The organism is Collinsella sp. AM23-17, from assembly GCF_003470945.1.
GTDB classification, from domain to species: domain Bacteria; phylum Actinomycetota; class Coriobacteriia; order Coriobacteriales; family Coriobacteriaceae; genus Collinsella; species Collinsella aerofaciens_O.
Genome location: NZ_QRHU01000008.1, coordinates 57,672 through 101,211 on the forward strand (window position 1 = coordinate 57,672; position 43,540 = coordinate 101,211).

The following is a 43,540-nucleotide window of genomic DNA, read 5'->3' on the forward strand; positions in this document are numbered from 1 at the left end:
TTGAAGCCGGCGACCACCTCATTGGCTGGCAAAACGACCGCCACGCCTACCGCTATTGCCATCACTTTGACGATCAGCAGATCACCGACTTGGTGCGCGGCGTCCGTACGTTCTACAAGAGCGGCGAGGTTCCCGTACGCGAGCTCGAGCGTTTCCACGCCGACGGTCGCAGCGGCGAGCTCAACCGCTATGTGATTCTCAAGCGTCTGTAGGCACCGACGACTCGCCGCCGAGCCGCACCGCAGCGTTCGGGCAAATCGCCCCCTTCTAACCCATCGCCGGAACGCGCAGCCATGCGTTCCATACTTATGACCAAGGAGCCTCATGGGAGCCGTCCACGCTCGCACCCCTAAGAACTTTGTGCTCGAGGAGCGCTTGGAGCGCTATGCCGATGCGATTGAGACGAACCCCGAGGCCTATGCCGGAGATTGGCGCAAGGCCTGTGCGCCCGCAGGCAGCAAGCCTTTCGAACACCTTCACCTGGACCTTGGCTGTGGCAAGGGAACGTACCTTGTAGAGCGCGCGGCCCACGAGCCCGACACGCTCTTTATCGGTATGGACCAGGAGCCCATCTGCATCGCCTATGCCGCACAGAAAATCTGCGAGCAGGGGCTGTCCAACGCACTCGTCCTGCCCCGAGGTGCCGCATCGCTGTCGCAGCTATTTGCCGCAGGCGAGCTCGATGCCATCACCATCAACTTTCCCACGCCGCAGCCCAAGGCCAAGTACGCCAAAAAGCGACTCGTCCATGTCGACCACCTAATGCTGTACCGTCCGCTCTTTTCAGCCGGTGCCACCGTCACACTGCGAACCGACAGTAAGCCATTGCGCGACTACGCCTTGGGGCAGTTTGCTGCGGCAGGCTACGACACGCTTTGGGTAAGCGACGACGTCCGCCGCGACCATCCCGAGCACCCCGAGACCGAATACGAGCGCCGCACGCGCGAGATGGGTGCCGTCGTCTATGGCATTTGCGCCACACCCGGCGCACATCCCAGTGACGATGTGCTCACGGCGGGTCACATGCAGGAGCAAAGTCTTGCCTGCTACCTGCCCGATAACCTCGATGAGCTCACCTATGTGCCTCTGGGCATGGAAGAAGCCGTCGAGAACTTTAGAAACCGCGCCCGCAAGGGCAAGAAGCGCTTACCGCAGGAGTCCTAGGGGCTTCTGATGGTCGCGGCATCGGCAAACAAGCGCAAATAAGCGCCAGCGAACGGTCCTCAAACCTAAGTGAGTAGACTATTTAGCAATAGCCAAGCACAACCCGCATAGCGAAAACTAAAACCGCAGGTAGAGCCCTTGCGCAAAAGCCATGTGCTCGCGATATCGCAAAAAGTCTACTCACTTAGCTGGCTACTGCACCAAACGGCTGGGCAGAACGCCCATTTCCTGCATTTTCTCGCGCGCTGGCACCCCGCGCCGCCGCTACGCCATAATAGTTGGCGGACAATCGCGAGAGAAAGCAACCACACATGGCACAGACCACGACAGATACCGCCGCCAGCACCGTCTCGGGCGCCGGCGCCGCCAGCTCATTCTCGGGCGGCACGGGAACCGAGGCCGAGTTCGGCTCGCTCGGCGCGCTCTCCCCCACCTGGTGGGAGCCCGAAGACGGCAGTGAGCCCGAACCGTGGCTCACGGCCGATCAGGCCTTCGAACGCTTCTTTGAATGGACGAGCGACCGCGGCATCGAGCTGTGGGATCACCAAGAAGAGGCCCTCATGGACCTGGCTGCCGGCGATCACGTCATTTTGGGCACACCGACCGGATCGGGCAAATCGCTCGTCGCGCTGGGCATGCTCTTTATGGGCATGGCGCAGGGCAAGCGCTGCTATTACACGGCCCCCATCAAAGCCTTGGTCAGCGAAAAGTTCTTCGACCTGGTACAGGTGCTCGGCCGCGATAACGTCGGTATGATCACCGGCGACACGCATATCAATACTAAAGCGCCCGTCATCTGCTGCACGGCAGAGATCCTTGCTAACGACGCACTGCGCGAGGGCGAAGATGCCGATGTGGGCTGCGTCGCCATGGACGAGTTCCACTACTTTGCCGACCCCGATCGCGGTTGGGCCTGGCAGGTACCGCTGCTCACCCTGCCTCACACACAATTCATGCTCATGAGCGCCACGCTCGGCGATGTCACCGCGATCGCCGCCTCACTCGAGGAGCACACCGGCGCCGCGTGCGATCTGGTCGTCGATGCCCCACGCCCCGTGCCGCTGAGCTACGACTACGTGACGACCTCCCTCGAGGGCACGGTCGAGCTCGCAATGCGCCGCGGCGAGGCCCCGCTCTACATCGTGCACTTTAGCCAGGACGCCGCACTTGCGACGGCGCAATCCCTCGCCAACTTTGGTATTGCCAGCAAGGAGCAGCGTGGGGCCATCAAGGAGGCGGCCAAGGGCACGAGCTTCTCGACGGCCTTTGGCAAGATTCTTAAGCGCTTGCTCGGATGCGGCGTCGGCGTGCACCATGCTGGCATGTTGCCGCGCTATCGTCTGCTGGTCGAGCGCTTGGCACAACAGGGCCTGTTGCCCGTCATCTGCGGCACCGATACGCTCGGCGTCGGTATCAACGTGCCCATCCATACCGTGGTGCTCACCGCGCTCACCAAGTTCGACGGCTACAAGATGCGTCGTCTGCGCGCCCGCGAGTTTCATCAGATTGCCGGTCGCGCCGGCCGCTCGGGCTTCGATACCGAGGGCATGGTGATTGCCGAGGCACCCGAGCACGAGATCGAGAACGCCAAGCTCATGGCCAAGGCGGGCGACGACCCCAAGAAGCTCCGCAAGATTAAAAAGAAGAAGGCCCCCGAGGGCTTTGTCACCTGGAACAAGCAGACCTTTGAGCGCCTGATCGAGACGCAGCCCGAAACGCTCAAGCCGCGCCTTCGCATCACACACTCCATGGTGATTAGCGTGGTCGAGCAGGGCGGCGACGCCCGCGCCCGCGTACACGACCTCATCGAGACGAGCCTGCAGACTCCCGAAGAAAAGGCTAAGCTCGAGGTTCGCGCCGACGAAATCTTCGCCACGCTCATCGACTCCGGCGTCGTCGTGCGCACCGAGGTACCGCCCGCACCCGACGCTCCGGCTGATGCCGCGCCGGACATCGACTACGCGCTGACGGTCGACCTGCCCGAGGACTTTGCGCTCGACCAGCCGCTCTCACCGTTTTTGCTTGCCGCGCTGGAGCTGCTCGATCCCGAGAGCGAGACCTATACCATGGATCTGATCTCGATGGTCGAGGCCACGCTCGAGGACCCCAAACAGGTGCTGCGCGCACAGGAGCGTGCCGCGCGCGATCGCGCTATGGCCGAGATGAAGGCCGACGGCATCGAGTATGAGGAGCGCCTGGAGCGTATTCAGGACGTCACGTACGAAAAGCCGCTTGAGGACCTGCTCGACGCCGCCTTTGACAAGTACTGCCAGGAAGTACCCTGGGCAAACGACTACCAACTCTCTCCCAAGAGCGTTCTGCGCGATATGCTGGAGAGCGCGAGCGATTTTAAGGGCTACATTCAAAAGCTCGGCATCGCCCGCTCCGAGGGCATTTTGCTGCGCTACCTGGCAGAGGCTTACCGTTCGCTCGACCGCACCGTACCCATCGAGAAGCGCGACGAGCGCCTGCGCGACATTATCTCGTGGCTGGGCTTTGTGGTGCGCTCGGTCGACTCGAGCTTGGTAGACGAGTGGGAGAACGCTGGCAACCCGGCAGCCCTCGACGCCACGCCGCCGCAGGGCATCGACGAGGTCGTGGCGGACCGTCGCGGCTGCACGCTGTTGGTGCGCAACGCGCTCTTCCGCCGCGTGACTCTTGCCGCCCGCGAGCATGTGCGCGACCTGGGCGAACTCGACGACGACTGGGGCATGAGCGAGATCCGCTGGCAAAAAGCACTCGACGCTTACCACGAGCAGCACGAGGAGATTCTCACCGACGGCGACGCGCGCTCCTCTGCTATGTTCTCGATCGACGAGTCCGACGAGAAGGCGCTCCACGTGTGGCACGTGCACCAGATTTTTGCCGACGAGGACGGCGACCACGACTTTGGCATCATGGGCGATGTCGATCTGGACGCCACGCAAGACGGTGGCGAGGTCATCTTCAAGAACTACCGCGTCGGTTTTATCGAGGATTTGCTCGAGGATTAGCCAAGCATATTGGGACGAAACGAAGCGGGGCTGTTGGCAACATCGCCAGCAGCCCCGCTTTTTCACTATCCGCTATGCCTTACTCGGCATCCTCGACCTCATACGAATCCGCCTCGGCTGGCTCCTCGTTTGTCTCTGGCGCAGCCTCGCGCGCCTCGTCAAACGCTGCCTTCATGGTCTTGTTGCCCCATGTGAGCTTGCGAATGGTAAGCTCATCGGCCTTGTTGTGGGCCAAGCGTAGGTTCTCGGTGCTGCGGCGCAAGTCGTCCTTGGTCTTCTCGAGCTGCTTAATGGCGGCATCGATCTCCTTGATTGCCGACTCGAATTGCTTGCTCGCCAGGTTGTAGTTGCGCGAGAAGCCATCCTTGAACTTCTCCATCTTGGCTTCGAAGTTCGTGACATCGATATTCTGCTGTTTGTACTCCGCCAGTTCCTGCTTATAGCGAAGCGAACCCATAGCGGCGTTGCGAAGGAGCGTAATCACGGGGATGAAGAACTGCGGGCGGATCACGTACATCTTCTCATAGCGGTAACTCACGTCGACGATACCCGCGTTATAGAGGTCACTCTCGGGCTCCAGCAGGGTGCAGAGCACCGCATACTCGCAGCCTTTCTGGCGGCGATCGTGATCGAGTTTCTTAAAGAAATCCTCGTTCTTGTGTTTGGTCGCGGTCTCGTCGTTCTCGTTTTTCATCTCGAACATGATCGAAATGATCTCGTTGCCGCTCGCGTCGCACTCGCGGAAGATAAAGTCGCCCTTGGTGCCCTCGGACGCATCGTTATCTTTCTCGAAGTACGCGTTGGGAAACGCCGTCATGCGCAGACGATTAAACTCGGTCTCGCAGTGCTGCTCGAGCGACTCGCCCACCATCTTGGTGGACAGGCGGACCTTCATGTCCTTAAGGCGCTCAATCTCTTCATCCTTGTAGCGAATCAGTTCCTCGTTCGCGCGCTTGGTCTGCGCAAGTTCGAGCTCGTGTGCCGCCTTGGCCTGCTCCTCGCGTGAATCGCGCACCGCCAGCTCACTCGTGAGCTTGGCGCGGGCCTCGTCACGCTCACGCTCCGCCGCGGCGACCGCCTCCGATAGGTTCATCTTGGCCGTCAGTTCCTGTTCGCGCAGCTGAGCACGCAGACCCTCGGCCTCCTGCTCGGACTGAGCCTTTGCGACGGAAAACTTCTCCTGAACCTTCGCGCGATAGTCAGCAAGCGTACGTTCGGCCTCGCTGCGAGCGGCCTCGAGCTCACGCTGCGATTCGGCCGCAGCAGCAGCAAGCGCCATCTCCTGGGCCTTGTCCGCCGCGGCGAGCCTGGCTTGCAGCTCGGCAATCTGGGCATCACGTGCGGACAGGTCGTTTTGAGCAGCATTGCGTGCCGCTGCCTCGGCAAGCTTGGCTTCATCATCTTTGCGCCCCAACTGCGCACGCAGGTTGTCGATCTCGCGCTGCAGTTCGGCATTCTCCTTTTGAGCATCGGCGCGGGCCTCAACCGCCGCGCGCTGGCTTGCACTCTCGCGCTCTGCAGTAGCGCCTTCGAGCTTGGCGCGCAGCTCGGCTAGCTCGGCATCGCGCTTGGCGACTTCTTGCGCCAGCTGTTGAGCCGCAGCGTTCTTCTGCTCTACGAGCTCAGCGTCGCGCTGAGACTCTGCCTTTTGCAAGGCAGCCGTCGAACGCGAACGCTCAAGCTCCAGCGCCTGCTCGCCCTCGCGCTGGACCGCCTTCACACGCTCATCAAGATCGCGCGAGAACTCGGCATCGCGCACCTGTTTGACGATATCTGCATAGCCGGACGCATCGCCCTTAAACACTTCGCCGCAATGCGGGCACTTGATCTCGTTCATGGCAGCTCCTCGATGGACGCAAATTTCAACCGCCTACACTCTACCGCGCCGCACGGACAAAAAAGACGCCGCCGCCATAATGGCAACGGCGCCAGAACCACCACAAAGGCGACTGTCCCCTTTGTGGCGGTTTGCGAGCTACAGGCCAAAGAAATTCAGGATCTGGTCTCGGCTTACGGGCTTGTAGTTGTTGGCGTCGAGGCCCACATCGTAGCGGTAAATAGGGCGCTCGCGATCGCGGTTGCGCGCGTTGACGCGGTCTCCCCTGCTGTGGATATGTCCGTGCAGCATGATGGCACCGCGCGCCTTGCCATTCCAGCTGAGCATGGGGTAGTGGCTCATCACCAGACGATGGCCCTTGGCATAGCCCGGGGCAACCTCCAGGTAATCGCGCACCTCATCCCAAATGTGCGGCGCGTCCGGATCTTCCCAATCGCCGTCATGGTTGCCACGAATGAGCGCCACGTTCTGGCATTTGATACGCTCGCGCAGGCGCACTGCCTCCGCCAGGGGCAAACGATAGGTAAAGTCACCCAAAATGTAGAGACGGTCGTCCGTCGCCACGCACTTATTGATGGCATCGATGACCTTGCGGTTCATCTCCTCGACCGAATCAAACGGCCGATCCATATCGTGCAAGATATTCGTATCGCCCAGGTGCAGGTCGGCGGTAAACCACATCATCGTCTGTATCCTCATTTCGCAACGTGTCTAACACGTGCCTAGTATACAGACGCTTTGGCGCGTCGGTTAGCCAAAGAGCCCACCGAACGGACCTCGGCGGCGTTTGTCTTTCTTTTTCGACGCGTCACCCTGGGCGTTCTTGTCCTGCCGCTTCTTCCGGTCCTGCTCCAACTCATCGTCATCGAGCAGCATATCCCACTCAAACGGATCGTCTGTCAGATCGAACAGGTCGTCGTCATCAACCATGACCGCCTCCATTGCCGACTAGCGGGCATCCACCACATAGAGGCCAACGCGCACCTGATGCCACGGGCTGCGCTCGGGAGCAACCTGCTGCACACGGGCTTCAAATACGTCCTCATGCCCGTAATACATCATCAAGGACAGCGGGCCAACCTCGTCTCCCGGAACATAGCCAAGCTTGGTCTTGCCATAATAGATCGCAACCGCCTCAGGGTCGTGAGGATTATCACGTTCGGCACGCAGCGTCAGTTTATCGCCCGCTTTAAGATCGCCCAAGACCAAGGCGCCGTCGGCATACTGAAATCCCGCAATGTGAAACGACAGAAGAACACGTGAAGGCTCGTACATAGCAGCTCCTCTAACGGCCGGGATACCCGGCACTCAACCTTATCGAGAAGTCTACGGGCCCGTGCGGACATAAATTCATCCTTATCTGATTCTAATGCACAAACATGCGCACGAACTTGTGCTTCCAGCTTGCATAAGGGGCATAGCGGAATGGCACGTCCAACCACGTTGCCTTGTTCACGATGCTCTTCTTGTGGCTAAACGTATCGAAGCTCTCGCGTCCATGGTACTGCCCCATACCGCTCGCACCCATGCCGCCAAAGCCCATATGGCTCGTAGCCAAATGCATGATGGTGTCGTTGACGCAGCCGCCGCCAAAGGGCACGTAGCGCACAAAGCGCTGCTGAGCCGCACGGTCCTGGCTAAAGATATACAGGGCCAGCGGCGTCGGACGATCCGTAATAAACGTCTCGGCCTCGTCTAGGCTCTCAAACGTCAGCACCGGCAAGATGGGACCGAAGACTTCCTCCTGCATCACGGCGTCATCGGGGGACACGCCGTCCAAAATCGTCGGCTCGATCTTGAGCGAAGTCTCGCGCGCGGTACCTCCCAGCACAACCTTATCGGAGTCGATCAGCCCGCGTACGCGCACGAAATGCTTGGCGTTGACGATATGCCCGTAGTCCTCGTTATCGAGCGGATGCTCGCCAAACATACGGCGGACCTCCTCCTTGATGAGGCCCAGCAGCTCGTCGTGCACGCTCGTATCGACCAGCAGGTAGTCGGGCGCCACGCAGGTCTGTCCCACGTTGAGCCATTTACCAAAGGCGATACGCCGTGCCGCAACCTTCAAGTTTGCCGTCGCATCCACAATGCAGGGACTCTTTCCGCCCAGCTCAAGCGTCACGGGCGTAAGGTTTTTACTTGCGCGCTCCATGACGAGCTTGCCGACCGGAACGCTACCGGTAAAGAAGATCTTGTCCCAGCGCTCATCGAGCAGCGCCTCGTTTTCGGCCCGCCCGCCCTCGACAACCATCACCAGGCGCGGATCAAATGCCTCTTCACAGATTTGCTTGAGCACCGCACTCGATGCCGGAGCATAGGCGCTCGGCTTGATGACCACAGTATTACCCGCGGCAAGGGCGCCGGCGAGTGGCTCGAGCGTCAGCAAAAACGGGTAGTTCCAGGGCGCCATAATGAGTGTGACGCCATAGGGCACGGCTTGCGTTTTGCACACGCTCACGGCATTGGCAAGGTCACACAGACGCAGGCGCGGACGACTCCATCGAGCCACGTGAGCGATCTGATGACGAATCTCGGAAAGCGAGGTGCCGATCTCGCACATATAGGCCTCGTCATGCGACTTTCCCAAATCGGTCTTGAGCGCATGGGCGATATCGATCTCGTGTGCCCGCACCGCCTCGCGCAGGCGCACGAGGGCGCGGCGTCGAGCATCGACATCAAACGTGGCGTGCGTCTTAAAATAGGCGCGCTGATCGGCAACGATGCGCGCGATTTCCTCGGTGTTCATGGACCCTCCTAGTTCTCGTCCTTAAACATACCACCTGCGATAACTTCGTACATATGCTCGAGTTCCAAACGGTCCATTAAAAGCGGAACGGGGTACAGGGGATTGGCCTCGGCATCGGCGTGCGTTGCCATTTCGGGAATGTCGGAGCGGCGAATGCCTGTCACATATTTGGGGATACCCAGGGCAACGTTCATGCGGTCGACCCAATCGATAAAGGCCTCGGCCGCAAGACCGTCCTGCGCGGTAGCCGGCGCAATGCCCGCCATGCGAGCAAGATCGGCGAGCTTGGGGGCGGCGGCGTCACCATAAGCGCGGAGCATGTGCGGCAGGATGATCGCGTTGGCCAAGCCGTGCGGAATCCCGTATCGGCCGCCCAGACTGTGCGCGATGGCGTGAACGTATCCCACATAGGAGCGGGTAAACGCAACGCCCGCCTTATACGCCGCCGAAAGCATATTGCGACGCGCACGTATGTCGTCGCCATACTCATAGGCCTCGAGCAAATTGTCGTGGATGAGCTGCACCGCCTGGCGCGCCATCTTGCGCGTGTAGGGCGTGGTGCTACGGCCGATAAAGGCCTCGACGGCATGCGTCAGGGCATCCATGCCCGTCTGCCCCGTAATGGAGGCGGGCAGGCCGCGCGTAAACTCGGGGTCGAGCACCGCAAAGCGCGGGATAAGCACAAAGTCGTTAATGGGGTACTTGTAGTGCGACTCGTCATCGGTAATGACCGCTGCGAGCGTGACCTCGCTACCCGTACCTGCCGTGGTGGGAACGGCGATGAGCAGCGGCAGGCGACGATGAACGCGCAGCAGGCCGCGCATCTTGTTGATGGGCTTGTTTGGCTGTGCGATGCGTGCGCCCACGCCCTTGGCACAGTCCATGGCCGAGCCGCCGCCAAAGCCGATAATGGCCTGACAGGCGCTCTCGCGATACAGGGACGCCGCTTCCTCCACGTTTGAGACCGTGGGGTTCGCACGCGTTTCGGCATAGACCGTAACGCCAATTCCCTTGGACGCGAGCGCCGTCTCGAGCGGCGCCGTGAGCCCCAGACGGGCAATACCGGGATCCGTCACGATAAGAACCCGCTGTATCGAGCGCTTTTGAAGCACCGCGGGCACGTCCTCGGCATGCTCCAAAATGCGCGGCTCGGTATAGGGCAGGATCGGCAATGCGATGCGAAAAACCGTCTGATATGTTCGGCACCAGGCACGACGGGCTAGATGCATAAAGGAAACTCCTTCATTTGTTGATAGGTCAACATTTGCTCGACCGATTGTACTCATCGGAGGTCTCGAGCGGCCTGGCAATCGTTAATCAATCAACATCTTCACATGCCTAAAATTTTTTATTAAAAATCATTCCTAATAGGCTTCACATTTGGTTGCATTTATGGATAATAGAACTCGTCAAGACGCACGTCCGGAGAGGGCCCTTACGGGACCGGACGAGCGCTCCATCGCCATCGATCGAAAGGATCGAATCATGAAGTTTGTTTGCCCCGTTTGCGGTTATGTGGAAGAGTTCGACGGCGACCAGCTGCCCGAGGATTTCAAGTGCCCCCAGTGCGGCGTTCCCGGCTCTCGCTTCCTAAAGCAGGAGGAGGGTCAGCTCGAGTGGGCTGCCGAGCACGTCGTGGGCGTCGCCAAGATGGAGGGCGTCTCCGAGGACATCGTTGCTGACCTGCGCGCCAACTTTGAGGGCGAGTGCTCCGAGGTCGGTATGTACCTGGCCATGGCTCGCGTCGCTCATCGCGAGGGCTATCCCGAGATCGGCCTGTACTGGGAGAAGGCTGCGCACGAGGAGGCCGAGCATGCCGCCAAGTTCGCCGAGCTCCTGGGCGAGGTTGTGACCGACTCCACCAAGAAGAACCTCGAGATGCGCGTTGAGGCCGAGAATGGCGCCACCGCCGGCAAGACCGATCTTGCCAAGCGCGCCAAGGCCGCTGGCCTCGATGCCATCCACGACACCGTGCACGAGATGGCTCGCGACGAGGCTCGCCACGGCAAGGCTTTCGCCGGTCTGCTCAAGCGCTACTTTGGCTAAGCCAGCCGCCTGAGAGATAATCTCTAGCTCGATGAGGCCCGGACCGCATGGTTCGGGCCTTTTTCGTGACTCACGAACTTGTTAACGCCCTGAAACAGGACCGCCTTCGGCATCGGCTTCTCGTCAAAAACTAAGTGAGTAGACTTTTTTGAACTTGCCGAGCAGGCCATCCATATCACTTTATAAAGCCGCAGGTAAATGCCTTGTTACAAAACGGCCTGGTCACCAAAGTGCCAAAAGTCTACTCACTTAGAACCGCAGCCGTCCACGATCGAGCTGTTTTGTGTCTAACGGGCATCTTTCCGTCGATTACTCCCAATTTTGTCCAGTCAACGAATAGTTCGGACCGGAGTAATGTCTCAGCCCTTTGCTCATCTGAACTTTTATCACGATATTCAGCATCGAGCATCCTGCATACGGCCTTAACGATCGCGCGGAATTTATCCTCATCGAATATCTGTCTGTGTGTCAGGAGAAGTACATCGTAGCCCATGGCCTGAAGGGCCGTCATGCGGTCAGCGTCACGCAAGCCGTCCCCTGCGCGCCCGTGCGAGGCCTTTCCCTGACATTCAATGGCCACCTGTCGCGCTCCGTCCGGCGAAGACAGAAGCAGGTCGATAAAGACGCGGGACTTTCCCACAATCGCTCGAGCACTTGCACCTAGCCTCACTTCGACATTGAGCTCTATGCCGCAAAAACCTTCGCCCCCTAGTGTTCGCGGCAGTGCAAACAACAAATACGCCTCGACCTCAAAGGGCGATGCGGCGCCCAGCGGAACGAAACGCGACACCGCCATAAATCGCTTGCCGTACCGCATCCCGTAAACATCTGAACAAAAACGGTCGAGGTCTCCGCTCAAAACCAAAGCGTCGCGACGCCATAAATCTGAAGCGACGCCATCCTCGGACGGACAGCGTGTCCAGCCCGAAGTTGTCGGAATCGCGCCCGAATCAATTGCACGCGAAAGCTCCGCCTCGAGTGCCGCCGGCAGGGCACACACCGCAAACAAACCGCACATCTCCGCCAATACCAAAAGAAGCTGAAGATCCGTCAGATGCCGCAACATGATGAATGCCGTCAGTAGAGGAGACGTAATCAAAAAACCCATGCTCCGTTTCTAGCACGGATTCCCTGGGGAGCTCACCGAGAAACAGCCGCTGCCTCATGCCGGCAGGGCAAGTCCGCTTGTTTCTCGTTCGAACCAACGTATACAACGGAAAGCCGAGCGCAACCTTAGCCGTCGGGTTACGGACAAGGTCATATCGCTGCCGGTCTTCTTCCGGTCGTGGAAGCGGCGGACACAAAGCAAGGACTTGAGGGGGCAAGCGCCAGTACCTAAAAGCCGATATGTCACAAAGTAGATCCTTCATAGGCACAGGAGAATACGGATTTCAACCCTGGTACTCACGCATTGGCGCGAACGCACCGAAAAGGGCGTCGAACGGACTGTTAAGTTTTCAACAGCCCTCCCCAACTGGCCAAAAGCTTGCCAAGAACTGGACGGAGCGTTGTTGAAAACCCCGCTTCTTTTCTCATGCGGAAGCCTTGCGCGGCAAGTGAGTAGACTATTTAGGACCCGCCGAGCAGACCGACTAAACTGCTTCACAAAATCGCAGGTAGATAGCTTGCTACAAAACGGCCTGGTCCTCCTCACGCTAAAAGCCTACTCACTTAGGTTAGAGGGTGCGCCCATTAGCTGCGATTCCAGGGTATTTAGCTCATTTGGACTCAAATCGTCGTACTGGACAAGGATTCGAGTCGGGTTTGAAGATCCATGTGCGCCATCGGGACACCAAAAACAGTCATTGATATCGATGTAAGGGATGCTCGAGCGCGCGAGGGCGCGTGTAAAAGAGTTTCCGCCCGTATCGCACTCCGCAACTACGACGCAGTAGAGGCCGGCATCCGCGTGCTCAACCAAAAACTCCCCCGCCGGAAACGCCTTTCGCACAAGCGCCGTCAGGCCATCACGCGCCTCGCGAGCACGAACGCGTACGCGGTTCACATGTCGCTCGTAATCGCCCGATTCCAGCAAACGAGCCAAAGCGACCTGGTCAACAGAACTCACCGACGAGGCGTAAAAGCCAAGGTTGCGCCTAAACCGTTCCATCAGCTCATCGGGCAGGACCATATACGCCAAACGCAGGGCCGACGACAGACTTTTTGAAAACGTGTTGGTGTAGATGACCGATTGGGCGGCATCAATCGACGCGAGCGCGGGAATCGGCTTACCGGCAAGGCGAAACTCGCAATCAAAGTCATCTTCGATGAGATACCGGTCCGGCTGCTCGGCGGCCCAGCTCAGCAGGGCATAGCGACGCGCAATGCTCGTCACAAGGCCGGTCGGATATTGGTGAGACGGCATCAGGTGAAGGACATCCGCCCCGGTTTTCTGCAGAGCACTCAAGTCCACGCCTTCACCGTCCAACGGGATATGACGCACTTCGCAACCCATAGCCTGATAGATGCGCGTCAGGCGCAGATAGCCTGGATCCTCAACGGCATACACCTTGTCGGCTCCAAGCAACTGAACCAACATGGTATCGAGCAGCTGGGCGCCCGCACCGATAACAATGTTGTTGGGGTCGACATTCATACCCCTTATCCCGCGCAGATGGCGAGCAATTGCGCGTCGTAGCCGAGCAGTGCCCTGCGCCGGTGCGGGCGAAAAGATTTCGCGCTCGTCCTCGGATGCCAGCGTCGCCCGTAGCGCGCTTTGCCAAAGCCGCGCCGCCTCCAAAGCAGAAGGAGAAAGCGCATCGAATCGCTCGACCTGTCCGTTGACATCATGCACGCTGGGGCCCACAGAGACGGCATCTCGGTCGATGCCCTCCGCAGCCGAAGCCAAAACCGGTGCATCCGGAAGCTCGCAAGCGTAGTAGCCACGACGTGGCATTGAGCAAATATAGCCCTCAGCGAGTAACTGGCTATATGCATTCTCAATGGTAATAACACTGATTCCCAGATGACTGGCAAAGGCGCGCTTGGACGGCAGATGCTCCCCCGCCGTAATGCGTCCAGCTACGATATCATCTCGGATTTGCTGGTAAACATACTCATAGAGCGATGCTTCGCCGCGTTTTTCCAAATTGTAGTCAAGCATGAGTTTGTCACCTGACCTTATCGAGCTGTTCAATCTGGTATTAAGCTGACCTTATTATTATCTCGAAAACTGAGTATTTTGCCATGCCCAGCTCCCCGATAGGATTTTCCGTCAAGCAATGCACATGCCAACCAAGGGAGCAACCATGGCAGAACAGACCAGCAAGGCAGATCGCGTCAAACTCAATCGCGAGCTCGCGCAGATGCTCAAGGGCGGCGTCATCATGGACGTCACCACGCCCGAGCAGGCACGTATCGCCGAGGAGGCAGGCGCCTGCGCCGTCATGGCTCTCGAGCGCATCCCGGCCGACATCCGCGCCGCCGGCGGCGTGTCGCGCATGAGTGACCCCAAGATGATCAAGGGCATTCAAGAGGCCGTCTCCATCCCCGTCATGGCCAAGTGCCGCATCGGTCACATCGTCGAGGCGCAGGTCCTTCAAGCCATCGAGATCGACTACATCGATGAGTCCGAGGTTCTCTCCCCCGCCGACGATGTCTACCACATCGATAAGACCCAGTTTGACGTCCCGTTTGTCTGCGGTGCCCGCGATCTGGGCGAAGCGTTGCGCCGTGTTGCCGAGGGCGCCACAATGATTCGCACCAAGGGCGAGCCGGGCACGGGCGACGTCGTCCAAGCCGTGCGCCACATGCGCAAGATTCAAAAGCAGATCCGTGACGTTGTTGCCCTGCGCGACGACGAGCTCTTTGAGGCAGCCAAGCAACTGCAGGTTCCGGTCGAGCTGGTGCGCGAGGTCCATGCCACGGGTAAGCTTCCCGTCGTGAACTTTGCCGCCGGCGGAGTCGCGACCCCCGCCGACGCCGCGCTGATGATGCAGCTGGGCGCCGAAGGCGTCTTTGTCGGCTCGGGCATCTTTAAGAGCGGCGATCCCGCCAAGCGCGCAGCCGCCATCGTCAAGGCCGTGGCAAACTTCACCGACGCCAAGCTCATTGCCGAGCTTTCTGAGGACCTGGGCGAGGCCATGGTCGGTATCAACGCTGACGAGATCGAGATCATCATGGAGGAGCGCGGACGCTAGTCCAGCAGAAAGGATCTCACATGAGCGATTATGCAGGCCAGACGGTCGCCGTGCTGGCGGTCCAAGGCGCTTTTGCCGAGCACGAGACAAGACTATCCGAGCTGGGCGCACGTTGTATTGAGCTGAGGCAGGCGGCTGATTTGATGCAGGACTTTGACCGTCTGGTACTTCCCGGCGGCGAGTCCACCGTTCAAGGGAAGCTGCTTGATGAGCTGGGCATGCTCGAGGAGCTTCGCGCCCGTATCGCTGAAGGCATGCCCGTCCTGGGCACCTGCGCCGGCTTGATTCTACTGGCTCACGACCTTGCCGCCCATGACGATAAAGGCACGCCGCGTTTGGCAACCATGGATGTACTTGTCGAGCGCAATGCCTACGGCAGGCAGCTCGGCAGCTTTCGAACCAAGGGGCAAGTAGCCGGCATCGACGGCGAAGCGCCGCTGACGTTTATCCGCGCGCCCCGCATCGTCGAGGTCCACGGCGACGCCAAGGCCCTGGCCGAAGTCGATGGCCGCATCGTCGCTGCCCGCCAAGACAATCAGCTCGGCGTAACCTTCCACCCCGAACTCGACGAAGACACCCGCCTCCACGAACTGTTCCTACAAATGTAGGTAGAATTTAAACGAGCGTGGATTTTCGGACATACAACAAATGAGAGTGGATAATCTCCCACTTTGAGCTTGAATGCAGGCTCAAACCGGGAGATTATCCACTCTCATGCTATGTAGTCGTTGGGGACGTTCTTAAACGACTAGTCAAACAAGAACGTCCCCAATGACTACCTGACAAGGAGTGTCCCAAACTACCGGCAGAAAAGGAACGTCCCCAACTGCCACCCCCGGAGCAAGACAACGCCGCAGGTTGAGCATAAGTCAGCGAAAACGCCCCTAAGCGAGCAAGGTGACGTGAAATGAAAGGGCGCTGACCTTATGGTCGCGCCCTTGAAATTGAACGTCAGATTGCCGCTTAGGGGCGTTGGCAGCGTCAACTGGTTACGCGGTTCGTAGAACCGCGTAACTAATTAGAAGCGGTTGCCGCGAAAGCCGCCACCGTTGCGGCCGCCACGATCGCCACCGCGACCGCCGCGGTCGTTACCACGGTTGCCGCCGAAGCCGCCACGGTTGCCACCGCGATCGCCATAGCCACCACGGTTGCCGCCAAAGCCGCCGCGACCGCCACGGTCGCCGCCACGGTCGCCAAAGCCGCCACGGCCACCGCGATCGCCACCGCGACCGCCACGGTCGCCGCCACGGCCACCGCGATCGCCAAAGCCGCCGCGACCGCCACGGTCGCCGCCACGGCCACCGCGATCGTCACGACCGCCGCGAGGACCGCGGTCCTCGTCCAGGCCCATGGCGACGAGCGGAGCGATGACCTTATCGAGAGCGGCCATCAGCTCGGTGGCCTCCTCGTAAGAAAGCTCGGGCAGGAGCTTCTCCTTCTTATTGGCAAGCTCGACCAGGCCCTCAGCGGCATCCTCGGCAGCGAAGACAACGATCTTGCGCATATCGCCCTCGGCGTCGTCGATGCGGCCGACCAGGTCGGCAGCCTCGGCCTCGGCCATCAGACCATCGAGCTCACGAAGGCGCATGCCCAGCAGGTCGGACATTTCCTTCTGCTCCATCTTGGGCTTGAGGTCAAGAAGCTTGATGGCGCGCTCGATGTTCGCCATACGCTCGGCCTTGGCCTCCTCCTCCTTGGAAATAGCAAAGCGACGGCTACGCAGCAGGCGGGCGGCCTTCTGCATCTTGTCCATCAGCTCTTCGTCATCGTAATCAACGGCGGCCTCGACAACCTCGGCCTCCTCCTCGGCGGAAACCTCGGCAGCAGCCTCAACCTCGGCAGCTTCGGTCTCCACGGTCTCGACTGCCTCGACCTCGGCAGCCATGGTCTCGTTCTCGGTCTCGTTCATGATCTCTTCGTTCTCGGACATGAGACTCCTTCTTGGCCCTCTCGGGCATCATCGCCCCATTCGCGGGGCCCGTCGCGCACTCTTTGCGCTTTAAACATTCATGCCTCTCGGCAAAACGTCCATTAGTTTATGGTGTCGCCATCCAATCTAGCTGCAGAATCTATGTGCACACATTAATGCGACATGTGCGACTCGCGACGAGCGTACACCAGCGACGTCGCGAACCCGACCACGGCAATTACAGCCGCCACACGTACGGCAGCTGCAAATCCAATCGCCTGGGCAACGTCGGTCGCAGCGCCAGCGGCGCCGGCAGTCGCCGCAGAACTCGAGAGCAGGCCGATAAACAGCGACGGACCAAACGATGCGGCAATCATGTTCCACGTGTTGAGCAATGCCGTTCCGTGAGGATGCTCAGCGGCAGACAGCGTCTCCAAACCGGCCGTCTGCGAGGGGCTCAGCACCAAACCGACGCCGGCATACACCACAACGGTCAGCAGCACGACAATACCAATTCAAGCTTAGTGTTCGAGCGCTCTCCAACATTTCGAACGAGCTTTGCTGCCGCCGCGGCGACCACGACACCGCCCACCAGCGGCACTACGAACACCGCTCTCCAGCCAAACAACGTGCACATAAGACCACTGATCACGGGTCCAAACGCCGGCCCCAGCGTAATGCAGGCACCGCCCAGGCTCAGATACAGACCGAGTTTCTCGCGCGGGGCGCAAGATAGCACCACATTCATCATGAGCGGAAACAAGATACCCGATCCCGCAGCCTGCAAAATACGACTTGGCAGCAAAACGGCAAACGACAGGTCGACCAGGCACAGGACTTCGCCGGCGACCATGCATCCGCATGCGAAAAACAGCAGCTTGCGCGTCGAGAAACGACCGGAAAGAAAGGCCATGATGGCCGCAAAGATCGATGTCACGATCATGTAGCCCGAAACTAGCCACTGCGCCGTGGTGGCACTCACCGAAAAGGCCGCCATGATATCGTGCAGTGCCACGTTAATGATGTTCTCGTTAAACGCGGCAACAAAGGCTGCAATATACATTACGACGAGAAACGCCGAAGTGGCCGATGGCGTTGCTTGAACTTGTTGCTGAGATTTGCTCCCCATGCATTTCCTTCCTCTTGGAACAACAGTCACATCGCCCCAGAGGAACAGTCCAGGGCGAGCATGAGCCCTAGACTTACGCCAGACGCCGCACGCGACGGATCCGACAACATGGTCCAACGTTGAAAGATTGTAACGCTGACGCGCAGCTTTCCTTCCGCGCTATTATTAAAAGCCCACGAAAGCACGAGACATGAGGAGCCCGCCATGATTAAGCCCATCATGAAATCCGAGTTCTTTTTGCGCCTGCCTTCCGAAGACGCGGGACCCGACGATGCCGCGACCGGGCAGGACCTCCTGGATACGCTCCATGAGCATGAGCACGAGTGCGTGGGCCTTGCCGCCAACATGATTGGCGTGCGCAAACGCATCATCTGCGTAAAGGACGGCAACAGGGCGCTGCTGATGTACAACCCTCAAATTCTTGAGCAGGTCAATTCCTATCAGACGAGCGAAGGATGCCTCTCGCTTTCCGGCGAGCGCCCCTGTACTCGCTATCGCCGCATTAAGGTTGAGTATTTGGACGAGAATTTCGTCCACCGCATCAAAAACTTCTCGGGCTACACCGCCGAGATCATCCAACACGAAATCGACCACTGTTGCGGAATCGTTATATAGTTCCGCCGATTCAAGAAAGCTCCCTGCAGAAAAATAACTGCAGGGAGCTTCTCATAGTGCGGAGCTTCTATCCCACTAGCTCTGGCGGTAATGATCGAAGAAGTCGTCGAGGTCTTCGAGGGACTCTTTGAGTACTTCCATGCGCGGCAGGTACACGATGCGGAAGTGATCGGGCTCGGCCCAGTTGAAGCCGCCGCCGCGCGTGATCAGAATCTTCTTCTCGTGCAGCAGGTCAAGGGCGAACTGCTCGTCATCGGTGATGTTGAACTTCTTCACATCCATCTTGGGGAAGATGTAGAACGCCGCGCGCGGCTTAACCACCGAGATGCCGTCAATCTTGTTGAGCGCCTCATACACAAAGTTGCGCTGCTCGTAGACGCGGCCGCCGGGACGGATGTAGTCGTTAACGGACTGATGACCACCGAGTGCCGTCTGAACGATCGACTGAGCCGGCACGTTGGAGCACAGGCGCATGTTGGAGAGCATGTTAATGCCCATGATGAAGTCGCTCATGCAGCGCTGGTTGCCCGAAAGCACCATCCAGCCAATACGATAGCCCGCGATCATGTGCGACTTGGAAAGGCCGCTAAAGGTGACGCAGGGCAGATCAGGAGCGAGCGAGGCAATCGAGACGTGCTCGTAACCGTCCATGCACAGGCGGTCGTAGATCTCATCGGCAAAGATCATCAGCTGATGCCTGCGTGCAACCTCGACGATGCCCTCGAGCACCTCGCGCGGGTAGACCGAGCCCGTGGGGTTGTTGGGGTTGATGATAACGAGGGCTTTGGTCGCGCTCGTGATCTTGGACTCCATATCCTCCAAGTTGGGATACCAATCCGCCTGCTCATCGCACAGATAGTGCACAGGATGACCGCCGGCAAGGGTTGCGCACGCCGTCCAGAGCGGATAGTCGGGGCTGGGGATCAGAATCTCGTCGCCATTGTCGAGCAGCGCGTTCATCGAAAGCTGAATGAGCTCGGACACGCCGTTGCCCGTGTAGATATGCTCCATCTGAACGTTGGGCAGGCCCTTGATCTGCGAATACTGCATGATCGCCTTGCGCGCGGAGAACAGGCCACGCGAGTTGGAATAGCCTTCGCAGTCGGGCAGCTGCTGGCGCATGTCCTTGATGACCTCATCGGGCGTGCGGAAACCGAAGGGCGCCGGGTTGCCGATATTGAGCTTGAGGATGCGCTCGCCCTCGTCCTCCATACGGGCAGCCTCGTCGACGACGGGACCGCGCACGTCATACAGGACGTTATCGAGCTTGGTGGATTTAGAAAAAGTACGCATGGTGGTGCTCCTTGGAATTTGAGCCGTGGGGCTAGGTTCGGACTTGGCAGCGTTACGGGGAGATGATGCTTCGCCTTGGTCGGCGTCACTGGCGAGCAGCCAGGAAACATCGACCTCCAAAATACGGGCGAGCAGCTCTGCCACATCGCGCCGCGGGATCGTCTTGCCACTCACATATTGGCTCATCTGACTCTTGCCGAGTTTTTTGCCGAGCATCTCCGATGCACGAATCACGTCCGACTGTCGAACGTCGCGATCGGACATAGCCTGTCGCAGGCGATCGCTAAACGTCTCTTGGGCCACTAGAACCTCCTTGCTGGCAAAGTTCAATTTATAGAACACGAATTGAACCTAGGTTCAATTTAGGCAGCAGTATAGCGCGGCACATTATCCGGAAGTTCAATTTCACAAGAAAATGTACCGAACCCCGAGAATTGTCCCAAAGTGGACAACAGGTACGCGCTTTTAGAGATATTCAAGGAAACGAGCCGCGGCAAGCGAAACGTCGGCGGTGCGGTATATGGCATTGATCTGGCGATGGGGACGCCCCTCGAGCGGACGCACGGCGACATCGAACTGACAGCGGCGCAAGATAAGTGCCGGAAGAACGCTCACGCCCAGGCCATCCTCCACCATAGCCATAATCGCATAGTCATCCCAGGTCGACAGTTTTGAGCGCACCGCCAGCCCCGCCCGACGGAATAGCGGCGTAATCTCATCATCGGTACCCCGTTCCAGCAGAATAAACTGCTCGTTGGCTAAATCGGCAAGAGAGACGAACTCCGCCGTGGCAAGCAACGAATCTGTCGGCACCACCGCCATCAACTCGTCGCGCGCCAAAGACCGCGACGTCATGCCATTTTCTCGGGGCTCACGCGGGATAAAGCCCAGATCGCAGCGGCCCTCTGCCACCCATTGTTCAATCTCTGAGTAATCGCCCATCAGCAACTCATAATCGACGTCCGGGTGATCGGCGCGAAAACGCGCAATCACCGGCGGCAACACGTGGGTCGCCACACTCGAAAACGTACCGATGCAGATTTTGCCGCGCATGAGCCCGCGCATCTCATCCACCCGTCGCTGCAGGCGGCCAAACTCTTCGCATAACGCCTCGACTGCCGGCATGACCTGCTGCCCATCGGCAGAAAGCACTACGCCCTCGCGGCTTCTATCGAGCACTTTAAAGCCCCAGTCGGCCTCGAGATCGGCCACCATGCGGCTCACGCCCGACTGCGAATAGCTCAGCCGCTCGGCGGCGCGCGTAAAACTGCCGGCCCGCACCGTCTCGAGCAGCACCTGCATCTTTTGAATATTCGTTTCCACGGCACCCCTCCACCTTTACATGAGTTTTTGTCATGTTATCCATGCATTATATTCGCTTTTCTTCTAAAGCCAGTTCACCCATAGTGAACATGCTCGAATATAGAGGGGATGTCAGCACATGAACAACGGATTGTTTACGTACTTAGCAGCATTGCTATTGTTTGGCTCCAACGGCATCATCGCCGCTGCCATCGCGCTGCCGAGCTCCGATATCGTACTGTTGCGCACGTTTTTGGGCGCTCTCACCCTTGCCGCCGTCCTCTTCATAACCAAGCGCCATAACCTGCAGGCTCCGTCTCGCCCCCGCGAGGCCGCAGCGCTCATCGTCTCGGGCGCCGCGCTGGGCGCCAGCTGGATTTTCCTGTTCCGCGCCTATCAGACGATCGGCGTTGGTATCTCCTCGCTGTTGTATTACTGTGGCCCCATCATCGTTATGGCCCTCTCCCCGCTCATTTTTGGCGAAAAGCTGACCGGCAGCAAAATCGCCGGCTTTATCGCCGTCGCCTGCGGTGCTTTTCTCATTGCAGCGCAAGGTCTAGGCGGCAATATGCCCATTGCGGGCATCGTCTGTGGAATCGCCTCGGCCTTCTGCTATGCATTGATGGTCATCGCCAGCAAGGGTGCGCCTCACATCGAGGGCCTCGAGAACTCCGCACTCCAAGTGAGCGCCGCCTTTGTGACCGCACTGGCCCTCACGCTCATCACGCAGGGCGCTCCCTCGTTCCTGTCCGCCGGCGTCGCCGCCAGTATTGATTGGCGCGCCGTCGCTATGCTCGGCGTCGTCAACACCGGCATTGGTTGCCTGCTCTACTTTAGCGCCGTCGCCAAGCTGCCCGTCCAGACCGTCGCCGTCGTCGGCTACCTCGAGCCGCTTTCGGCGGTCGTGTTCTCGGCCGCCCTTTTGGGTGAAGCCATAACACCGGTCCGCCTGATGGGCGCCGCGCTTATCATCGGCGGCGCGATTTTTTGCGAACTCGCCGGCAAACGCGCAAACGCCAAGGCTGGCATCGCCCAGATAGCACGTGCTTAAAAGCCCCTGCTTTGAAATGCTACCTGCGTAGATAAATAATCCCCAGCTGAGGATTATTGTCTAAAATAACCCGATGTGCCAAACTGCTCTTGTATGTATAAAGACGGCATAAAGGTCCACTGCTCTTTGCAGAGGCCAGATGTCTAAGGGAGTCCACGTGGCACACAACAAGCTGGAGGCAAGCCTCCAAGGCCAGCACGGGCAGGGCGGGCATGGAGCCATCCCCCTTTCCGCTGGAATGCTGCTCGTAACGCTCGGCGTCGTCTACGGAGACATCGGCACGAGCCCCATGTACACCATGAAATCAATCGTCGCCAACAACGGCGGCATCGGTACCGTCAGCGAGGACATGATCCTGGGCGCGCTTTCGCTCGTCATCTGGACCATGACGCTCGTGACCACGGTCAAGTACGTGGTAATCGCCATGAAGGCCGACAACCACAACGAAGGCGGCATCTTCGCCCTGTTCAGCCTCGTACGCAAGGTGGCACCATGGCTGATTCTGCCCGCCATGATCGGCGGTGCGGCACTGCTTGCCGACGGCATCCTCACCCCCGCCGTCACGGTCACCACAGCCATCGAGGGTCTGCGCACCATCGAATGGGGCCATGCGCTGCTGGGCGACGGCCAGACCAACGTCATCATCATCACCATCATCATTATCTGCGGCCTATTTGCCATGCAGCGCGCCGGTACCTCGTCAATCGGCAAGCTCTTCGGCCCGCTCATGACGCTGTGGTTCCTGTTCCTGGCAGGCGCCGGTCTGTTCAACATGCTCGGCAACCTGTCCATCTTGCGCGCGCTCAACCCCATCCGCGGCATTATGTTCCTGTTCTCGCCCATCAACCATTCGGGCATTATGGTGCTCGGCTTTGTCTTCCTGTCGACAACCGGTGCCGAGGCACTCTACTCGGACATGGGCCACGTGGGCAAGGCAAACATCTATGCATCCTGGCCATTTGTTAAGGCGGCCCTTATCCTCAACTATCTGGGTCAGGGAGCTTGGCTACTCGCCAATAACTCCAACCCCCAGATGCTCGCGATGGATATCGTCAACCCGTTCTATATGATGCTCCCCGAGCCCCTACGCCCCTTTGCCATCGTGCTTTCGGCCGTGGCGGCCATCATCGCCTCACAGGCGCTCATCACCGGCTCGTTCTCGCTGGTATCCGAGGCAACGCGCCTCAACCTTATGCCGCACCTGCGCATCCACTACCCCAGCGACACCAAGGGCCAGCTCTATATTCCGCTCGTCAATAACATCATGTGGGTCGGCTGCATCTTCATCGTGCTGCTGTTCCAAAACTCCGAGCGCATGGAGAGTGCCTACGGCCTCGCCATTACCGTGACCATGCTTATGACCACCACGCTTTTGACGAGCTATATCGCCGGCATTCTCAAGCACAAGCTGGGCGCCTGCGTCTTCGCCCTGCTCTTCGGCGCCATTGAGCTGTGCTTTTTCGCCTCGTGCCTCACCATGTTCTTTGACGGCGGCTATGTGATGATCTTCTTGGCCGCACTGCTGTTTGGCCTTATGTATGTGTGGCGTCGCGGCACCGCCATCGAGCGCACGCAGACGATCCTGCTGCCCGTCTCCAAGTACATCGACCAGCTCAATCGCCTGCGCAATGACGAGACCTATCCCGTGCTCGCCGACAATCTGGTATTTCTCACCAACAGCCCCGACCCGCTCACACTCGACCGCGACGTGCTCTATTCCATCCTGGACAAGCACCCCAAGCGCGCCAAGGCATATTGGTTCATCAACGTGCACGTTACCGACGAACCCTATACGCACGAGTATTCCGTCGAGACCTTTGGCACGGACTTTTTGTTCCGCGTGCGCCTGGACCTGGGCTTTAAGGTCAACCAGCGCGTCAACGCCTATCTGCGTCAGATCGTCGGCGACCTGATGGCATCGGGCGAGCTGCCGCCGCAACATCACACCTACTCCATCTACGAGACGCGCGGCAACGTAGGTGACTTCCGCTTTTGCATGCTGCGCAAGATGCTTGCCCCCGAAACGGACATCAACCGCAATGACCACCGCGTGATGGCCATCAAGTACGCCGTCCGCCGCGCCTGCGGAAGCCCGGCACGCTGGTACGGTCTCGAGAACGCGGCCATCATCATTGAGTACGTACCGCTCTTTGCTCGCATGCGCCCGGCCGTCAAACTTGTGCGCACCCAGGTGCCGCTCGAGGTTCAGATCGAAGAGGCCGAGGAAATGGAGGTCGACATCTTCTCGGACGACTTGGTCAACGGCAACGAGGCCGGCAAGAGCATGAACGTCGATCCCACCGAGCTGCTCGAGAGCGTCGCCGATACGCCCGAACAGCAACTCGACGGACTCGAGAGCAACCAGTTCAACGACGCCAACTTCTAACACGCCACCAGCCATTGGCGACAACGGCCTCGCATCTCATAAGAGGTGCGAGGCCGTTTTATGTCGCAACGAACCAGTGAGCTACGAACGGCGCGGCTCGGGAACCACGAGCCTATCGGGGCTCGCGCCCTCGGCATCCATCAGGCTCACGTAGCGAATCGATGGGTCATCGTAGGTCGCGTAGTAATAATTGCCCGTACGCGCGCTAAAGCATCCGGTGTAGATGGTCTTCTCGAACTTGCCGTCGCCCATCTTGGACGCTCCCTCGATCATCGCCACGCCCTCGAGCGAACGGAACATGCGGACGACGTTTTCGGCCTCGCTGCCCTTTTGCGGGTAATAGGCATTGAGGTAGGCAGCCTTTACAAAACGGCTCGGCGAATAGCAATCGCCCGGAATACCGCGCATGCCGGCACCAGCGCCATAAGGCTTGAGCTCGGCGGCGCGCCATGTCGCCGTCTGCGGAAAATCGCTGGTGGCGGTGATATAGGTGCGCAGGTTTTCCATATGCCACGGGAAAGTCGGCTGGTTGGCAAGGGTATCGACCGGGTCGTCGTATACATGCAGGCCGTCGGCCATCATCTCGACCACGATACTGCGCTGGCTGTCGCCGATAATCCAATGGAGCAGCGACACGCCCAGGCCCTCGCCGGCAGATTTGGCGACAATCACCGTATCGCGCAGCGCAGCCTCGGCCTCGTCGACCGTCGAGAACGTCGCCGCCACCCACAGGGGAAACTCGTAGGCCGCGATATTGGTCTTGCCATCAACCGGCCCCTCGGCATACTCGGCATAGCCGGGAAAGTTGAGCCCCGCCACAGCCAGGCCCGCATCGTTGCCGCAATCGAAAAACATGGGATAGTTCTTGTAATCGATACACATACCGATTACCGCATGCGCCGCCGTCGCATCGTCGATAAACGAGTACGGGATGTGGAACCCGCGGGGCACCACGCGAACCTGCTCGCCGTATCCAAAGCTCCAGTCGAGGTTGCGGCCCAGATACATGTGGCCGGAATTATCGGTAAATCGAATGCTCGTGCACATAGCGCCTCCTAGCTCAATGTTCTTACTAAGGTCATTGTCACCAAACAAAGGAGCGCTAAACAAAAAAGTCCGGACATGACAACAATGTCATACCCGGACTAAAAACGACGAGGTGCGGTGCTTTGGTCCCCTTAGACCAACTTTCCAAGACAGTGATCAATCATGTGCTGGATCATCTGAGCCTCAAAGCCTGCGTAATCGCGGCGGCACTCCTTCATCTTGCCGTCGACGATCTGGTCAAAGGCAACCTTGCACTTGATATAGCGCGTGGACTTGGTGACCTCCTCGTGCGTCAGGCAGCTCTCCTCCATCTTGCTGGCACCCAGGCCAAACACCAGACGGGGGTTGTAGAGCACGTGGGGCTCGCCGGCATCGTCCAGGTAGACGCAAACCTTCTTGGTAACGCCAATCTGGTTAGCGGCAAGGCAGCCGGCATCGTCGAGCGACTTGATGGTATCGATCAGGTCCTGAGCAACCGACTCGTCCTCGACGGTCGCAACCTCGCAACGCTGGGACAGGATAGCCTCGTCGTGGCAAAGCTCTTTAATCATACGTTCCTCCATAGGGGTCGTTGTAACCGCTTAAGTATACGGTACCTACACAATTTCATGCGAAAGATACCGCCCGTCCGTTACAAACCGCCGAACATCAACATGTGAGGAACACCAACTTCACAAAGGCGATATAGTGGGTGGGTTCGTGTCAATCGGCCTAAACTCGGGGCCGAACAAGGAAAGGGTATGCATGGACGAACTTTTTCACGTCAGTGAGCGCAAGTCCACAATCGGGACCGAACTTCGCGCTGGACTGACAACATTCCTGGCGATGGCCTACATCATCGCCGTCAACCCCGCAGTGCTCTCGGGCGCCGGCATCGATGCGGGAGCGCTCGCCTGCGCCACTTGCCTGGGCGCCGGCATCATGACCATCTGCATGGGCATCTTCGCCAACCGTCCGCTCGCATGCGCGTCGGGCCTGGGCATCAACGCCATGATTGCGGGCATCACCACCACCATGTGCGGCGGTGACTGGCACGTGGCCATGAGCGTCATCTTCCTCGAGGGTGTCGTCATCTTGCTGCTCGTCCTTTGCGGCCTGCGCGAGGCCATTATGGACGCCATCCCCGTGGTTCTGCGCCACGCTATCTCGGTGGGCCTGGGTCTGTTCATCGCCATGATCGGCCTGTGCGACGCCGGCATTATCACCGCTGGCGCCGGTACACTCGTCGGTCTGGGCGACATCACCTCCCCCACCTTTATCGTCGGCATCATCTCCATCGTCGTGACGGTTGCCCTGGCCTCCCGCAACGTGCCGGGCTCGCTGCTCATCGGTATCATCGTCGCCGTTATCGCCGGCATCCCGCTGGGCGTCACCCATGCGCCCGAGGGCCTCATCGCACCGCTCGACTTCTCGACCTTCGGCGCCCCGTTTGCCAGCACTGCCGACGGCAACCTTGCCATCGTGAAGGTCCTGACCGACCCGATGCTGCTCGTCGTTGCCTTCTCGCTGCTCATGAGCGACTTCTTCGACACCATGGGCACCGCGATGGCCGTCGCCAAGCAGGGCGAGTTCTTGACCGAGGACGGCAATGTCGAGGACATCCGTCCCATCCTGGTCGTCGACTCCGTGGCCGCTGCTGCCGGTGGCTTTATGGGCGTCTCCTCCATCACCACCTTCGTCGAGTCCACCTCTGGCGCTGCCGACGGTGGCCGCACGGGCCTCACCTCCGTCACCACCGGCGTGCTGTTCATTCTCGCCGCGTTCTTCTCCCCCATCGTCACCATCGTTTCCAGCGCCGCCACCTGCGGTGCTCTGGTCTACGTCGGTTACCTCATGATGAGCGAGGCCTCCGAGATCGACTGGTCCGACGTGTCGCAGGGTTTCCCGGCGTTCATGATTGTCGCCGGCGTGCCCTTCACCTACTCCATCTCTGCCGGCATTGGCCTGGGCTTTATCGCCTACGTGATCGTCGCGCTCTTTAAGGGCGAGGCCTCCAAGATCAAGCCGCTCATGTGGATCGCAGCCCTCGCCTTCCTCGTCTACTTCTTTGTAGCGTAGGCGCAAGATTCGCAATACCAAACAGCAAAGCGCGGAGTCGCATCGAGCGGCTCCGCGCTTTGCTTTTAAAGCCAGGCACCACACGGACACGCGATGTATTGCTTCGCAAGTTTTGGACGTTTTGCTCTCCAAACGGCACTACCGACGGCTACATCCTGCAGATATGCTGGATATAACCGCATAGGCCCTATGAGGATGGGAGTAACCATGGCCGCCTTGTTCACGACCCCCAAGCGCAATGACAAAACCTCTGGAGCCCATTTTGTCGAGCCCGACCTGCGCCGTCGCACGCTGCTCGCACACGGCAGCTGGCGCCGCGTGACGCGCCGCATCGTTGTAGGCGCCGTATGCGCGCTTACGGTAAGCTCGCTGCTCATGCCGAGCATCTCGCTCGCAGCCGAGTGGGTGGACGTTGGCGGCGTCCGCCACGAAGCGGCCGCGGGCCCCACGGGAGACGCCGCCGGTACCTGGTCATGGGATGGCGCCGATGACATGAAGCTCAACGGCTATAACGGCGGCGCGATCGAGGCAGCGGGCAAGCTCAACGTGAGCTACGAGGGCAACAACACCGTCACTAACGACGACGGCCGCGGCATCAAGGTTAAGGATGGCGCGAACGAGAACGCCGAGCTTAATATTCAGGGCGACGCGTCCAGCACGCTCAACGTGACATCTTCTCGTGACGCCATCACTTCCGTCGGCAACATCAACATCGACGGCGCTGGCACTGTCAACGCCACGAGCACCGAGCACGATGCCATCGATGCCGGGGGCGATGTCACCATCAAGGGCTCGGGAAACGTTAACGCCACGGGCGATTCGGATGGCATCAGGGCCGACGGCAACATCACGATCGACAACAGCGGAACCGTCACCGCCAAGGCCACCGAGGATCAGGGTATCGATGCTAACGAGAACCTCATCATAAAGGGCGGCGGCAAGGTAGAGGCAAGCTCTATCGAGGACAATGCGATTTGGGCCGACGGCAGTATCGAGATCTCGGGTGGCAGCCAGGTCAAGGCAAGCTCCGAGGAAGACGCCGCCATCGACGGTAAAAACAGCCTCACGGTCACGAACGCTTCCCTCAACGCAAGTGGCGTTGGGTATGGCATCTATGTCTACAAGGGCATCACGCTCGATGGCGCGACCGTGACGATCCGCGCAAGCTCAGATGGCGGGGAAGTCAGCGCACTCTTCACCGATGAGGACGACATCGTCATCAAGAACGGCTCGACTGTGGATGCGCTCGCAGAAGGCAGGTTCTCGGTTGCAATCTCCACCAGTAATTTCTACTCCGGCGAAGCGGGTGGCCATATCTACATCAGCGACTCCGTTGTCAAGGCCATAGCCCGCTATGCCGAGACCGGCGGCGATGGCCCCGACCACTACAGTGGAGACCAGGATGGCGAGATCGCCCCTGAGCGCAGGGGCGTGAACTTCGGCATCTTTGCCCGGACCAAGGAGGGCATCACGCCCGCGACCATCTCGATTGTCCGCAGTAAGGTCACGGCCGAGGGAGACACGGCGGCTATCTTTGCGCTTGCCATGAGCGCGGACGGCGAGGCGATCGGCACCATCGAGATCGAAGGAGCTCCCATCCAGACGCCCACAGGCGGCAAGATCATTGGCTATCGCAACAAGGAAGAACTCGACGACGGCATCTTCTACGCGGTGGGTCAAACCATCGGCACGGGCGACGCTGTGATCGACTCCCCCTATAACGAAGCAGTCGCCAAGAGCACGGCCATCGTGCCTCCCGAGGAGACCAAGCCCGAGGAAAAGCCCGGCGAGACCAAGCCCGAGGGCTCCAAGTCCGAGGGCACGAAGACGACCAAGACCGTTGCAGTTGCAGCCACGGGAGCCAAAACCACCGGCATCCTCGCCGCAACCGGCGACACCTCGAGCGCGGCCATCATAGCGACCGCCCTTGCAGGAACGGCCACCATCGCCGCAGGCGCCCTGGCGAGTCGCAAACGCTCGTAAACACTTTTTCGCACGGGACGGGTGGATCGCGGCCCTTGCCTTCCTCGTCTACTTCTTCGTAGCGCAAGGGCAAGGCTGCAAAAGCTGAACAATAAAGCGCGGAGTCGCCATGCGGCCCCGCGCTTTTCTTTTAGCGCCGGTCCCTGCGCCGGCGTGCGGCCTATTTCTCCCCCCCATTTTGGCCATTTTGCCCTCCAAACGGCACTACCGCCGGCAACATCCAGCAGATACGCTGAATCTAGTCGTATAGGCCCTATGAGAACGGGAGCAACCATGGCAGCCTTGTTCACGACCCCCAAACGCAATGACGCTACCGCCGGAACCCATGTTGCCGAACCCGACGTCCGCCGTCGCATAGGACTCGCGCACGGCAGCTGGCGCCGCGTGACGCGCCGCATCGTCGTGGGAGCCGTATGCGCGCTCACGGTAAGCTCGCTGCTCATGCCGAGCGTCTCGCTCGCAGCGGAATGGGTCAAGGTCGGCGGCAACAAGTACAACACCGCGGCGAGCGACGAAGCCGGTACCTGGTCGTGGGACGGCGCCGACGGCTTGAAGCTCAACAACTATAACGGCGGCGAGATCCAGGCCGCAGGCAAGCTCAACGTGAATTACTCGGGAAACAACATCGTCACTGCCGACTGGATCGAAGGCATCAAGGCTTCTCATGGCAAGAATGAGAACGCCGAGCTCAATATCCAAGGCGACGCGGGCAGCACGCTCAGCGTGACATCTACTGAGGACGCTATCCTCTCCACGGGTAATATCAACATCGACGGAGCCGGATCCGTCAACGCCACGAGCACTGGGCTTGATGCCATCAATGCCGGGGGTGATCTCGCTATCAAAGGTTCGGGCAACGTCAACGCCACGGGTGCATCGGATGGCATCAGGGCAAACGGCAATATCACGATTGACGACAACGGAGCCGTCGCCGCCAGGGCTACCAAGGACAAGGGTATTGGAACCGACAAGAACCTCACCATCAAGGGTGGCGGGACGGTCGAGGCAAGCTCCGAGAAAGACGCTGCCGTCGAGGCCAAGGGCAGCCTCGCAGCCACAAACGCCTCCCTCAACGTAAACGGTGTTGAATATGGCGTCTATGCCCACAAGGGCATCACGCTCGATCATGCAAACGTGACAGTCCGTGCAAGTAAAGGCAGATACGGTGGCGCCATTGCCCTCTTCACCTACCAAGACGATATCGTCGTCAAGAACGGCTCCACCGTGGACGCGCTTGCGGAAGGCGAGGTTTCGGCTGCATTCTCCACCAGAAACGATCGACCCAACGAGAAGGGTGGCCACATCTACATCAGCGACTCCGTTGTCAAGGCCATAGCCCGCTATGTCGAGAACGGCGACGGCCCCATCCCCTACAGCGAAAACCAAGATGGCGAGACGAGGCGCGAACCCCAAGGCGAGAACATCGGCATCATCGCCCAGACCAGCGAGGGCGTCACACCCGCAGTCATCTCGATCATCCGCAGCAAGGTAACGGTCGAAGGAGATACAGCGGCAATCTTTGCCCGTGCCATGAGCGCTGACGGCAAGACAATCGGCACCATCAAGATTGAGAACGCCGCCATCCAGACGCCCGAAGGCGGCAAGGTCATTGACTATCGCAAGCTCCGTGACGGCATCTACGAAGCAGGCCAAGCCATCGGCACGGGCGACGCCACGGTCGACTCCCTCTATATCAAAGCAGTCGCCAAAAGCACGACCATCGCACCTCCCGAGGTAGCCAAGCCGGAAGACCCCAAGCCCGACGAGACCAAGCAGAACCCCAAGCCTGAGGGCTCAAAGCCGACCAAGGCCGTTGCGGCTTCAACCACGAAAGCCAAGACTACCGGCGTGCTCGCGGCAACCGGCGACACCTCGGGTGCGGCCATCGTGGCAACCGTCCTTGCGGGAACAGCCGCTATCGCCGCAGGCACCATGGCGAGCCGTAAGCGCTCTTAGACGCCTCTGCGCACATGGCAGCTCCCGCGAAGGCCCCGAGCCCCAGCACCGTTTAACAACGCCACCGCCGAGCTCCCCTCCAGCGGTGGCGTTTTCCATATGCGTCCGCAGGGGATGCCCGAGATTGTCTTTGGTCTAGCCCAACCGGCATACGCTGGCGTGCGACAATTGGAGCTGCCGATATCACAACACTGAGAGAAGCCCGTCATGGGAGCGCATCAAAAGCAGATAACCGTTTATTCGAATCATACGGAAAGCGCGCCTGTCATCTACCTTCCTGTGGTCGTGGGCGACGGCAGCGAGGTTTATAAGTGTTGCCGAGAGCTCGACTGTCCGCCATTCGCCCTCGTCACCATTGGCGGGCTCGATTGGAATCGCGAGCTGAGCCCCTGGGCATGCGACGGGACCGTACGCGATGCCGAGCCTTTCGGCGGCCAAGCTGCCGGTTTTCTTGATGAGCTGCTGAATCAGATAATCCCCCAGGTCGAGTCATCGCTTCCTCAGCCGCCCACCTGGCGTGGCATTGCCGGTTACTCGCTCGCGGGCCTCTTCGCACTCTGGTCCCTCTGGCAAACCGACGCATTTGACCGCGCCGCGAGCGCATCGGGGTCGCTATGGTTTCCCGACTTTGTCGATCGCGCCAGCACGGCGCCATTTGCCGGCAGCCCGCAGGCTGTCTATCTGTCGCTCGGTAAAAAGGAGACCAAGACTCCCAACCGCATGATGCGGCACGTACTCGACGATACGCGCGCAATGGAAAAGCTGCTCGGCGAACGTGGTATTCCCACGACGCTGGAGCTCAACCCCGGCAATCACTTTTCCCAGACCGACTTGCGCATGGCCCGCGGCATCCACTGGATACTGACGCATTAAAAATGGTGCCCACGCGCATATACGCATGGGCACCATATCTTGTTTTAGCTGGACGCAGTTGTTACTCAGCAGCCTCCTCAAGCTCGGAGACGTCAAACTCAAAGTCGTTACCCGGCAGGATGGCGTTGAGCACGATGCCCACCAGCGAGCCCACGGCAAGGCCGGAAAGCGAAATCGTCACGCCGCCCAGCTCAAGCACGATGGCGCCGGCGGTGCTGTACGCAATGCCGAGCGAAAGCACGAGCACCAGGGCGGCCACCAGCACGTTGCGGTTGTTTTGGAAATCGACCTGGTTCTCGATGAGGTTGCGGACGCCCACGGCGCTGATCATGCCATAGAGCACGAGCGACACGCCGCCGATTACACACGCCGGCATGGCCGCAATGACAGCCGCGAACTTGGGGCAGAACGAGAGCACAATGGCACAACATGCGGCAATGCGAATCACGCGCGGGTCAAACACACGCGTTAGGGCAAGCACACCGGTGTTCTCGCCATAGGTGGTGTTAGCCGGAGCGCCAAAGAGCGATGCGAGAATGGTCGCCAGGCCGTCGCCAAGCAGCGTGCGATGCAGGCCAGGATCGGCGATGTAGTTACGCTCGCAAGTGGAGCCGATAGCCGAGATGTCACCGATATGCTCGATCATGGTCGCAAAGGCCAGCGGCATAATGGTGATGATGGCCGTCGTGGCAAGACCGCTATCGAACTGCGGGCCAAAGAGCGCAAACACGGTGTTATCCCACACGACGGGCAAGCCAACCCAGGGAGCGGCTGCGACGCCCGAGAAATCAACCTCGCCGAGCGCAGTCGCAACGGCATAGCTCACCACAACGCCCAGCAGAATCGGCACGATCTTGACCATGCCACGGCCCCAGATGTTGCAGATGACGATCACCGCCACAGCGACAACGGCAACAAGCCAATTGGTCTGGCAGTTGGCGATGGCAGAGCTTGCCAAGATCAGGCCGATGGAAATGACGATGGGGCCAGTCACTACCGGCGGGAAGAAGCGCATAACGCGCTTGGCACCAAACGCGCGAAACAGGGCCGCCAGCACCGGATAGAGCAGGCCGGCACAGGCTACACCTAGGCAGGCGTAGGGCAAAAGCTCGGCCTCGCCGTTGGGCGCGATGGCGGCATAGCCCGCGATAAAGGCAAACGAAGATCCCAAAAACGCTGGCACCTTGCCGCGCGATAGGAAGTGGAAGAGCAGCGTGCCCAGGCCGGCAAACAAAAGGGTCGCCGACACCGAGAGACCGGTGAGCACGGGTACGAGCACCGTGGCACCGAACATCGCGAATAGATGCTGCAGACCGAGTAGGAACATGCGCGGGCGACCGAGCGACGACGCATCGTAGATGGCATCGGCGACGGCGGGCGTCGAGGATTGGGACATGGATGTCCTTTCATAATGGAAGGGCGCCCGGGCATATCGGATTACCTGCCCGAACGATACGATCCGAACCATTGTACGCGATGCATGCCGCTCCGACCACGACGCCCCTGCGAACGGCAGCACTACTTCCAGATGCGCTCGGCGATGCGTTTGACCAGGGCGATCTTTGCCCACTGCTCGTCCTCGGTCAGCTTGTTGCCAATCTCGCAGCTGGCAAAGCCGCACTGGGGCGACAGGTACAGGTTCTCGAGCGGCACGTACTTTGCGGCTTCGCGGATGCGCTCGACGATGGCGTCCTCGTTCTCGAGCTCTGCCGCCTTGGTGGTTACCAAGCCCAGCACGACCTTCTTGCCGGGAGCGACGTACTTGAGCGGCTCAAAGCCGCCGGCGCGCGGCGTGTCGAACTCCAGATAGAACGCATCGACATTCTCATGTGCGAACAGGTACGGCGCGATGGGATCGTAGCCGCCCTCAAAGGCATAGGTGGAGTGGTAGTTGCCGCGGCACACGTGCGTGTTGACAACCAGATCGTCGGGCTTGCCCTCGATGGCGGCGTTGTTGAGCGCCACGCCCAGCTCGCTCACCCTTTGCAGGTCAACCGGGCTCATGCCAGTCTTGGACACAAAGTCGGTATCGCAATAGATGCCCCAGGTGCAGTCATCAAACTGGATGTTGCGGCAACCCGCTGCGTACAGGTCGGCGATCACCGTGCGATAAGCGGCTGCAATTGCGTCGGCAAGTTCCTCATCGGTCTTATAGACAGCGCGCAGGCTCTCCTGCTGGCCATCGCAGCGGTCGAGCGTAACCTCCGAGAACGTCTGGATCGGCGCCGGAATGGTCTGACGCGCAACCTGACCCTCCCCCTCGAGTGCCTTGACAAACTTAAAGTGCTCGACGAAGGGGTGGTTCTCGCCGCTGATGGGGCCGGTCACCACGGCGGTGTCAGCCGTGGTCTCCTCGTCGTGGAACATATAGCCCGTACGCGAGGTGCGGCGTTCAATGCCGTTGAGCCCCCACATAAAGTCGAGGTGCCAGTAACTGCGACGAAACTCGCCATCGGTAATCACCTGCAGGCCAGCGGCCTTTTGCTTGTCCACCAGGTCGCGAATAGCCTCATCCTCGACGGCCTTAAGCCCCTCGGCATCAAGCGTGCCTGCCGCATAGGCAGCGCGGGCATCCTTTACGGCCTGCGGACGAAGAAAACTGCCGACGATATCGGCACGAAACGGCGCGTTCGGTTGAATCGAAGTGCTCATAGATATCTCCCTTTGCATTGGTTGCTTTACTGGGACAGAGTATGAGCGCTCATATAGCCATCGTAAAATATACGTTTATAACAGTTTGATATAGATGCTTCCTATATCAGTTGGGACTGCCATGAAGAGATTTGACCTGTACAGGACGCAGCAGTCTAGATATGCTGACGGATCGCGTCGATATAGGCTTGACCGTAGCGCGTAAGCGTCGTGTTCTTGCGCGTGATGATGCCGATCTCCATGTACTCATCCACATCGAGCGGAATCGAGATAATGCCGGGGCCGTTGAGTTCGTGGCTAATCACGCCCGAGCACACCGTGTAGCCGTTGAGGCCCATGGCCAAATTGAACAACGTCGCACGGTCGCGCACGCGGATATTCTTGCGACGCTCAAACGTCGAGGTCAGCTCCTCGGAATAGTAAAACGAGTTGTAGCTGCCCTGCTCGTAGGACAGGAACGGGTAGTCTTCCAGATCCTCGAGCGTCACGCTGGAGCGGTCCGCCAGCGGATGGTCGGCACAGACGAAGATATGCGGCGTGGCACAGAAGAGCCCTTCGAACACGAGCTCGTTGGCCGCCAGCATGCGCTCGATAACCTCGCGGTTGTGCTCGGACAGATACAGGATGCCCAGCTCGCTTTTCATGTGCGCGACATCCTCGATAATCTCGTGGGTCTGCTCCTCGCGTAGGGTAAAGTCATAGCGCGCGGCATCGAACTCACGGATCACATCGACAAACGCGTTGACGGCAAAGGAATAATGCTGGCAGCTCACACTAAAGTGCGGCACCTGCTCGGACGCGCCCTTGTACTTGCCTTCGAGCAGATCCGCCTGATCGAGCACCTGGCGCGCGTAGCCCAAGAAGGTCTCGCCCTCCTCGGACACAATGACACCCTTGTTGGTGCGCTCAAAGATGTGCACACCCATCTCGTTTTCGAGATCGCGGATCGACGCGGTAATCGAAGGCTGCGACACAAAGAGCCGGCGCGAGGCCTCGGTGATGCTGCCGCATTCGGCAACTTTGACGACATACCTGAGCTGTTGAAGCTTCATGATGGCCTCCCTAGACGTCCGCGAAACCCGAACCCGCCGCATCTGCCTGACGCATAAACGACGGCATCTCCCCCGTCGCGGCGCAGGCGGCAATCTGATGCAGAGCCCCGGCAACCGCATCGTCTGCCGCAGCGCCGATATGCCAGCGCGCGGCAGCCGTGACGGCCTCGTTGGCATTGGCGACTGCAACGGAGTTGGGGACGGCACCGATCATGGGCAGGTCGTTATCGGAATCGCCAAATACGGCCACCTCGTCGGACGTCAGGTCCAAAGCGCGCGCCAGCTCCAGCGCAGCGCAACCCTTGTCCCAACCTGCTGGAAGAATGTCGAACAGGCGCACACGATTGTTGGGAAACACAAGCGAGAGTTCCGGCACCTCAGCGGCAACGCGCTCGCGGAGCTCCGCGAGCTCCTCACGCGAACGAGCACTCCAGATATTCGCCTTGAACACCGACGCGTCATCGACGACAGGACGGCACGGGGCCTCTTCGCCCTTGAGCCATGCGTTGCCGCCCGACTCCATGGCGCGGCGCACACGCTCGGGGTCGCTCGTCACACAATAGGCATCGTTATTCCAAAAGTCATCGCCTAAGCTGTAGACCTTCAGATAGGTATCGTCGGTTTCTTCTTCCAGATAGGCGGCCAAACGCATGAGTGCGTCGCTATCGGTCGCATGCGAGGCTACCACCTCGCCGTCCACAAACATGACCTGGCCGTTGCAGAACGCGCCGGTCGAGAAGCACTCGGCGCGATTGCGGAACATCCAGCCCATCGCGGAGGGCTGGCGACCCGAAACCGGGCCAAAGTGCAGACCCGCCGCCTGCATGGCATGAATGCCCTCGATGGCGTAGTCGCTGGCGCCGTCATGCCCGGCTGGAATCAGCGTATCGTCCATATCGGTCAGCACAAGTTTAATCATAAGGCCCCCTCGGTCATTCTTAATCCCGTCTATTGTACCGACCTGCCAAAAAGAGACAGGTTTATATTGGCAGGTTTTATCTGGGAAAACGCAAAGCCCCAGTTGTTACCTGCCAAAATAAACCTGTCCCTTATTGGCAGGTGCGCTAGTATAGGGAACAACAGATTCGATGCGGGAGTGCCGGCGGTGCAAACCACAAGGCTGAGAGGGCATAGGGCCCAATCCTTTGAACCTGTCAGTTAATGCTGGCGTAGGGAGCATGCCGCCTTTACAGGGGCGCTGTCTATGCACAGCGCCCCTTTTCTATGCCAAGGAGGCATGTGCAGTGATCGATTCGGAACAGCTTAAGCAAAATGTGGTCAAGGCCGTGGAGAAGATTCGCGCCACCAATCCCATGGCGGGCTCCATCACCAACACGGTGACGATTGACTTTGTCGCCAACGCGCAGCTCGCCGTGGGCGGATCGGCCGCCATGGTCTATCTGCCCGACGAGGGCGAGGCGCTCGTTGCCGGCGGCGGCGCCATCTATCTGAACATGGGCACACTCTTCCCCATCTACGAGCAGACGATTCCCCGCGCGGCCAAGGCGGCACACGACGCCGGCAAGCCCTGGGTGCTCGATCCGGTGGGCCTGGGCATCGGCAGCCTGCGCACCCAACTGGTAAACGAACTCAAGCAGTACAAACCCGCCATCGTGCGCGGCAATGCCTCCGAGATTATCGCGCTCGCCGGCCTGTGGGGCCTTGAGGGCGAAGCGGCCGATCTGAGTCGCGTGCGCGGTGTCGATACCACCGACACGGTAGACGCCGCCCGCGGCGCCGCCGTGGCGCTCGCCCGCTACACCGGCGGCGCCGTTGTGGTCTCGGGCGAAGTCGACCTGATTACCGACGGCACGACCGTGGCCAAGTCCCACGGCGGCAGCCCGCTCATGTCCAAAATCACCGGCTGCGGTTGCTCGCAGGGCGGTGTGCTGGCTGTGTACGCCTGCGCTGCCGATCCGTTTACGGCAGCCATCTGTGGCACCGCCGTCTACAACGTTGCCGGCACGCGTGCCGCCGCTGTCGCCGATGCCCCGGCAAGCTTTAAGGTCGCCTTTATCGACGAGCTCTATCGCGCAACCGCCCAGGACATCGCCGATAACCAACTCGAGCTCGAGGAGGCATAAGGCATGTCCGAGCCCGCAACCAATGCCGGTATGAACACGCTCGTCGCCGTAGCCATCGCCCCGTGCGGCACCGGCGACGAGCTGTCCGCCGAGGTCGCCGAGGTCGTACGCGTCATTCGCGAGAGCGGCCTTCCCAACCGCACCACCTCGATGTTCACCGAGATCGAGGGTGACTGGGACGAAGTCATGCAGGTCGTGCGCGACGCAACCTTTGTGTTGGCGAGCAAGGGCATCCGCACCGAAGTCGTGCTCAAGGCCGATATTCGACCCGGATTTACCGACACCATGACTGGCAAGCTCGAGCGCATGGAAGCGCAGATCAAAAAGCAGGAGGAAGCACAGTGAGCATCCGCGACAACCTTGATATCTCGGCCTATCTGGTACTCGGCCCCGAAAACACCCTCGGACGCCCCGTGGGCGATGTGGTGGCCCAGGCGCTCGACGCCGGCTTTACCTGCATTCAGGTGCGTTCCAAGGTGGCAAGCGCCCGCGAGATCATCGCACTGACGGGCGATACCGCGCAGGCCATCGCTCAGGCCGGCAAAACCGGGCAGGTCGCGCTGCTGATCGACGACCGCCTTGACTGCGTACTTGCCGCACGCGAGCAGGGTATTGCCGTCGACGGCGTGCATGTTGGCCAGAGCGACATCCCCGTCGAGGTCTGCCGCAATCTTTTGGGCCCCGATGCCATCGTGGGTCTTTCGGCCCGCTGCGAGGAGATGCTCGAGTACGTCAAGACCGCCGACATGAGCCTGGTCGATTACCTGGGCGTAGGCCCGCTCCACGAGACCGAAACCAAGCGCGACTGCGGACGTGCGGCCGACGGCTCCATCATCACCAAGAGCTTTGAGGACCTGGCCGCCCTCCATGCGGCAAGCCCCGTCCCCATTGTGGTGGGCGGCGGCGTCAAGACGGCCGATCTGCCGCAACTCAAGTCCACCGGCGTCGACGGCTTCTTTGTGGTGAGCGCCGTCTGCAGCGCCGACGACCCCTACGCCGCAGCCGAGGAGCTCGTCGATACCTGGCAGCAAGCATAGACCTATGCCGAGCAGCTGCTCCGCAGCCTCATATCTTCAAGAGCGGAAAGCGCATCCCAGTTTGGACGTCCATTCTGGGACGCGCTTTCCGCATAGAGGACCAGCGGGAAACTGCGTCCCAGTCTGAACGCTGATTACGGGATGCAGTTTCCGGCGTAGTCCCTACCCCGCCAGATACGCTTCCAGCGCGGGCAACGTCGTCTCCGCATCACGACGACCGACCTGATAGATGCGCTCGAGCTCATCGGGCTCGCGGCACAGCGACGGCACCTTCACCGATTCGCTGGGCCGCACCACAAAGATCTCGCCGGCAGCCTCGCGACGCGCCAGGTCATCGAGCGTGGCATTGTAGACCTCGTGCCGATGCTCAAGCGCCGCAACAAACTCCGGATAGTGACGATACACGCGACGCAGCATAGGCATCACGCTATTGGGCTGCTTTACAAAGCCCGCCGGCTGCGTCAGCACCACCACGTTGCGGTCATAGCCTTGCTCAAACAGCCAAGCGCTGGGAATGGAATCGGCAACACCGCCATCCAAGTACTTACGACCCTCGATGGCAACAGGACGCGTCGCCACGGGAATCGCCGACGACGCCCGGATCCACTCAATATCGCGCTCGTCGCCATAGGGCAGGTCATGGTAGACGGCCTGCCCCGTCTTAAGATCGGTACATACGCACGTAAACCGCATGGGGCAGGCGCGATATGCCTCCAGATCGATGGGATCGCGCTCGATGGGTACCTCATGATAGGCAAACTCGGCATTGAACATATCGCCGGTTCGCAACCAGCTCGTCACGCTCGCATAGCGCTTGTCGGCGCAATAGGCCTTGTTGTAGCGAATGGCGCGGCCGATCTGGCGCGATTTAAAGTTGTAGCCAAACGCCGCGCCCGCCGAGACACCCACCATATGGTCGCAGGTTAAGCCGTGCTCCATCCATACGTCGAGCACGCCCGCCGTATACATACCGCGGTAGCCGCCTCCCTCGAGCGCAAGTCCCACCGTGGGCGTCGTATCTGGCTGTGCCATGCGACCATCTCCGTTCCTGCGTTTTAAAACGAAACAAGTATACCCGTCAACATATATCGTCTCAGTTGCATTTTCTTCAAACATCGCATCATTGCGCTACCGTTTGGCGAATAATAGCCACCCGCGGCAGAGACACCCATATACAATCCTATACTGTTATTTTTACTTAGCAGGTATTGGCAGAGAACACTGGCCGACAAATAAACCCAATGACGCAGCAAGGCAGGGGCCTGGATACACGCAAAACGTGAGTAACAACGCGCGTACACAACGAGCTCGCCCGACGCGATCCACCCCGACCTCAGAAAGCCGCTTACAGCATGGACACTGACAGCAATTACACCGAAACGCTCGAAAAGACCGTCCGTGACCTTCTCGAGCGTCAGGAGGATCTGATCAGGACCGCCTTTACCGACCAGCTCACCGGACTTGGCAACCGCGGCGGCTTTGCCCGTTCCTTAGAGGAAATCTGGGAACAGGAACTGCCCGTGACCATGGCTTTTATCGACATCGATAACCTTAAGCACTGCAACGACATCTTTGGACATGACGCAGGTAACCGCTATATCTTGCAGGTAAGCCTCTATCTCAAGCTGTATATGAAGGTAGACGAGGCGGCATTTCGTCTGGGAGGCGACGAGTTTGCCATCCTATCTACGATTGCAACCGAGGACGACCTCGCCAAACGTCTGGAACACTGCCGAGAGGTCCTGCTCAAGAATAACGATTCCGAGATGCCCCACTCGTTGCTTTTTTGCTTCCATTAAATCTTCCTTACTATATTCCATTGTTACCCTCCATAACTTCTGATTGTTGCCGTCTTGACGATTATGTATCTTTACATTACCTTCTGAAACATATGGCGCACCTTGTCCAGGCGGCTGTTTGGACGGCGGGGCTGGATGACCGGCTGACCGACAGCGGCCTGATATCCTTTCAGCTCTGTAAGGCATACGCTCCGCCCGTTGGTGTAAAAGGCCAGATCAGTACGGTATGCCTGTATACAGCGGGCGGGAATCTCGCCAGTAATGACAACTTCATCCTTTTTTACCTGGGCCGTTTCGATGGTGGCACAGTATTTCGGTGCATCATGATAAGCCCTGGAAAGGTATTCCTGGGGCGCATAGAGGATGAAGGAGAGATAAGGTTCCAGCAGCTGCGTCCCCGATTCCTTCAATGCCTGTTCCAATACAATCGGGGCCAATGAGCGGAAGTCCGCCGGCGTGCTGACCGGACTGTAATAAAGCCCGTATTCAAAGCAAATCTTACAGTCCGTTACGTTCCAGCCGAACAAGCCCTGCTCCAGCCCGTAACGGATACCATCCCTGACAGCGTTTTGAAAACTCTGGTTCAAGTATCCCAGCGAAACCCGGCTCTCGTATTGTACACCGGAGCCAAGCGAGAGTGGTGTAACAGACAGTCCTATGGATGCCCAAAACGGGTTGGGCGGCACCTCGATATGGATGGTGTGGCTGGCTGCTTTGAGCGGCCGCTCCATATAAATGACGGAGGGTTCCTTTACCACTGTTTCAAGCTTGTATTTTTCCGACAGCAAAGCGGAAACAACCTCCAACTGCACCCGGCCCAAAAAAGAAACAATGATCTCATGGGTGATGGAATCCACTTCGCAACGCAAAAGCGGGTCAGTATCCGCAAGTTGCGTAAGAGCGTCCAGCAGCCGTTCTCTTTGCGCTGCCGTTTTCGGCGCAATCGTCGTCCGCAGCATGGGGAGGGGGTCCTCGCGCCACCTTTTACGAGGGAGCCGGGTTTGGTCCCCTAATACATCGTTTAACCTCACGCTGTCGCTGGGAAGGATAACAATTTCACCCGGATAAGCGGTGTCTGTCCGAACAATTTCCCCTTTGGATGGAATACGCATCTCTGTGATTTTCAGCTTTTCTCTCCCGGCCAGGGCCACCGTATCCCGCAGGCGCAGCGTTCCGCTGTATAGCCGTAGATAGACACGCCGCTGGCCGCAATCTGTATACTCCACCTTGAAAACGCTGCCGCATAGGGCGGCGCTCCCCTGTTCCCCAATCGGTTGGAACAGCCCTGTCACCGCATCCATCAACGGTTGAATGCCAAGGCCCTTTTTGGCGCTGCCATAATAGACCGGGAACAGGGAGGCGTCTTGAACCCGCCGCTGTTCCTCCCGCACAAGTTTTTCCCGGCTGATTGGTTCTCCTGCGATATACTTTTCCAATAATTTATCGTTATTTTCGATGACCGCATCCCATGCTTCTATGTCGGTATTTTCCTCCAGGACTATTTCCGGGGACAGCGACACCGTCTGCTTGATGATAATATCGGCGGAGAGCTTATCCCGAACAGACTGAACCACGCTCTGCAAATCAACGCCAGCCTGGTCGATCTTGTTGATAAAGATAACGGTGGGAATGTTCATTTTCCGCAGGGCATGGAACAGAATACGGGTCTGGGCCTGCACGCCATCTTTAGCGGAGATCACCAAGATGGCCCCATCTAAAACAGCCAAAGAGCGGTACACCTCCGCCAAAAAATCCATGTGGCCGGGCGTATCCACAATGTTGACTTTACATCTGTGCCACTGGAAGGAAGTGACTGCCGCTTGAATGGTAATCCCACGCTGCCGCTCCAAAAACATGGTGTCCGTCCTCGTTGTCCCTTTTTCGACGCTCCCCGGTTCTGAAATGGCTCCGCTGGCATATAGCAGGCTCTCCGTCAAGGTCGTCTTTCCAGCGTCTACATGGGCAAGAATTCCAATATTGATTATTTTCATGTGATTGTCCTCCCTTTACTGCCCCGAAGGGCATAAAAATCCCCAGCAGTAAAATACTTTTACCACTGGGGATGATAATTTGCGGACATACACATATGCAGCATACACCTGTTTGTGAGTGCTGTTTTTGGGGATATGTCAAAATTGATAAGGCAAAAGTATTCTTAAATTGGGTACAAAAAACTAAGCCCCTACAAAATGGACTATCATAATCCTTTGTTCCCACTATTTGATTATAGTTTTATTTAAGAATACCTTGCCGCATATTTTTTACTCCTTTTCTGGACTTGAATTATTATATCACATCAGTTTTAGGAAAACAAGTATCTAAAAGAAATTTTTCTTCCCCTTATATGTAACCCTTGAATGGCAACTTCATCCGAACACTTCCCACATTC

At 59.2% G+C, this 43,540-nt stretch carries 38 protein-coding genes and 1 riboswitch (1 of these 39 running past the window's edge); of the genes, 17 read left to right on the forward strand and 21 right to left on the reverse strand.

Annotation, left to right across the window (positions count from 1 at the left end):
* From DW645_RS04260 to DW645_RS04270, 3 genes are all read left to right on the forward strand, one after another.
* On the forward strand, positions 1-212 hold the end of the coding sequence (locus DW645_RS04260) for a hypothetical protein (protein WP_117765960.1). The gene continues 661 nt to the left of window position 1, outside the view; 212 of the gene's 873 nt are visible here — the last part of the coding sequence; its start codon lies beyond the left edge, outside the window; the stop codon is at positions 210-212.
* Between the two features lie 112 nt (positions 213-324).
* Positions 325-1,164 carry a tRNA (guanosine(46)-N(7))-methyltransferase TrmB gene (locus DW645_RS04265; protein WP_117765958.1) on the forward strand — a complete coding sequence of 280 codons (840 nt, stop codon included), beginning with the start codon at positions 325-327 and terminating at the stop codon, positions 1,162-1,164.
* A 311-nt stretch (positions 1,165-1,475) separates the two neighbouring features.
* Positions 1,476-4,157 (forward strand): RNA helicase, encoded by a 2,682-nt coding sequence (locus DW645_RS04270; RefSeq protein ID WP_117765956.1) that lies wholly within the window; start codon positions 1,476-1,478, stop codon positions 4,155-4,157.
* Between the two features lie 79 nt (positions 4,158-4,236).
* Here DW645_RS04270 and DW645_RS04275 read toward each other — a convergent pair whose 3' ends face one another.
* From DW645_RS04275 to DW645_RS04300, 6 genes are all read right to left on the reverse strand, one after another.
* The gene (locus DW645_RS04275; RefSeq protein ID WP_118226444.1) at positions 4,237-5,994 is read right to left on the reverse strand and encodes a DUF2130 domain-containing protein; all 1,758 of its coding nucleotides are present in this window, start codon (positions 5,992-5,994) and stop codon (positions 4,237-4,239) included.
* Positions 5,995-6,132: 138 nt separating this feature from the next.
* The gene (locus tag DW645_RS04280; protein WP_233540612.1) at positions 6,133-6,678 is read right to left on the reverse strand and encodes a metallophosphoesterase; all 546 of its coding nucleotides are present in this window, start codon (positions 6,676-6,678) and stop codon (positions 6,133-6,135) included.
* A 66-nt stretch (positions 6,679-6,744) separates the two neighbouring features.
* Positions 6,745-6,924: a hypothetical protein gene (locus DW645_RS04285; RefSeq protein WP_117647461.1), complete on the reverse strand. Its 180-nt coding sequence runs from the start codon at positions 6,922-6,924 to the stop codon at positions 6,745-6,747.
* Positions 6,925-6,942: 18 nt separating this feature from the next.
* Complete coding sequence (locus DW645_RS04290; RefSeq protein ID WP_117786341.1) at positions 6,943-7,269, reverse strand: HIRAN domain-containing protein; 327 nt, start codon at positions 7,267-7,269, stop codon at positions 6,943-6,945.
* A gap of 91 nt (positions 7,270-7,360) precedes the next feature.
* A complete protein-coding gene (locus DW645_RS04295; RefSeq protein ID WP_117786340.1) occupies positions 7,361-8,740 on the reverse strand; it encodes an aldehyde dehydrogenase in 1,380 nt (459 codons plus the stop codon).
* An 8-nt stretch (positions 8,741-8,748) separates the two neighbouring features.
* The gene (locus tag DW645_RS04300) at positions 8,749-9,969 is read right to left on the reverse strand and encodes an iron-containing alcohol dehydrogenase (protein WP_118226446.1); all 1,221 of its coding nucleotides are present in this window, start codon (positions 9,967-9,969) and stop codon (positions 8,749-8,751) included.
* Between the two features lie 253 nt (positions 9,970-10,222).
* On the opposite strand from DW645_RS04300, the gene DW645_RS04305 reads away from it, so the two are divergent.
* The gene (locus DW645_RS04305; RefSeq protein WP_070097113.1) at positions 10,223-10,786 is read left to right on the forward strand and encodes a ferritin family protein; all 564 of its coding nucleotides are present in this window, start codon (positions 10,223-10,225) and stop codon (positions 10,784-10,786) included.
* A gap of 241 nt (positions 10,787-11,027) precedes the next feature.
* Here the strand turns inward: DW645_RS04305 and DW645_RS04310 are convergent, their stop codons facing one another.
* Together DW645_RS04310 and DW645_RS04315 are read right to left on the reverse strand one after the other, a co-directional pair.
* On the reverse strand, positions 11,028-11,894 hold the full coding sequence (locus tag DW645_RS04310; RefSeq protein ID WP_118226448.1) for a hypothetical protein: 867 nt from the start codon (positions 11,892-11,894) through the stop codon (positions 11,028-11,030).
* Positions 11,895-12,449: 555 nt separating this feature from the next.
* Complete coding sequence (locus DW645_RS04315) at positions 12,450-13,889, reverse strand: PLP-dependent aminotransferase family protein (protein ID WP_118226450.1); 1,440 nt, start codon at positions 13,887-13,889, stop codon at positions 12,450-12,452.
* 145 nt (positions 13,890-14,034) lie between these two features.
* On the opposite strand from DW645_RS04315, the gene pdxS reads away from it, so the two are divergent.
* Complete coding sequence (gene pdxS / locus DW645_RS04320) at positions 14,035-14,925, forward strand: pyridoxal 5'-phosphate synthase lyase subunit PdxS (RefSeq protein ID WP_022094325.1); 891 nt, start codon at positions 14,035-14,037, stop codon at positions 14,923-14,925.
* A 20-nt stretch (positions 14,926-14,945) separates the two neighbouring features.
* Positions 14,946-15,533, forward strand: a complete 588-nt coding sequence (gene pdxT / locus DW645_RS04325) for a pyridoxal 5'-phosphate synthase glutaminase subunit PdxT (protein WP_117765938.1) — start codon at positions 14,946-14,948, stop codon at positions 15,531-15,533.
* A gap of 410 nt (positions 15,534-15,943) precedes the next feature.
* Here the strand turns inward: pdxT and DW645_RS04330 are convergent, their stop codons facing one another.
* The 3 genes from DW645_RS04330 to DW645_RS04340 form a co-directional block, all read right to left on the reverse strand.
* A complete protein-coding gene (locus tag DW645_RS04330) occupies positions 15,944-16,855 on the reverse strand; it encodes a hypothetical protein (protein ID WP_118226452.1) in 912 nt (303 codons plus the stop codon).
* A 152-nt stretch (positions 16,856-17,007) separates the two neighbouring features.
* The gene (locus DW645_RS04335; RefSeq protein ID WP_118226454.1) at positions 17,008-17,337 is read right to left on the reverse strand and encodes a hypothetical protein; all 330 of its coding nucleotides are present in this window, start codon (positions 17,335-17,337) and stop codon (positions 17,008-17,010) included.
* Positions 17,328-17,963: an MFS transporter gene (locus tag DW645_RS04340; protein WP_118226456.1), complete on the reverse strand. Its 636-nt coding sequence runs from the start codon at positions 17,961-17,963 to the stop codon at positions 17,328-17,330. The genes DW645_RS04335 and DW645_RS04340 overlap by 10 nt, the downstream gene beginning before the upstream one ends.
* A gap of 204 nt (positions 17,964-18,167) precedes the next feature.
* Here DW645_RS04340 and DW645_RS04345 point away from each other — a divergent pair, with 204 nt between their 5' ends.
* Positions 18,168-18,578: a peptide deformylase gene (locus DW645_RS04345; RefSeq protein WP_117655208.1), complete on the forward strand. Its 411-nt coding sequence runs from the start codon at positions 18,168-18,170 to the stop codon at positions 18,576-18,578.
* A 75-nt stretch (positions 18,579-18,653) separates the two neighbouring features.
* On the opposite strand, the gene DW645_RS04350 is transcribed toward DW645_RS04345, so the two are convergent.
* On the reverse strand, positions 18,654-20,135 hold the full coding sequence (locus DW645_RS04350; RefSeq protein ID WP_118226485.1) for an aminotransferase class I/II-fold pyridoxal phosphate-dependent enzyme: 1,482 nt from the start codon (positions 20,133-20,135) through the stop codon (positions 18,654-18,656).
* A gap of 201 nt (positions 20,136-20,336) precedes the next feature.
* Positions 20,337-21,194, reverse strand: a complete 858-nt coding sequence (locus DW645_RS04355) for a LysR family transcriptional regulator (protein ID WP_118226458.1) — start codon at positions 21,192-21,194, stop codon at positions 20,337-20,339.
* A 118-nt stretch (positions 21,195-21,312) separates the two neighbouring features.
* Between DW645_RS04355 and DW645_RS04360 the strand changes: the two genes are divergently transcribed.
* The gene (locus DW645_RS04360; protein ID WP_118065573.1) at positions 21,313-22,224 is read left to right on the forward strand and encodes a DMT family transporter; all 912 of its coding nucleotides are present in this window, start codon (positions 21,313-21,315) and stop codon (positions 22,222-22,224) included.
* A gap of 139 nt (positions 22,225-22,363) precedes the next feature.
* Complete coding sequence (locus DW645_RS04365) at positions 22,364-24,610, forward strand: KUP/HAK/KT family potassium transporter (RefSeq protein ID WP_118226460.1); 2,247 nt, start codon at positions 22,364-22,366, stop codon at positions 24,608-24,610.
* Positions 24,611-24,691: 81 nt separating this feature from the next.
* Here DW645_RS04365 and bsh read toward each other — a convergent pair whose 3' ends face one another.
* Both bsh and DW645_RS04375 read right to left on the reverse strand, forming a co-directional pair.
* Positions 24,692-25,657 carry a choloylglycine hydrolase gene (bsh, locus tag DW645_RS04370; protein WP_118226462.1) on the reverse strand — a complete coding sequence of 322 codons (966 nt, stop codon included), beginning with the start codon at positions 25,655-25,657 and terminating at the stop codon, positions 24,692-24,694.
* A gap of 131 nt (positions 25,658-25,788) precedes the next feature.
* The gene (locus DW645_RS04375) at positions 25,789-26,208 is read right to left on the reverse strand and encodes a peptide deformylase (protein ID WP_035137017.1); all 420 of its coding nucleotides are present in this window, start codon (positions 26,206-26,208) and stop codon (positions 25,789-25,791) included.
* A gap of 193 nt (positions 26,209-26,401) precedes the next feature.
* Between DW645_RS04375 and DW645_RS04380 the strand changes: the two genes are divergently transcribed.
* The 4 genes from DW645_RS04380 to DW645_RS04395 all read left to right on the forward strand — a co-directional run bounded on the left by DW645_RS04380 (position 26,402) and on the right by DW645_RS04395 (position 32,527).
* Positions 26,402-27,715 carry an NCS2 family permease gene (locus DW645_RS04380; protein WP_118226464.1) on the forward strand — a complete coding sequence of 438 codons (1,314 nt, stop codon included), beginning with the start codon at positions 26,402-26,404 and terminating at the stop codon, positions 27,713-27,715.
* A gap of 207 nt (positions 27,716-27,922) precedes the next feature.
* A complete protein-coding gene (locus tag DW645_RS04385; protein WP_158568678.1) occupies positions 27,923-29,698 on the forward strand; it encodes a carbohydrate-binding domain-containing protein in 1,776 nt (591 codons plus the stop codon).
* A gap of 273 nt (positions 29,699-29,971) precedes the next feature.
* Positions 29,972-31,654 (forward strand): hypothetical protein, encoded by a 1,683-nt coding sequence (locus DW645_RS04390; protein WP_118226467.1) that lies wholly within the window; start codon positions 29,972-29,974, stop codon positions 31,652-31,654.
* Positions 31,655-31,861: 207 nt separating this feature from the next.
* Positions 31,862-32,527 (forward strand): alpha/beta hydrolase, encoded by a 666-nt coding sequence (locus DW645_RS04395; RefSeq protein ID WP_118226469.1) that lies wholly within the window; start codon positions 31,862-31,864, stop codon positions 32,525-32,527.
* 61 nt (positions 32,528-32,588) lie between these two features.
* Here the strand turns inward: DW645_RS04395 and DW645_RS04400 are convergent, their stop codons facing one another.
* From DW645_RS04400 to DW645_RS04415, 4 genes are all read right to left on the reverse strand, one after another.
* Positions 32,589-33,923, reverse strand: coding sequence for a uracil-xanthine permease family protein (locus DW645_RS04400; RefSeq protein ID WP_089572925.1), 1,335 nt, complete (start codon positions 33,921-33,923; stop codon positions 32,589-32,591).
* Between the two features lie 122 nt (positions 33,924-34,045).
* Complete coding sequence (locus DW645_RS04405; protein WP_233540709.1) at positions 34,046-35,179, reverse strand: 5-methyltetrahydropteroyltriglutamate--homocysteine S-methyltransferase; 1,134 nt, start codon at positions 35,177-35,179, stop codon at positions 34,046-34,048.
* A gap of 155 nt (positions 35,180-35,334) precedes the next feature.
* On the reverse strand, positions 35,335-36,231 hold the full coding sequence (locus DW645_RS04410; protein WP_118226473.1) for a LysR family transcriptional regulator: 897 nt from the start codon (positions 36,229-36,231) through the stop codon (positions 35,335-35,337).
* A gap of 10 nt (positions 36,232-36,241) precedes the next feature.
* Positions 36,242-37,150 (reverse strand): HAD-IIB family hydrolase, encoded by a 909-nt coding sequence (locus DW645_RS04415; protein WP_118226475.1) that lies wholly within the window; start codon positions 37,148-37,150, stop codon positions 36,242-36,244.
* Between the two features lie 163 nt (positions 37,151-37,313).
* A riboswitch (TPP riboswitch) is annotated at positions 37,314-37,424 on the forward strand.
* Between the two features lie 51 nt (positions 37,425-37,475).
* On the opposite strand from DW645_RS04415, the gene thiM reads away from it, so the two are divergent.
* From thiM to DW645_RS04430, 3 genes are read left to right on the forward strand one after another with little or no spacing between them, the layout of a single operon-like run.
* Positions 37,476-38,315 (forward strand): hydroxyethylthiazole kinase, encoded by an 840-nt coding sequence (thiM, locus tag DW645_RS04420; protein WP_118226477.1) that lies wholly within the window; start codon positions 37,476-37,478, stop codon positions 38,313-38,315.
* Between the two features lie 3 nt (positions 38,316-38,318).
* Complete coding sequence (locus DW645_RS04425; protein WP_233540710.1) at positions 38,319-38,660, forward strand: thiamine-binding protein; 342 nt, start codon at positions 38,319-38,321, stop codon at positions 38,658-38,660.
* Positions 38,657-39,352: a thiamine phosphate synthase gene (locus tag DW645_RS04430; RefSeq protein WP_118226479.1), complete on the forward strand. Its 696-nt coding sequence runs from the start codon at positions 38,657-38,659 to the stop codon at positions 39,350-39,352. The genes DW645_RS04425 and DW645_RS04430 overlap by 4 nt, the downstream gene beginning before the upstream one ends.
* A gap of 162 nt (positions 39,353-39,514) precedes the next feature.
* Here the strand turns inward: DW645_RS04430 and DW645_RS04435 are convergent, their stop codons facing one another.
* Complete coding sequence (locus DW645_RS04435; RefSeq protein ID WP_118226481.1) at positions 39,515-40,384, reverse strand: patatin family protein; 870 nt, start codon at positions 40,382-40,384, stop codon at positions 39,515-39,517.
* 320 nt (positions 40,385-40,704) lie between these two features.
* Between DW645_RS04435 and DW645_RS04440 the strand changes: the two genes are divergently transcribed.
* Positions 40,705-41,151, forward strand: coding sequence for a GGDEF domain-containing protein (locus DW645_RS04440; RefSeq protein WP_117629610.1), 447 nt, complete (start codon positions 40,705-40,707; stop codon positions 41,149-41,151).
* A 71-nt stretch (positions 41,152-41,222) separates the two neighbouring features.
* Here DW645_RS04440 and tet(W) read toward each other — a convergent pair whose 3' ends face one another.
* The gene (gene tet(W), locus DW645_RS04445) at positions 41,223-43,142 is read right to left on the reverse strand and encodes a tetracycline resistance ribosomal protection protein Tet(W) (RefSeq protein ID WP_118226483.1); all 1,920 of its coding nucleotides are present in this window, start codon (positions 43,140-43,142) and stop codon (positions 41,223-41,225) included.
* Between the last annotated feature and the right edge of the window lie 398 nt (positions 43,143-43,540).

What these genes read in the sequence shown, in the direction of transcription:
- DW645_RS04385 (WP_158568678.1), top strand. Translation starts at nt 27,923, where the DNA reads ATGGCCGCCTTGTTCACGACCCCCAAGCGCAATGACAAAACCTCTGGA.
- DW645_RS04425 (WP_233540710.1), top strand. Translation starts at nt 38,319, where the DNA reads ATGTCCGAGCCCGCAACCAATGCCGGTATGAACACGCTCGTCGCCGTA.
- DW645_RS04295 (WP_117786340.1), bottom strand. Translation starts at nt 8,740, where the DNA reads ATGAACACCGAGGAAATCGCGCGCATCGTTGCCGATCAGCGCGCCTAT.
- pdxT (WP_117765938.1), top strand. Translation starts at nt 14,946, where the DNA reads ATGAGCGATTATGCAGGCCAGACGGTCGCCGTGCTGGCGGTCCAAGGC.
- DW645_RS04300 (WP_118226446.1), bottom strand. Translation starts at nt 9,969, where the DNA reads ATGCATCTAGCCCGTCGTGCCTGGTGCCGAACATATCAGACGGTTTTT.
- DW645_RS04310 (WP_118226448.1), bottom strand. Translation starts at nt 11,894, where the DNA reads ATGGGTTTTTTGATTACGTCTCCTCTACTGACGGCATTCATCATGTTG.
- DW645_RS04360 (WP_118065573.1), top strand. Translation starts at nt 21,313, where the DNA reads ATGAACAACGGATTGTTTACGTACTTAGCAGCATTGCTATTGTTTGGC.
- DW645_RS04410 (WP_118226473.1), bottom strand. Translation starts at nt 36,231, where the DNA reads ATGAAGCTTCAACAGCTCAGGTATGTCGTCAAAGTTGCCGAATGCGGC.
- DW645_RS04280 (WP_233540612.1), bottom strand. Translation starts at nt 6,678, where the DNA reads ATGATGTGGTTTACCGCCGACCTGCACCTGGGCGATACGAATATCTTG.
- DW645_RS04265 (WP_117765958.1), top strand. Translation starts at nt 325, where the DNA reads ATGGGAGCCGTCCACGCTCGCACCCCTAAGAACTTTGTGCTCGAGGAG.
- DW645_RS04440 (WP_117629610.1), top strand. Translation starts at nt 40,705, where the DNA reads ATGGACACTGACAGCAATTACACCGAAACGCTCGAAAAGACCGTCCGT.
- DW645_RS04270 (WP_117765956.1), top strand. Translation starts at nt 1,476, where the DNA reads ATGGCACAGACCACGACAGATACCGCCGCCAGCACCGTCTCGGGCGCC.
- DW645_RS04275 (WP_118226444.1), bottom strand. Translation starts at nt 5,994, where the DNA reads ATGAACGAGATCAAGTGCCCGCATTGCGGCGAAGTGTTTAAGGGCGAT.
- DW645_RS04345 (WP_117655208.1), top strand. Translation starts at nt 18,168, where the DNA reads ATGATTAAGCCCATCATGAAATCCGAGTTCTTTTTGCGCCTGCCTTCC.
- bsh (WP_118226462.1), bottom strand. Translation starts at nt 25,657, where the DNA reads ATGTGCACGAGCATTCGATTTACCGATAATTCCGGCCACATGTATCTG.
- DW645_RS04405 (WP_233540709.1), bottom strand. Translation starts at nt 35,179, where the DNA reads ATGAGCACTTCGATTCAACCGAACGCGCCGTTTCGTGCCGATATCGTC.
- DW645_RS04365 (WP_118226460.1), top strand. Translation starts at nt 22,364, where the DNA reads ATGTCTAAGGGAGTCCACGTGGCACACAACAAGCTGGAGGCAAGCCTC.
- DW645_RS04400 (WP_089572925.1), bottom strand. Translation starts at nt 33,923, where the DNA reads ATGTCCCAATCCTCGACGCCCGCCGTCGCCGATGCCATCTACGATGCG.
- DW645_RS04315 (WP_118226450.1), bottom strand. Translation starts at nt 13,889, where the DNA reads ATGCTTGACTACAATTTGGAAAAACGCGGCGAAGCATCGCTCTATGAG.
- DW645_RS04330 (WP_118226452.1), bottom strand. Translation starts at nt 16,855, where the DNA reads ATGTCCGAGAACGAAGAGATCATGAACGAGACCGAGAACGAGACCATG.
- DW645_RS04390 (WP_118226467.1), top strand. Translation starts at nt 29,972, where the DNA reads ATGGCAGCCTTGTTCACGACCCCCAAACGCAATGACGCTACCGCCGGA.
- DW645_RS04340 (WP_118226456.1), bottom strand. Translation starts at nt 17,963, where the DNA reads ATGGGGAGCAAATCTCAGCAACAAGTTCAAGCAACGCCATCGGCCACT.
- DW645_RS04435 (WP_118226481.1), bottom strand. Translation starts at nt 40,384, where the DNA reads ATGGCACAGCCAGATACGACGCCCACGGTGGGACTTGCGCTCGAGGGA.
- DW645_RS04395 (WP_118226469.1), top strand. Translation starts at nt 31,862, where the DNA reads ATGGGAGCGCATCAAAAGCAGATAACCGTTTATTCGAATCATACGGAA.
- DW645_RS04380 (WP_118226464.1), top strand. Translation starts at nt 26,402, where the DNA reads ATGGACGAACTTTTTCACGTCAGTGAGCGCAAGTCCACAATCGGGACC.
- DW645_RS04350 (WP_118226485.1), bottom strand. Translation starts at nt 20,135, where the DNA reads ATGTCCGATCGCGACGTTCGACAGTCGGACGTGATTCGTGCATCGGAG.
- DW645_RS04375 (WP_035137017.1), bottom strand. Translation starts at nt 26,208, where the DNA reads ATGATTAAAGAGCTTTGCCACGACGAGGCTATCCTGTCCCAGCGTTGC.
- pdxS (WP_022094325.1), top strand. Translation starts at nt 14,035, where the DNA reads ATGGCAGAACAGACCAGCAAGGCAGATCGCGTCAAACTCAATCGCGAG.
- DW645_RS04290 (WP_117786341.1), bottom strand. Translation starts at nt 7,269, where the DNA reads ATGTACGAGCCTTCACGTGTTCTTCTGTCGTTTCACATTGCGGGATTT.
- DW645_RS04285 (WP_117647461.1), bottom strand. Translation starts at nt 6,924, where the DNA reads ATGGTTGATGACGACGACCTGTTCGATCTGACAGACGATCCGTTTGAG.
- DW645_RS04415 (WP_118226475.1), bottom strand. Translation starts at nt 37,150, where the DNA reads ATGATTAAACTTGTGCTGACCGATATGGACGATACGCTGATTCCAGCC.